Origin of the sequence: Zavarzinella formosa DSM 19928, from assembly GCF_000255705.1 — a bacterium.
Classification (GTDB): domain Bacteria; phylum Planctomycetota; class Planctomycetia; order Gemmatales; family Gemmataceae; genus Zavarzinella; species Zavarzinella formosa.
Genome location: NZ_JH636441.1, coordinates 425,015 through 482,685, shown reverse-complemented (window position 1 = coordinate 482,685; position 57,671 = coordinate 425,015). Strand labels below are relative to the sequence as shown.

Sequence of the window (57,671 nt, the reverse complement as noted above, 5' to 3'; positions counted from 1 at the left end):
CGGTGGCTCCGCAACCCCCGCCCCGCCCGTCGGCCCGGCTTTGGGTGCCCACGGCGTTAACATCGGGATGTTCGTCAAGCAATTCAATGACCGCACGGCGGCGTTGAAGGGCATGATGACCCCGGTTGTCATCACCGTGTACTCGGACCGTTCGTTCGAGTTCATCATCAAGTCGCCTCCCGCCGCCGTGCTGTTGAAGCAGGCCGCCGGGTTGCCGATTGAGAAGAAGGCCGCCGGCAAGCAATTGCCCGCCGAATCGGTCGCCAAGAAATCCGGCAAGTATACCGGCTTCAAAGTGACCAAGAAACAAGTTCTTGAGATCGCCGAGAAGAAGAAGAACGACCTCGGCGCCCGCGACATGGAACATGCCGCCCGCATCATCGAGGGGACGGCCCGCAGCATGGGACTCACCGTCGAAGGGTAATTCCTCTTCTTCACTGATCCCGAAACGTGATCCAAAGCCTCCGCGTCGCCAGACGGCAATTTTCTGGCTCCGGAGGTTGGTTTGTTTGTGAATGACCGCCCGCAAGGGCATGACCGGCTTGGGGGAGGAGTAGCCGCTCCGCAGACCCCGGCTCAAGGATATTTTTGAACATGGCAGAGACACCGACCACGCCGGAGACCGCTCCGGCCGCGGCCGCTGCGAGCGCTCCCGCCGCAGACGCCCCCAAGTCCCGCAAGCGAGCCGGTTTCCCCCCGAAAAGGGGCAAGAAACTCCGCAATCAACTGAAGAGCCAGGCCGCGAAGGTCATCAAAGAGGGAACCGTCCCCCTGCGAAAGGCCATTGCCACCCTGAAGTCTCTCAAGCGGGTGAAGTTCGACGAAACCATCGAAGTTCACATGAAGCTCGGTATCGACCCGAAGCAGGCCGACCAGGCCGTTCGCGGCAGCGTTGGCCTGCCGCACGGGATCGGCAAGACCGTTCGCATCCTCGTGTTCTGCCAGGGGGCCGACATCGAGAAGGCCAAGGCCGCCGGTGCTGATTTCGCCGGTGGAACGGAACTCATCCAGAAGATCCAACAGGAAAACTGGCTGGACTTCGACGTGGTGCTGGCCGCCCAAGGCATGATGGGCCAGGTTTCCCGCCTCGGGAAAGTGCTCGGGCCGCGCGGCTTGATGCCGACCCCGAAGGCTGGAACCGTGGTCGCCGCCAACGGCGATGTCGGGGCGGCGGTCAAGGAATTCAAGGCCGGGAAGGTCGAATACCGGGCCGACGCCGGTGGTTGTGTCCACGCGGGCGTGGGCAAGATGAGCTTCGACGAAGAGAAGTTGGTGGACAACATCAACACATTCGTCGAACAAGTTCGTTCCGTCAAGCCGTCCGGCGTGAAGGGGAATTACATCCTCTCCGTCGTGATTTCCGCGACGATGTCCCCCGGCGTCAGGATCACCTTCTAACCAGAGGCCGCATGATCCCCCCGTAAGGGGCGGACGCGGGAGAGAATACCCATGAGCAAAATTGTCAAGTCGATGGAATACGCGGCCTTGGAGAAAACCTTCAAGGGCGTCCGGGATCTGATTCTGATCACCCCCACGAAAGTCGATTCCACGCTGGACTTCAATTTCCGCAAAAACCTGCGGGACAAGAAGATCACCGTGAAAATGGTCAAGAACACGCTGACCCGGAAGATTTTCGAGGCCCAAGGCGTCAAGATCGACGCCAAGAACTGGACCGGCACAACCCTCGTGGCTTGGGGCGCCGACTCGATCAAGGAACTCTCCAAGGCCGTGGACGGCCTCATCAAGGAGATCGAGAAGAAAGATCCGAAGTCCAAGGAAAAGCTGGTCGTCAAGACGGCGGTCGCCGACGGGCAGGCCGTGTCGATGGACTTGGCGATGAAGATGCCGACCCGGCTCGAAGCCATCGGCGAGATCATCGGCATGATCCTCGGGCCGGCCTCCTCGATCGCGGGCGCCCTGACCGGACCGGCTTCGCAAGTGGCCAGCCAGATCAAGACCCTTGCGGATCGCAAGGAAGAAGAAGCCGCCCCGGCAGCGGCGGCCGAAGCCCCGGCGGCCCCCGCCACGGCTTAAATGAAACCACGATGGCGGCTCGTTTGTGTCGAGTCGCCTCTTTTTGAACAGGCTATTACGTTTGTGCCGCCCGCTTCAGCGGCTTTTGATTTGTTGACCACGTACACGAGGAAATACGATGAGTGACGCAGCGTTGGCCCCGGAAGTCAAGGAACTCGGCGACAAGATCGCTCACCTGACCATCATTCAGGCCGTTGCCTTGAAGGAATACCTCAAGCAAGAATACAAGATCGAACCCGCCGCCGGTGGCGGTGGTGTGGTGATGCAAGCTGGCCCGGCCGTTGAGCCCGAGAAGAAGGCTGAATCGACCGAATTCAATGTCATCCTCGAAGCCGGCTTCGACGCCGCCAAGAAGATCGGCATCATCAAGGTCGTCCGGGAAATCACCGGCCAGGGTCTCGCCGAAGCCAAGGCGACCGTCGAAGGGGCTCCGAAGCCTCTCAAGGAAAGCGTTGACAAGGCCACGGCCGAAAAGATCAAGAAGTCCCTCGAAGACGCCGGTGCCAAGGTGGCGATCAAGGGCGTCTGAGTTTGACCGCGATTTGACGATTGTTGATCACGGATTTTGGTTCGGGATCAACCTTTTTCCTCATCGCCAATAAAAAGTGAAAATATTTTCGGCCCGGCCTATCGACGTTGTCGATGGTTCCGGGTACGATGTCTTTTACGCACGACTTCGCGGATGTTTGAATCCGATTGGAAACGCTGGTCTCCAATTGGTGAACTGATGTTCATGAAGAATGGCGTGGGTTCCGGCCCGCCCGGAATCAATTAGCGTCGTCCACCTTCCAATGCCGCCGTGGTGACAATGCGCAATCCGTGTTTGCAATTCTCACGCCCGACATCGACGACCAAACTCAAAGCGGAGGACCGACATGTCCGAGGGAACAACCCTGTGGATGACTTGGTTTTCCAAACGCCGTCCTGCGTGACTTTCAAAACCTTCTATCTCTCATAATCGAACCGACTCGTTGACGCAAGGTCCGTTGTGGAAACGGCCCGTGCATCCGTGTCCCTTGTCGAGGGAGGACTTCCGCCATGGCAATCCCGTCGCAGCGTATTATTCGACCGAACACCATCCGCGACTTCGGCCGTGTGGGCAACTCCGTGGAGGTTCCGCCCCTCACCGAGGTGCAGACCAAGTCTTATGACCGGTTTCTGCAACTCGAAGTTCCGACGAACAAGCGGACAGCCACTGGTCTCGAAGGGGTGATGCAGGAAATCTTCCCGATCGAGAGCTACGACAAGAAGATCACGCTTGAGTACGTGAAGTACGAGCTTGGCAAGCCCCGGTACGAACCGGATGAGTGCCGCCAGCTCCGGCTGACCTACGGTCGCCCGTTCAAGGTGTGGCTGCGTCTCCGCAAGGGGGACGGCCAGCCCGTCGAGGAAGAAGTGTACCTCGGGGACATGCCGATCATGATCGGCGGGGGCGAGTTCATCATCAACGGGGCCGAGCGAGTTGTCGTTTCGCAGCTCCACCGCTCCCCCGGCGTGGACTTCGTGATGGAGCAGGACGGGGACATGAAGCTCCACTCCTGCCGGATCATCCCGGAGCGCGGGAGCTGGATTGAAATCAACGTCTCCAAGAAGCAGACGTTCGGCGTGCGGATTGACCAGTCCGGCAAGTTCAGCGCGGTCACGCTCCTGCGGGCGATGGACCCCAAATACTCGTCGAGCGCGGCCATCATCCGCGAGTTCTACACGCCGGAAATCATCAAGACCAACTCGGCCGCCACGCGGACCAAGCTGATCGGCGACCCGGACACCGAAATCCCGCCGATGATCGCCGAAGACGACGTGATCGACCCGGACACCGGCGAAGTGTACGTTGACGCCGGCGCCCCGTTCACCCGCGAGGCGGTGGACCGGATCGCCACCAGCAACATCAAGGAAATCGCCGCCCTCTCCCCGCCGAAAGACCCCATCATCCTGGAGTCGATCAAGGAAGACGGCACGGAATCGCACGAGGCCGCCCTCCTCAAGATTTACCAGAAGCTCCGGCCGGGCAACCCGCCGCAACTGGAGAAGGCCAAGGAACTCTTCAAGGAAAAGTTCCTCGATCAGAACCGCTATCGCCTCGGTCGCGTCGGTCGCTTCCGGGTCAACCGGAAGTTCAACCAGACAGTGTCTGAAACGGAGATGACCCTCCGTTCCGAAGACTTCGTGAACGCCATCAAGTATCTCTTGAAACTTCGTGAAGCGAACAAGTCGAAGGAAGACGAAACCCGATTCAGTGTGGACGACATCGACCACCTCGGCAACCGGCGCCTCCGCACCATCGACGAACTGGCGGCCGACGAACTCCGCAAGGGGTTCCTGAAGCTCCGCCGCACGGTGCAAGAGCGGATGGCTTCCCGCGCCGAAGAGGAAATGTCCCCGCGGGCGCTCATCAACCCGAAGAGCGTGTCGGCGGCCATCGAGTACTTCTTCGGCCGGTCCGAACTGTCGCAGGTGGTTGACCAGACCAACCCGCTGTCGCAACTCACGCACGAACGGCGTCTCTCGGCCCTCGGGCCGGGGGGCTTGAACCGGAAGCGTGCCGGCTTTGAAGTGCGGGATGTTCACATCTCCCACTACGGCCGGATTTGCCCGATCGAAACCCCGGAAGGGACGAACATCGGGTTGATTTCCAGCCTCTCGATCTATTCCCAGATCGACGAGTACGGGTTCCTCATCACGCCGTACCGCACGGTGAAGGGCCGCAAGCTCTCCACGGATGTGGTCTGGCTGCGGGCCGACGAAGAATCGCAATTGAACATTGCCCCGGCCGACACGGAAACGGAAGACGACCGCATCACCGATGACCGCGTGAACGGTCGCGGCGCCGGGGACTTGAAACAGATTGCCTCGGACAAGATCGAGTACATCGACGTTTCCCCGAAGCAAATGGTCGGGGTCTCGGCCGGTTTGATCCCGTTCCTTGAACATGACGACGCCAACCGGGCGCTGATGGGTTCCAATATGCAACGGCAAGCCGTGCCGCTGCTCATCACGGAACCGGCGGTGGTGGCCACGGGTCTTGAGATCGAAGTGGCCAAGAACTCCGGGATGGTCATCAAGTCCAAGAAGGCCGGGACGGTCACGTATGTGGACTCCACCCGCATCAAGATCGACGACGAAGAATATGTGCTGCGGAAGTTCGTCGGCCTGAACGAACGGACCTGCCAGAACCACAAACCCATCATCAAGATGGGCGACAAGGTCAAGGCCGGCCAGATCATCGCCGACGGGGCCGCCACCCATAAAGGTGAAATGGCCCTCGGCCGGAACGTGCTGGTCGCGTTCATGTCGTGGGAAGGTTACAACTTCGAAGATGCGATCATCATCTCCGAACGGCTTGTGAAGAACGACACGTACACCTCGATTCACATCGAGGAGTTCGACATCGAAATTCGCGAAACGAAGCTCGGCAAGGAAGAGTTCACACGGGACATCCCGAACGTTTCCCCGAAGGCCCTGTCCAACCTGGACGACCACGGGGTCGTGCAGATCGGAACGTTCGTGAAGCCGGGCGACATCCTCGTCGGCAAAGTGTCGCCGAAGAGCCGCAGCGAACTGACGCCGGAAGAAAAGCTGTTGCACGCGATCTTCGGCCGGTCCGGCGAAGATGTGAAGAACGATTCGCTGGAAGTGCCGTCGGGCGTTGAAGGCATCGTAATCGACACCCAGCGGTTCAGCCGCAAAACGTCGATGACGGAAGAGGAACGAAAGACGCTCGAAAAGCAACAGAACGGGATCGCGGACAAGTACAACAAACTGATTGCCGATCAGTTCAAGTTGTTCGTCCATGAGGTCGCCATCGCCCTCGAACGCAAGGAAAAGGATCTCAAAGACCCGACCACGGGCAAGCAACTCGGGGACGAGAAGGAAAAGGATCTGGTCATCGCCTTGCAGGCGGTTGCCTTCAAGCTCGACACCTTGGAAATCCGCGTGCCGGACAAGGAGAAGAAGGCGAAGGACATCTGGAAGAAGTACAACGACCGCATCAACGTCTTCCTTGAAGAACGCGAACGGCGGATCAACTCGCTGAACCGGGGGGATGAACTCCCCTCCGGCGTCCAGCAGATGGTGAAGATCTACATCGCCACCAAACGGGTGATCTCCGTCGGGGACAAGATGGCGGGTCGCCACGGGAACAAGGGGGTTATCTCCAAGGTTCTGCCCGAAGAGGACATGCCGTTCCTCGCGGACGGAACCCCGGTGGACATCCTTCTCAATCCGCTCGGCGTGCCGAGCCGTATGAACGTGGGTCAGATTCTCGAAACCCACTTGGGTTACGCGGCGGCGAAGCTCGGCTTCAAGGCCGTCACCCCGGTGTTCGACGGGGCGACCGAAGAGGAAATCCAGGCGTGCCTCAAGGAAGCCGGGTATTCCGAGACCGGCAAGAGCGTGTTGTACGACGGCCGCACGGGCGACCGCTTTGACCAGGAAGTGACCGTTGGTTACATCTACATGCTCAAGCTGCACCACCTTGTTGATGACAAGGTTCACGCTCGGGCGACAGGGCCGTACTCTCTGATCACGCAGCAACCCCTCGGCGGGAAAGCCCGCTTCGGTGGTCAGCGATTCGGGGAAATGGAAGTGTGGGCGCTCGAAGCCTACGGGGCCGCCTACATCTTGCAGGAATTGCTCACCGTGAAATCGGACGACGTGGAAGGCCGCACCAAGATCTATGAATCGATGGTGAAGGGCGAAAACACGCTGGAAGCCGGCACCCCCGCCAGCTTCGACGTGCTCACCCACGAAATCCGCGGGCTTGGCCTGAACATGCAGTTGGAAAAGAAAGTCGTGAATTAACGGGGGATCGGCAAACCGAACACCCGACGGTGTTCGGTTTGCCGGACCGATTGCACATTGCGGATGGACGATTTGAAGACGTGATGCGGGGTCGGGGTTTTTCTCAAGGGTACATGTCCACCGAAAGGTTTCAGATATGAGCGCGAACACAGCGATTCCTCCGAACGCGGCCGCGAACGCCGGCGAAACCACGAGCTACGACCGCATCAACGATTACGGCGCGGTCCGCATCAGTCTCGCGGCCCCGAAGGATATCCGAAGCTGGTCGTTCGGTGAGGTCAAGAAGCCGGAAACGATCAACTATCGGACCTACCGTCCGGAAAAAGACGGTCTGTTCTGCGAAAAGATCTTCGGGCCGGAAAAGGACTGGGAATGCGCCTGCGGCAAATACCGCGGCATGAAATACAAGGGGATGATCTGCGACCGTTGCGGCGTGAAGGTGACGCACAGCCGCGTCCGCCGCAAGCGCATGGGGCACATCGAACTGGCCGCCCCGGTCGTCCACATTTGGTTCTTCAAGGCGATGCCCAGCCGCCTCGGCACGCTGCTGGACATGAAGACCAGCTCGCTCGAAAAGGTTGTCTACTTCCAAGACTACGTCGTGATCGATCCCGGTCAGACGAAGCTCAAGGAACGGCAGATGCTCACCGAAGAGCAATATCGTCAGGCTGTCGAGGAATACGGCGCGGGCAGCTTCGAGGCCGACATGGGTGCCGAAGCCGTCAAGAAGCTTTTGGAAAAGCTCAACCTCGTCGAAGAATCGGTCCGGCTGCGCGATCTGCTCGAAAAGGAAAACCTCAAGGACAAGTCCAGCAAGCAGAAGCTCCGCGACTTCGTCAAGCGGCTCAAGATCATCGAAAGCCTGCGAGATTCGAGCAATAAGTGCGAATGGATGATTCTGGAGTGCATCCCGGTCATCCCGCCGGATCTCCGGCCGCTCGTGCTGCTCGACAGCGGCAACTTCGCCACGTCGGACTTGAACGACCTGTACCGCCGGATCATCAACCGGAACAACCGGTTGAAGAAGCTGGTCGATTTGAACGCCCCGGAAGTCATCATCCGCAACGAAAAGCGGATGCTGCAACAGTCCGTGGATGCGTTGTTTGACAACAACCGCTGTAAGCGGCCCGTGCTGGGTTCCAGCAACCGGCCCCTCAAGTCCCTCACGGACATGATCAAGGGGAAGCAAGGCCGCTTCCGTGAAAACCTCCTTGGCAAGCGGGTGGACTACTCGGCCCGCTCCGTGATCGTCGTCGGCCCGGAACTCAAGCTGCACCAGTGCGGTCTGCCGAAGAAGATCGCCCTGGAACTCTTCCAGCCGTTCATCATTCGTCGGCTGAAGGAACTCGGCTTGGCGGACACGATCAAGTCCGCGAAGAAGATGCTGGAGCGCAAAGACGACAACGTGTGGGATATCCTGGCCGAAGTGACCAAGTCCCACCCGGTGCTTTTGAATCGCGCCCCGACGCTGCACCGCATGGGGATTCAGGCGTTCGAGCCGGTCCTCATCGAAGGGAACGCCATCCGCATTCACCCCCTCGTCTGTAAGGGGTTCAACGCGGACTTCGACGGTGACCAAATGGCCGTCCACCTGCCGCTCTCGATCGAGGCGCAGGTCGAAGCCCACGTGCTGATGATGTCCACCAACAACATCTTCAGCCCGGCGAACGGCAACCCGATCATCACGCCTTCGCAGGACATCGTGATGGGTTGCTACTACCTCACCGCCAGCCGCGGCGAAGAAGGCGAAAAGGTCGAGGCCGGCGACGGCATGACCTTCCACAGCCCGAGCGAAGTGTTCACGGCCTTCCAATTCGGGAAGCTGGGCGTCCACGCCCGCGTCCGTGTCCGGTTGCCGATGGAAAAGAAGTTCATCTCGGAAATCAAGACCGCCAAGGGAACGGCCGTCGAAGAACTTCCGCGCAAGCCGGGCGGACTGGTCATCACCACCGTCGGCCGCGTGGTGTTCAACGACATTCTTGAACCCAAGATGCCGTTCTACGACCTGGCGCTGTCCAGCAAGAACCTGTCCCGCATCATCGCAGACACGTACCAGATTCTCGGCCGCCGACAGTGTATCGACCTGCTCGACCGGATGAAGGAAACCGGCTTCCGCGAATCGACCCGGTCCGGCCTGTCCTTTGCCTCCTCCGACCTCCGCACCCCGGCGGTCAAGGAAGCGATCCTCAAGGACAAGGATAAGGAAGTCGAGAAGATCCGCCGCAACTTCGAGCGGGGGACGATCACCGAACAGGAACGGTACAACAAGACGCTCGAACAATGGGGCGACGCTCGCGAAAAGATCACCGCGAGCCTGATGGAATCGCTGAAGACCGACCGCCGCAAGGATCAGACGACCGGCAAGGAAGTGCCGTACCTGAACCCGATTTTCCTCATGGCGAACTCCGGCGCCCGCGGCGGCGTCGAACAGATTCGTCAGTTGGCCGGTCTTCGCGGTTTGATGGCCAAGCCGTCCGGTGAAATCATCGAGACGCCGATCAAGTCGAACTTCCGCGAAGGGCTGAACGTGCTGGAATACTTCTCCAGCACGCACGGCGCCCGAAAGGGTCTGGCCGACACGGCGTTGAAGACGGCCGACTCGGGTTACCTGACCCGTAAACTGGCCGACGTGGCCCAAAACGTCGTCATCACGATGCACGACTGCGGCACGACCCAAGGGATGAGCAAGGGAATCATGTACAAGGGGGACGAAATTGACCGTCCCCTCTCCGACGCCATTCGAGGCCGCGTGAGCCGGAACGAGATTCTTGACCCGGTGACGGATCAGTTCATCGTCGCCGAAAACGAGATGATCACTCCGCACATCGCCAAGGAACTGGACAAGCGGGGCATTGACAAGATCAGCGTCCGCAGCCCGATGAACTGTCAGGCCTCGCTGGGCGTTTGCCGGTTGTGCTACGGGATGGACCTCGCCACCGGGGCGTTGGTGGAAGAAGGCATGGCCGTCGGGATCATCGCCGCCCAATCCATCGGCGAGCCGGGCACGCAGTTGACGATGCGGACATTCCACATCGGCGGGGTGGCCAAGGGGAGCACCGCCGACAGTGATCGCAAGTCCCGCAAGGGCGGGATCGTGGTGTTCGAGCGGATCAACCCCGTGGCCCGCGAAGTGAAAGATCCGGCCGGCAACATCGTCCGATCCACGCTGGCCCTGACGAAGACCGGCGAAATCCTGATCTTCAAGGACAAGAACCAACCGCCGATCGAACGGTTGCCGGTTCCCAACGGCTCGGAACTGCTGGTGAAGGACGGCCAGGAAGTCGGCCCGAACACCATCCTGTGCCGATGGGATCCGCACATGACGCCGATCATCACCGAAACCGGCGGCAAGGTGCGGTTCGAAGACCTGAAGGAAAATGAAACCTTCCGGAAGGAAAAGGACTCCAGCGGCACCGAACGCTTCATCATCATGGAACACAAGGGTGATCTTCACCCGCAGATCGTGATTGAAGACGGCCGGGGGAACATCGTTCAGGCTTACTACATCCCGGAACGGGCTTACCTCGAAGTGAAGAACGGCGAAGAAGTCTCCGCCGGGACGATTCTGGCCAAGACGCCGAAGGAACAAAGCGCCAACCAGGACATCGTCGGTGGTTTGCCCCGCGTGACGGAAATCTTTGAAGCTCGCCGTCCTCGCGACCCGGCCGTGATGGCCGACGTCGGCGGGAAGGTTCGCATCGGGGACAAGAAGCGTGGCAAGCGCGTCATCTGGGTTCAACCCGAGGACGAAAAGGGCCGCCCGGTTGGCGACGAGATGGAGCATCAGGTTCCGCACGGCAAGCAATTGAACGTGCAAACCGGCGAATACGTGAAGTCCGGCGACCCGCTCGTTCAGGGACCGTTGGTTCCGCACGACATTCTCCGCATCTCCGGGGCCGAGGCTCTTCAGGATTACCTCGTCCACGAAGTGCAACAGGTGTATCGCAGCCAGCGGGTGGAAATCGATGACAAGCACATCGAGATCATCGTTTCGCAGATGCTCCGCAAAGTGAAGATCATTGAAATGGGCGACACGAACCTGCTGCCCGGCTCGGTGATGGACAAGTTCGAGTTCATGAAGGTGAATGACCGCCTGATGAACGAATGTGTGAAGATCAAGGGCAAGGGCGATTCGCCGTTCGAACACGGCAAGATCGTCAGCCGGGACGCCTACGACGACGAATGCGCCCGGATCGAGGCCGAAGGGGGCAAGAAGCCGACTTGGGAAACCCCGAAGCCAGCCACAATGGAAGTGGTGCTGCTCGGGATCACCAAGGCGGCCGTGCAATCCGAAAGCTTCATCAGCGCGGCGTCCTTCCAGGAAACCACGAAGGTTCTCACGGAAGCCGCCCTCGCCGGCAAGGCCGACTATCTGGTGGGCTTGAAGGAAAACGTCATCCTCGGTCACCTTGTCCCCGCCGGAACGGGCTTCAAGATGCACCAAGATGCCGAAGTGCGGATCAACGCCCCGAGCTACAATGATGCCGACGAAGACGAAGAAGCCACGCCGGATCTGCTGGCCTCGTCCGAAGCGTGATTTTCCGACTATACTGACGTGACGACATTGCCCCGGAATGATTCATCATCGGATGAAACGTCCGGGGCTTTTTTGATGGCCCGCCGACCCGACGGGAGCAATCGTATGTCCGTTGATGAGTTGAAGACCCGGAGCCTTCATGCGATGGTGGCCCGCCACCAAGAGGGGGACATCCGGGCGATGGATGATCTGATCCGCCGGACGGCCGACCGGTTGGAACGCATCGCCAGCAAGATGTTAAACAATTTTCCGGCGGTGAAGTCCCGCGAGCAAACCGGGGACGTGCTCCAAAACGCCCTCATCCGCCTGACCCGAGCCTTGGAGAAAGTGACCCCGAATAGCGTCCGGGAGTTTTACGCACTGGCGACCGAACAGCTTCGACGGGAACTCCTCGACCTCGCCCGGCGGCATCGCAAACGAGCCGTGACCGAAGGGAACACGGGTTCGCTCCCGAACGACGACAGTTCCCAGGAAAATGATCGAAACCCGGCCGACCGGAACCTGATTACCCCGGAGGAACTGGACCGCTGGCATGATGTTCAAGTCGCCGTCGAGAAACTTCCGGTCCATCTGCGGGAAGTCTTCGGCCTCACGTTCTATCATGGCTGGACGCAAGTTCAGATTGCCGAATTGCTCGCCGTCACCGACCGGCAGGTGCGACGATGGTGGGCAGAGGCGTGCCTGAAGTTGCAAGCCGCCATCGGCGGCGACACTCTTCCCACTCCCTGAACGTCGCCGATTTTCCATGACGCCCGACGAACAACTTGCCCTCCTGCTGGACAACTGGCAGCAAACCACCGAGACCGGCGGCGAGATTTCGCCCGGCGAACTTTGCCGCGACCATCCCGAATTGCTCGCGGAACTGACCCGGCAAATCAACATTCTGCGAAACTTTCAATCCATGATGCCGCCGCCGGGGCCGGCGGCGGAAGTCTCCGTCAAGTCGGCTGCGGAGGTGTTGCCGCCAGGAACCGAGATCGACAGGTATCGCCTGCTCGGAAAACTGGGCGACGGTGGAATGGGCGTTGTTTACCGGGCGACCAGCCATCAATTTCGCGGAGAAGTCGCGGTCAAAATGATGCACCCGGCGGTTGCCGGGGATGTCATCGCCAGAGTGCGGTTTCTTCAGGAGGCGAAGTCACTGACCGGATTTCGACATCCGAATATCGTGACGGTCCTGTCGGTCGGGCAATTCAAATCCAGCCCGTACATCGTGATGGAAATGCTGCGTGGCGAGTCGCTGGATGCCCGGATCAAGTCCGGGGGGAAACTTCCTTCGGCCGAGGTCCGGCGCATCGGCCTCGCCCTCGCCTCCGGGCTGGCGGCCGCCCACGCCCGAGAGTTGATCCACCGGGACATCAAGCCGGGCAACATCTGGATCGAAGCCGAAACGGGCCGGGTCGTGATCCTTGATTTCGGGCTGGTGCGGTTGAAGACCTCCGGTGAGAAACTCACCGGCTCGGCCGAAGTGCTGGGCACCCCGGCCTTCATGGCCCCCGAACAGGCGGTCGGGGGCGTTGTCAATCATCGCTGCGATCTGTTCAGCCTCGGCGCGGTGTTATACGAAGCCGCGACTGGCGTGCGACCCTTTCGCGGCGCCAACACGATGGTGCTGCTCAAGGATGTGGTCAAATACTCGCCCCCAACACCGACAAAACTCGACGGAAACCTGGCCGCCATCATCATGGCCCTGCTCGCCAAAAATCCCGACGACCGCCCGCCGACGGCCGCGAACCTCATCGAATTGCTGGAGGGCCGGGAACAATTGCCGGCCATCGCCCCGGCGAAACCATCGGCGAAAAAGACCGGCCGCCGACTGGTCTTTTTCGGCGGGATCGCCCTCGCCGCCGCACTGGTCCTGTCGCTGGTATTGTGGATGATCTTCCGGTGAATTTCACTTCTCGGTCCGCCGGGGATCTGGGATACTAATGAAGAGACCGCCTGACGGAACCCATCCGATGAGCAGCGCAAACCCAATTGACGCCGATATCGAATACCCCGACGACGACGGGCTTTCCATGTCTGACAGCACCCTCCAGTTTGATTGGATCGCCATCCTGAAGTGGAACGCGGAAGCCTATTTCGCCGCCCGGCCGGATGTGTTCGTGGCGGGAGACCACCTGATCTACCCGGAACGGGGGCATCCCGAAATCCGCATGGCCCCGGATGTGTATGTGGTCTTCGGCCGGCCGAAAACGCATCGGGGAAGCTACAAATTATGGGAAGAAGAAGGCATCTTCCCGCAAGTGGTGATCGAAGTCTGGTCGCCGAGCAACACCGAACCGCAAATGGAACTGAAACGGCAGTTTTACGAGCGGCACGGGGCGCTGGAATATTACCTCTTCCGGCCGGAATTCCCGGCGACGATGGAAGGATGGTTGCGGGAAAACGATCGGCTCATGCCGATCCCGCAAATGAGCGGTTTCAAAAGCCCGCTGTTGAATTTCACATTTCACGTTCAGGGTGGAGAGATCGTGATCGACGGTCACGACGGTCGCCCCCTGCTCCGGCCGGATGAGATTTTCGCCGAACGGGACAAATCGATCCTTCGGGAAGAATCGCAACGTCGCCGGGCCGACACTCTGCGTCGCCGGGCTGAAATCGCCGAAGGACAGAAAGACGACGCCGAGCGGAAAGCCAAAGAGGCCGAGCGGGAAAAGCAAATGGCCGCGAGAGAAGCGGAAATGGCCATCGAAAGGGCCGAGTCGGAGAAGGTCGTAAAAGAACGGCTGGCGGCCAAACTCCGCGAACTCGGCATTGATCCGGACACCGTCTGATCGGTCGGCCATCTTGAGACTCCCCCATGACCGGCGAAGTGGTTTATCTGTTTGCCTTCGACGTGGCCAACGAACTGTTGCCGCCGAAGATTGGGAAGATCCTCGGCAAAGTCCCCGAACCGCTCGACATCCGACGGGACCACACCTCGCCTCGCGACATTCCCCTGCATCGACCTCTTGCCGTCGAACCGGGGACGATGTTCTCCTGCGACGGCCGACCGGTTCGGGTGCAGGTCCGCGTTTACGATATCGGCGTGGTGAGCGTGTTGCTCCGCGTGGCGGTCGAGGCGGAGGCGGTCGAAAAGTTAATCCCCTATCACCGGACTCTGCTTGGCGACGGCCGGGACTTCGGGGCGGCGGCCGGCGAAATCTGTCAGCAAGTCGTGCGGGACATCGCCCCGGCGATTGTCCGCCCGGCGGCGGTTTCAGAACCCGAGGCGTATACGGTATTTTGCCTCACTGATCTCGGCGGGCCAAATGATGTGCCTGCGTGGTTTCAGCAACACCGCGTGGCCGTCGCCGGGCTGCTCTCGGAAACCGAACCAGCTCTCTTGGCCGAATCCCAAATTGCCGAGACTATCCGCCGACAACAATCCTTCGAGAAAACAGACTTGGCGGTGCTGGATTGGGATGCCGCGTTCGTCGTCGATCTTTCGGGATACTACGACGATATCTTGTATGTGCTGGAGTTGGCCAACGTGCAACTGGAGGAATTCCGCGTCATCGACCAATCGCTTGACCGGCAATTTGCGAACGTGTACCACTTGGTCGAACGCCGGCCGGGGTTCAAGTTGAACGCCACCTCGGCCCTGCTCCGGCAATTGCGAAGCCTGAGCATCGACTTTGCGAAACTCACGGATGAGGTTTCCCACATCACCAAGTTTCTGGGCGACTGGTATCTGGCCCGCGTCTACCTGAGCGCCCGCGAACGATTCCACTTGGATCAATGGACGGCGAGCGTGGAGAATCGGCTGGAGAAACTCGACGACTTGTACAGCGTGGTGCGGAGCGAGGTGAACGAACGCCGGATGCTCTGGCTGGAAATCATCATCGTTGTCTTTTTCGCCATCGACATCTGGGGCCTGTTCTTCTGGAAGCACTGACCCCATGTGTCACCACGTCACTCGGCCGCCACCGGCAACGGCCGACGAGATGATTCGGCCTGTCCCCGATAAACTCGGTTAATGCGCTCGCGGTTCAAGACCAGGCATTTGTCGAAACGACTAAGCTTCATCCCGTCGACTCCGGGTTCATGCGAAGCAAGTCCCTTGAGGATCGCCAAATCCATGTCAATTTCCCGGCGAAGGTGCTTCCGCATCAGCCAGCGGAACGGACGGATGCCCCCGGTCGGTCCCGGCCACTTGGATTTGGCATAGGTGAAGGCGGTCACCCGTGTCTTTCCCTCGGTCTCCGGGGTGAAGAACACATACACCCGCCACTTTACCTTCGACTCGCGGCCGGTGTCTGGTTCCACCCAAGAATGATCGTACACCGAATGAACCGGCGAAAACTTCGTCGTCCACTCGTCGCGAAAATGATACTTTCGGCTGATGCCGATCATCCACGAGAGGACCGGCCCGACGGCTTTGGCCGGCCCCAACGTAATCATGTGAACCGTCTCGTTGGTCGAGTCGGTGTGGACCTCCACCTCCGGCATCCGGGCTTTGTCGTATCCGAAGACCATGTGAACTTCAGGCGTGTGTTCGATCTCGCAAAAGTTGTCGAGCGTCAGTTCCAACGGGGCCTCGGCGGAAAAGTCGGCCGACCCCACCCGTGTCCAACCCTCAATGTCGAATTCCGGGAAAGCCGATTCGGAACCGGTCCGTCTGGCCCAGATGTGACCATACTTTTCGCAGGCGTCATAAGTTTTGGCGCAGGCGTGCATCTTGGGCGTTCCGGGGCTTTCGCCCTGCCCGTCGCATGTGAATGTCCAGCCGTGGTAAGCGCAAGTCAGGCGCTCGCCGACGACCCGGCCAAGGCTCAGCCGCATTCGCCGGTGCGGACACGCATCGGCCAAAGCGCCGACTTGGCCGCCGTTCGTCCGAAAGAAAGCAATTTCCTCGCCGCACAATCGAACGGCGACCGGTTTGTGACGCAGGGCCTTTGAGGGCATGATCGGATGCCAATGGTCAATATCGGCCACGATGTGGTCCTTCCTAATGTCCCCAAACTGTCGTGACTTCCCAGATTATGGGAAGAGGCAGGGGCATTTTTAAACCACCATCATTTGATTGTCAACCCGGCGTCTCGGCCTTGCTCTCTTGGGACTGTCTCGCCACGAACATCCAGTACAGAAGTGTTTTGATCTCGAACGGCTTCATTTCCGGCCGCAGAGAGAGCAACCGGGCGGCGATGCCGCTCAGGTGGGGCGTGGCCCAACTTGTCGCCGGTTCACGGGTGAACGGCCCGAGATAGGCCCGGCCATGCGCTTGGAATTCCACGGTTTCCCGCAGGGCGTAAGCGAAATCAAGCGGGTCGGCGAAAAGCCCCTTGTCCACGGAGATCAACGGCGGGGCGAAGGCGGCCGGATAACTCCGCGTCAGCGGATGTTCGTTGTGGGCGGCGGCGAAGACCAGCACATCCCGGTAATAGGCTTCCTCGACTGTCCGCAGTAACTGAGCCCGCTTTGCCGGTTGCTGCAATTTCGCTTCGGGGACGCCGAGCGACAGATTGATGACCTTGCAATTCCACACATCAATGGCGTGCCGGATCGCCCGGATCACGGTGTCCACTTCGCTGGTGCCGGTCGGGCCGAAGACATCCGCCGAGTAGAGAGTCACCCGCGGGGCCATCGTGAGAATGATGTCCGCCACGGTGGTTCCGTGCGGCGAGGATTGATGACCGAGATAGGGAAACGGTTGAGGTTGGTCGTTGCGGAAGATCGCCCCTTGAATGGGGTGCATTTGCGGATGTTTGGCGGCCAGCACCGAACTTTCCACGCCGCCGTCGATCATCGCGACGGCCACACCCTCCCCGGTCGCCCGCGGGTCAAGCAGCAGTCGTTCGGGGGTCAACAGACGAAATATCTCGTCAAACACGGTGGGAGTTCCGTTCACGGGTGCGTCCTCTCACCCGTTCCATTCGCCCGACAATTCGTCGAGCATGTCCCGCACATTCCCGATCAACCGCAGGCAATGCCGGACGGAGGACGATCCGTGCCGCACCGCCAGTTCACGGATGGCCTCGGCCAGTTCCAACGAGGTCTCGCCATCGACCACGCGGTTGGCCGTCCGATTCAAATCGGTCTTCAGTTGATCCATCACCTCATCCGGGAGGCCGGCCGGATTCGCAATGCCGACGGCCGTTTCGCTGGCCTTCAACGCGGATTCCACCGCATTGATCAACAACCGTTGTGTCTGGCGTTCCGCGAGGGCGTTTCGCAGGATCTCCGTGCAAAACTCCGTTGTTCCCGTGAGATGCCGACGATCCTCGGCCGTGAAGCCGCCGGGTTTGTCGAACAACTCAATCACGACATGCGTGCCGTCCGCCACCACAACCGGAGCGGCAAGGAGCATTTCGTGGTTTGTCTCGAAGGGTTGAAGATCGACCGGCCCGAGCGTCGCCAGGTCTTCGCCCATTAGGAGACAGGGTTCGTTCATGCTCAACACGGTGGCCGCGAGCGAACGGCCGAACGGAATGGCCAGCGTGGGAATGGCTTTGCCGTCCGGGGAGAAGGCCAGAAAACGCTCCGTGCCATCCTCGGTGATGTGCCGGCCGACCATCGCCCCGTCGGCCGCTCCGGTAAGGCGAACCAAAAAGCGGAAGAGATGCCGGACGGCTTCCGGCAAGGGCACCGGATCATTGAGGGCCGCCGTGGACTGGACCAGCGGCAGAATCCGGCCAACGGATTCGCGAAATTGCAACAACCCCCGAGTGAACTCCCGCTGATGCTTGGCCGGGGCGATCCGGTCGAGTTGCTTGCGAACGGCCGCGAGAAACGTTTCCCGCGTGAGTTCCTGGTTCTTGTCAAGGTAATCCCGCACGCCCATGCGGAGGGCATCAAGCGGCGTCGCCTGATGGGCGAAACCGGTGACCATGATGGCCACAATATCCGGGTGGAATTCGACGAGGTCTTCAAGAAGTTGCAACCCGTCGGACCCCATGCCGAGGTTCCAATCGAGAATCGCCAGATCCACCGGATTGTCCTGGGCGTGCTTTAGCGCCGCCTCGGCATCCGCAATGGCCACGACATTCACGCCCCACCCGGCCTGGGCAAGCCAGTCGCGGAACGTCCGGCGCACGGGTTCCTCGTCATCGACGATCAGAACAGTCTCGGCCATGGCTTTCTCTAACGATCACGGCAACAATAATTGCAGAACTCGACACATGGATTTGTGATTCTATCGAGGAAAGGCGAAGTCGTCAGAACAGGTCGCAAGGGTGCCGATGAGAAAAGATTTGGATCAAACCAGCCAAGGAAGCAGAAAGCTTGACATGTCATCCAGACACAAGGTCCGGATGAACAAATTATTCATTGAGGCGGGCAATACCGGCAATGAATCACGAGGACATGAAACGGGGAATTCGCCACGACCGGCGTATTCACATCAATTCACGCTTTCCGATGCGAGACTGAAGAGAGTGGGGCAATCGCCGGAATACTCGCATGGGAACACGACGACTCTTTCCCTTTGTTTCACCTATTCTGCTATTTTTTAGCCGGACTAGCCGGATTGTTTGGGTTGGCCGCGCCTGCTGACATGCCCGGCATTCCAGGCATGCTGGAAAGCTTTGCCTTGACAGGCACCAATTCTTGGACCTTCATGGCCTTGTCCGGCGGAACAGGCTCCACTTTGGGGCCACTGCATCCTGCGGAGAGGATTACCAAACCAAGGAGAAACATGGAAGAAGCGACGCGTATAGGAGAGTACATGGATTATTCTCAAAATCAATAAAAAAGGGTGAGAATCGAAATGATCTCACCCAGCCAATTTAGCTTAACACAACCTCCATACCGTCAGAAATTACCAATCCGAACCAAGCGGGGTGCCATCATCAGGACGGATGGCATTTTCCCAAGTGGGTTGGGTAATGCTTGTTCTCACAGAGCGGACGCTGCCATCGAGCAGTCCAACCATGCAGGTAGATGAGTGATTCGCATAGACCCGAGTCCGGTCGGTGGCTTGGGCTTGCGGTATGCCGGACATCGGAGTCAAACTCCAGGCGTTATTGCCGTTCCAGCCATTGGGATAAGTCCATCGGGAGCTATTTCCACCCCATCCGAACACGGCGGAATACTTTCCGTCCCCGGCCCAGTCCCAACCTGGGTAAGCCCACAATTGGCCATGATCAGTGCCAGTAGGCCGACCGGCGTAGGAGTCGGCAAAAGCAATTGTGTTCGAGGTTCCATCCGGAACAGTGCCGACACCAAATTTGCTTCTGTCTTCATTGCCGACATGCGTCTGGCCAAACAATTGATAATTTGCCGCGTAGCTTGTTCCGGCCCAGTCTTGCCCCCGATTACTCGGGTATCCGTTGGTCATCGTCACATCAGACGGACATTGGAATGGCTTGATTGTTTGATAAAGAACTTGGGGTTTGTTCGCAGGCGCGCCGGTGACCGTCCGGTCCCAAGGAGTTGTGTACGGCGTGCCATTGTAAATCGGCGGACTGGCTGGCAGCACTTGCCCGGCGGCAAATAGTGCCGATTGTTCGATGAAAGGCAAGAGGACGTAGTGGATTGATGCCCCGTGGGTTGGAACCTGTTGGATCCCATTCACAGCCGTTGTGATGGGAGGAAGTTCCCCAAAGGTTCCGGCATAGTTTTGAGCGGCAATCCCCAATTGTTTGAGGTTGTTGCTGCACGACATCCGGTTCGCGGCCTCACGAATTTTCTGGACAGCGGGCAGCAACAGCCCGATCAGAATCGCGATGATGGCGATCACCACCAGCAGTTCAATGAGCGTAAACCCTTTGCGGTTACGCCGATGCAACACCATGGACATGGAGAATCTCCTGAGAGAGACATGGAAGAAAAACGTAAAAAAATAGATGGGCTGAGAGTTGGCTGCGTCATGAATGCGTGAATACCCGTTTAGGGTGAACACCATGAATATTGGCTCGGATTACGAGAGATTAAATCGATTGATCTGAATCGTAATCGACAAAAACCAAAAGCAAGTTTTACAGACATGACGTGTGGCGTCTCTTTGTTACACCGTAATCCCGTTCAAAAACAATGTCAATGAAATTTTATCCGGAATTTTGAAACCCTTCAGTTTCCCGTGGCAATCAATCAATTGGCACTCAAAATCGCGATTGCAACTCCAGATTTATCCCAGAATGGAATTCAGTTTGCGTCTCGAAATGATATTGCCAACATACTGCCAAGAGGCAGATGCTTGGGCCGAGCGAATTGTGCGTGGAAGTTCGAGAATTTGATCCGGGAACCATATCCCGGTCGGGCCAGAAATGGTCAAGCACTGGAAGGGATGTGACGGGCGGCGATGAAAGTCGAGGAGAGTCGACGTTTGAACTCTTGGAAAAAGCGAGGGAAGGACCACATTTCTCTTTCCCCACTCCGACGATGGCCATTTGGCCTCTTCAACGATTATTCAACCACCACTCACTTTCCCGGCAGCTTGGTGTTTGTAACCCCTGTTAATTTGACCGCCGGAGCTCCCATCTTGCTGCTATTAGATGGATGGGGAGAAAATCCCCATCCGTTCGCCAAAGATCACTGCGTGCGAGGTGCCATCCGTAAAGTTGCACACAATGTTCGCGTTTCGATTGCAATTGGCATTATTCGGGTCATTGCCGGTGTTGGCGCCGGGACCACCAAACTCCATTTCCCCCATTTTGTGGCTTACCGGGGAGGAATCGGCGAATTCTTATACGGCCGGGGTTTCGATGTCTTGGCGGTGCTGGGGTCCGGCGCCGCCACCCCGGAGGGGGCCGGGGGCGGTGAGTTCCCGCAACCCGCCATCAGGGAGAACAGAAAAGCCGCCGCGATTGGACGTATGATTTGCCTGGAAACAATCATGGGATGACACCTTGAGGGAGAGAAGAAAACGGGCGAGGCACGTCCTCGTTCTCGCCCCTTGTGCCGGCCAGCCGGAAAATCCGGCTTACCAGTCGCTGCCCAGCACCGCTCCGTCGTTGGGCAGAATCGCGCCCAGCCAAGTCGTCTGTGACACGCCACTGCTCACCCCCCGGACACTCCCGTCCATAATCAAAACATTGATGGTGGCATGCAGCGCCTGGGGGCGGGCCCGGTCGCACTTTTTCATTCCGGGGCTGAGGCCAAACTGCGGAGGAAGATTCCATGTGCTGTCACCGGTGGACAAGGCGATCTCGGGATTCCACGACTGGTCGTCCCAAGTCACCGTCCAGAGACGGGCATAACCGGCGCTGATGGCCGGGGCGCCGCTGTTGGTCGAATCGCAACCAGCCATTTGTTCGGCGGCTCCGACCGTGTTCGACGTGCCGTCCGGAATGGTGCCGACGGTGAAGGACGACACCCGGTTGTTGTTGCTGGTCCACATGTTTCCAAACAAGCTGGCGTTGGGCGAGTAACTGGTTCCGGCCCAACCAGAATTCGTGTAAGGGCAGCCATTCGAGAGGGTCGAATCGGACGGGCAGCCGAACCCCTTCATGTTGATGTTCTGGATGGTCCCTGTCGAAACCGGCGCGGAATAACTGTTGGTGGTGGCGTTGGTGATGCAGTAATTGAGACCGGCTTGATAAACCGCGTCCTGCTCGATGTAGGGCAACAGGCTGAAGTGCCACCACCCGCCGTAGTTGAACGTGGGCGATCCGGTGACGGTGTACTGGGTTCGCAGCGGCGGGAGAACTCCGTTCGTGTCGTTGTAATTGTGAACGGCCAGGCCAATTTGTTTCAATTGGTTGGAACACTTCATGCGATTCGCGGCCTCGCGAATCTTCTGCACGGCGGGCAAGAGCAGCCCGATGAGGATGGCGATGATCGCGATCACCACCAGCAACTCGATGAGGGTGAAGGCGCGACGGCCACGGCGTGGCAATGCATTCATCATGTTGAGAGACTCCAAAAAACAGCCAGACATCCGAAAAATGGATGAAGAGTGGAAACCAACAGCCGACTCATCGTTCATCATTGAACGATCGACGACCATTGAAAGGGCGTTTCAATTGGCGGACAATGATAATGAGGACATGCCGGACGAACACCAGGCGGGAAAGCTGTCAATTAACAGGATGCTTGCTTGTTGTCAGGCCACAAAAAATAGCGTCAAGACACGATTATCTTACGCCTTCTCAAAACCGCATATCAACTAAAAATATTCTCATCACTTGTCTGATTTAAAGTGATGTCGTCTCCGTCAGGAGAAAAAATGCCCGGCCCGTTTTGGGTGAAAAAATCGGACCGCCCCGCTGAAATCATACACACCGGGTCAATATGGCAATGCGTTTGAATCCGGTGTCACATCACATGATTAGACTGTTTTCACGGAGCCACTAATTCAAAGGCTTGATGAATATGTCTGATTTGTTATTCTTCATGTCAGATTGTTCCAAATGATCAATGAATTCTCGACGAGCATGCGGGGCAAACAAAAGGCATGATGGGCCGCAAAATTGGATTTGGAAAATTTGCAGCCGACCTGTTCGCTTGATGAACCCGGCACGGGGGGAATCGTTCATCATATCACCGACGTCAGCGCCCACCGATTGGGGGTAGGCTGTATTCTCAAATTCCAAATGATCTGGCCTCATCCGGAGAACAACACATGGGCGGACCACGCAGCGGAAACCGGCTTGGACGGGATCGAAAAGCCACCGTCGAAGAATCTCTTACCCTCTCCGTGCGGGTATTCACCCGGCGGTTGTCTCACCTTGCGGCCGGGAAAATCTCCTGGCCTTCGCACGAGGGTGAAGAAATTTCCCTCCGATTTCTCATCAACCGACGATGTGAATTCCCGACCATTACCCTATCCGGCCGATTGGGCAACATCGAAAACGCACGGCAGACATTTTGCCTGCAAGCCACCGCGACGCCATTTGGCGGTCAACGCTGGTGGTTCACTTGTCCGCTTATCATTGCCGGCATCCCCTGTGGTCGGCGAGTTGGCAAACTACACCTGCCGCCCGGCGAACGGTACTTCGGGTGCCGTCATTGCCACCTGTTGACGTACCAAAGCTCCCAAGAAGCACATCAATTCGACCGACTATCCGTTCGCCTCGCCATGAATTCGGGATGCAACCTCCAAGACGTCCAAATGCTATTCATGAAGCTTCGATCCGATGGCTGACCTCTCGGCCGATGAGATCTGATGCTGTCCGGTGATTTCAGGTTTTATCGATGAATTCGCGTGAATTAGCGGCTGTTTCGGACTTGTCTTTCGCATCCTCACCCGTGGCTGCGCAAAATCGCCACGACCAAGGCCAACACACCAATGGGTATCAATCCGAGTTCCGGGAATTTGGCGTAGTACCGCACCAAGGGGACGCAAAATTCCCGCCAAGGGCCTTTCGCATTGCGGGATTGAATGTCTTCCCTCAACTCGCGGTAGTAATTGGCCAGCCGATAGTGGGCGGCCCGGAAATCTTTGGCCAAGCGTTCGCGTTGACTGGGTAGAAGATTTCGGAAGGTGTCGATCATCAAACGTTGGCGGGCGATGGTTGCCAGCAGATGGCCGGGTTCGTTGACGCCGCCGATGAGGTCGTCCACCGTCCGCAGCAGTGGTTTCAAATCGGCGAGGCAGGCGATCAGGCCAACCGCGTCTTCGGGCTTGGTGAACGTGTGTTCGTGATTCGTGAAATACGGATGGGCACGGTCGCAAATCTTCAACACCCGGCGAATCCGCACGGCATCGGCATATCGTTCCCGGCGACGGCTTGGGGGCCGGTTGGATTTGGGGTGGCGATTCCCCCGGCGCTGGGTCGGCGTTTCCTCGGGGAGCACAATCGCCGGAGGCAATTCCTCGGCCAGTTTGGTCCGTCGCTTCGGGACAGGCAGAGGGGGCGGTTCGGGGATCAGTTCAAGAACTGGTTCGAGAATCGGCTCCAGCAATATCGGCGGCTCTTCTTCGTTGTCCGATTCATCCTCGATATCGGGCAACAGGATGGCGACCGGCAAATTCGGCAGGTCATCCTCGGGGACAAGCGTTGCCTCCGGAACCGGGATGTCCGCGTAGGCGGCCTTGAGAACCTCGTCCACGGAAACGATCTGGACATCCTCGACAACGGTGTCCACCCCCAGTTTTTGATCGTAAGCCCGGCGAGCCTCCGGCGAGGTGAGGCAATCCAGCGCGCGGGCCAGCATGGACATGCCTTCGGTCGCCTCGTCCGGATGCGGAAGCTGATAGCGTCGCAGCAGTTCCAGACGTTCGAGAATACGGGCTTCAATCTCGGCGGCGTTTCCCTCGCCCGGCGGCAGGCCGATCAACGTGTAGTGGTCGGGCGGCCAAGGGCCGTCTGGCAGCTTTAACCACCGTTGAATCTTGTCCCGGTACATGGGGGTTTTGAAAGCGGTATTGGAACCGTCAGTTTACACGATTCGCCATCGGATGGCTTTGACGGGTGATATTTGAGTTGGGAACTTGGGAAACGGGAATTGGGAACTCAGGTTCTCATTTCGCTTCAAAGCCCGCAAATTTGATCAGGATTCGCTTCAAAACAGACCGAAAATCATGCCAATTCCCCGATCTTGTCCAGATGGCGCGGAAATTGCTTCTTCACTGTCATATTCCCCGGTCAAGGAGTCTTCGACCAGGAGAACCCACGATCACTTCCTCTCCGTTAAGAGGCCACTATGAGCGACAGCATGATGATTGATGATCGATATACGCCAGCCGCCGTCGAACTTGCGGTGGAAACGGAAGGCACGGAAGAATTGTTGGTGACCGACGACCGTGGAAGCCTGTCTCCTGCCGAAATGATCGAGCGCAAACTTGGCCATCTGTTGAAAAACGGTTCCCTGCCCATCAGCCATTTGCGGGTGGGCCGCCGGACCATCCGATCTCGTTAACCTGGCCAACTCCCTGCTCGTTGTTTGCCAGCGCATTTCGTTTCCCCGGCGGGCACCCTCTCGCCGGGGAACGAAAAATCCCGTCTCTCAAAATCAATTCTCGAATTCGCTTCCAAATCCCATCCTCTCAAAATCCGTTTTGAAAAACTCGGCTTGTGCCGTTTTCCCAACCGCGCTACACTTCTCCCTTGCTGACGACCGGCATTGCAAGGATGCACCGGGCCGGGGGCCATCGGTATGTCTGTTGCCGGGCGATTGTTTTTCGCGGCCCCCGAGCCTTTTCGGCGTGAACCACCGTGGCAGACAACGAGAAACCGGCCAAGCCTGCATCTTCCTCCACTCCCTTGCCGTGGCTGATGCTCACGGGCCTTCTGGGGGTGTTTGCCGTTGGCAATCCCACATCGACTAACAAGAAAACAGACGACAAGAAAGACGTCGATCCTCCCTTTCGCATCGCCGCGGATGATCCGCTGAAGCCCGTCTTTGATTTCCACAAGACGCACGATCACACACTCTCCCCCGCCGAAGAACTCAAGCGGATGATCCACGGCTATCAGACGGAGTTTCTGATTGCCACCGTGCCGGACCCGATCGACTCGCCGCACGCGCCGGCCTTCGATCAGGTGGTGGATTCCATCCAGCGGGCCGTCGAGAAGAAAGACGGCTACATCCTCGACCGTTGCTGGCTGCCGTGGGAACTGGACCGCAAAGCGAAGCCCAAGGATGTAAAAGCCGACGACGACAAAGCGAAAGCCCCGGAAAAGCCGACCAACCGGGAAACCAATCCCGGCGTGCTGCTGCTGCGGCATGGAAAAGACGAATCAAAGGGCATCACGCGGCCGGGTTTGTGCGTGGTGTTTCTTGTGGGCGAGACGCCGATGGCGGGCGTCCACAAACAGGCGTTTCACAAGGCGCTTCGCATCATGGCCGACGTGGGCCATCCGGAGAGCGAACCAGTCAAAGTGATCGGCCCGTATTTCACCGGGTCGCAAACGTCGCTTCAATTTGTGATCGGGGATTGGTGGGCGCTTTCCAATACCCCGTATTACAACTGCCCTCAGTACAAGTTCTCGATCATCACCGGCAACGCTCCGGGGGTGCGAAACAAAGAGTTTTTCGGCTACGAGCAAAACAAATCGCACTTCCCCGATTGGAAGCCGGACGGCGTGGAGTTTTCCTCCACGGTGATTCCGACCAAGATCGCCCTCAACGGGATGCTTCGTTATCTCACACGGCGCGATGGCAGCCGCAGCACCGACCCCATCGGCGGCGATCTCTCGCTGTTGCCGGGCAAAGTGGCATTGCTGACAGAATCAAACACCCCGTTCGGCAAAGCCGTCGCCGGGATGCGGCAAGATCAGGTGATTATGTTGCCGTTCCCCATGCACATTTCACGGGTGAAAAGCGAATCGACGCAGGCATTTAAAAAGAAGGATGAAAAAGCGGGAATCGCCAACGACGACCCGCTGACGGTGTCCATCGCGGATGACCAGCCTTCCAGCGAAGGCGTTCCCTCCCAAGGAGGATCGACGACATCGGCCGTGAACGGGCGGGTGTTGTCGAACATTCTGGCCAGCATCTCAAGGGAGCATTGCCGCTATGTGGGGTTGATTGCCTCGGACACACGGGACAAGCTCTTTCTCATCCGCCTGATCCGGGAATACTGCCCGGATGTTCGCATCTTCCTGATTGGCGGCGACCTGCTGCTGACACATCCTGATTATCGTTACCATTGCCGGGGCGTGATCGTCGGCTCGACCTATCCGCTGACGCCTCAGAACCAGCGCTGGGTGGACGGGGAAGCCAAGGACCGCATCTTATTCCCGAACGGTGGAGCGCAGGGGTATTACAACGCCACGCTGATGCACCTTGGCCAGAGCGAGCAATTGCTGGAATACCGAGCGCCCTCGTTTGCCTTGCAAGAGGCCGACACGCCCGCCATCGCGGACGACCGGCCGCCGATGTGGATTAGCATGGTGGCGCCGAACGGCTCCCTCGTGCCGCTACACCTGTACACGGCTTACGAGGACAAGGGAGAATATGTCGCCAAGCGGAAACACTCGGATGCAGATCGCAACAGCATTGAGATGTCCGGCATCGACTATCCCGGTTCAATGCTGCCAGTCGGCATCGCCCTCGGCGTCGCCTGGGGTTATTTGATCTGGCTCGGCTGGTCCAATCCGTACACCCGCTTGTTCTGGCGCGGTGGTTCCAAGATGAAACTTCCCGATCTCGCCTATCGGAACATCATCATCGGCGGGCAGGTTCTCCTCAGCGGGCCGGTGATCTGCGCCGTCTGGACCCATGCGGAATGCCGTCGTTGGGAATCTTGGTGGTCAACGGGATTGCTGGCCGTGGTCTCACTGTTGTCGGCCATGCTGGTCGGCGCGATGGTGAAGCCGCTGGTTCGCCGGGGCTTGGGCAAGTTGATTCGCGGGCAGGCATTGCCGGGCGAATCGGCCGTGCTGCGGATCGGGCCGCCGATCACCCGTGGCGAGATTGCCACATGGGTGATTCTCAACGGCATGGTTTATCTGCTGGCCGTCGGCGGGCTGGGAATGTTCGTCGGCCGGTTTGCCTTTGCCCGCGATTTCACCGGGCGGGTGCTGTTCTTCCTGCGGGCGACCGATCTGGCCTCCGGGGTGTCCCCGTTTGTGCCACTGAGTTTCGTCTGCCTGTCGTTTGGTTGCTGGGCGTTCTTCCAATTGAAGCGAAGCCACATTGAGGAGCGTTACCATGTGCCGAACCCGTATCCGGATGCGGACCCCTTCTCCGCCGTCTGCCGGGCTGACGAGGCCCTGCGGGATGAAGTGAGCCACGAAGCGGTGGCGATGAAGCACGGCCCCGCGCTGGCCGGAGCGATCATCATCCTGACCGGCTATTTCATCGCCGTGTGGCTGCAAGCCCTTCCCACCGTGGAAGGCTGGATGTGGGACTGGCTGTTCTTCCTGGGTTTCGGAACATTGTTCCTGCTCTCGGCCACCACTCTGATCCGGCTTTATTACATGTGGCAGCATGTCAAAGGCTTGCTGACGACCATCGCCACGCTCCCGACGATGCGGGCGTTTGGCAAACTCCCCGCCAAGGTGGCCGAGGTGTTCGGGAAATATCTCACGACGCAGAAGCCCGAACTGGCCCACCTGCAATACCCGGCCCATCAACTGCGGTTGATGATCGAGGCCGCCAAGGCGGACACCTCCGGCCCGGAAGCTTTGCGAGATTTGGAACCAGTCTCAAATGAACTGGACGCTCTGCTTGCCAAACACCTGACGCACGGAACTTCCCGTCGGGACATGCACCGGGCCGAACGGCAGGCCCGCCAGATGCTCACGCAAGCGGCCGGGGCCTGTCTGAAAGTCATCACGCCCTATGGCAAGCATCTGAGCGTGGATGAAGCTTTCGGCGGCGAAACGACGAGCAAAGACCCGAAAAAACCGGAGACGCCGACCCCCGACTGGCTCAACCTCGCGGAATCGGTGGCGGCGACGCAAGTGGTCGTTTACATCTCGCAGTTCTTCGTTCAACTGCGGAACCTGGTGTGGGCCGCCATTGTCACGTCTTCCCTGCTGTTGCTGGCAGCGACGAGTTACCCGTTCAACCCCGAAAAGCTGCTGCTCTACGGCCTGATCGTTCTGAGCGGAACCGGCATTGCGGGCGTGCTTTACGTGCTGATTGAAATGAACCGCGAAGACTTGATTAGCCGGGTGACCAAATCGACGCCGGGCCGGTTCTCACTGGACAGCGGGTTCATCGGTTCGTTCATGACCTACATCGTCCCCGCCGCCGGGGTGGCCGCCGCCCAACTGTCGGGAAGCCTCGGAGTGGTGCTGGAACCGTTGCTGAGGGCAATGAAATGACCGGATCAAACTGAACACATTGGACACACTAAAAAGAAAAAGGGAGAGAGCCTCAAATGCTCTCTCCCTTTTTTAATAATGCAATCGATCCAATCGATTTAAGTTTTTATGCAATAAGACTTAATGAAAAATCAAGCGGCGAGATTTCCCACTGATTCCAAGAGCCCCACTGCGTCAGCGGTGGGGGTGGCTGTCACATACTGAAAACCACCCCCACCGCTGACGCAGTGGGGCTCTTGGAATCACGCACAAGATGTCTGTTGATTTGCATCAAGGAATAACAAACATCTCGGCCGGGCTTGCCCCGCGTCCGGCGGCTTTGGCCTTGAGGAGATGCGGCTTGGCGACATCCTTCTTGCCGTCGAACCAGAGTTGATGGCCGAGCAAGAAGCTCAGGCTGGCGTCGTCCGGATATTGAATCAACGCTCCGCGAAGTTGGTTCATGTGTTCGTCGAACTGTTCCGGTTGCTTGCCGTAAAGATTCCGCGGCTCGAACTTCGCGGCCGACCAATCCCCCTTGAGGGTCATTCCCGCCGAGATGCTGGCGACCGCTTCCCGGTACTTGCCAACGGCAAACTGAGTCTGGGCCAACAAATAGTAGGTGACCGGATCATTCGGGTTGTGCCCGGCGGCTTTGCGGAAGAGTTCCATCGCCCGGCCATACTCGCCCGAACCGAAGGCAATCCGGCCGGACTCGACCGCCTTGCGGGCCAATTCGACGCCAGCTAGTTTGTCAGCCACCTTGGGCGCTTCGGCCTTCGGCGCGGGTTCAACGGGCGCTTTGGCCACTTCTTCCTTCGGCGGCTTCCCCACTTTCGGAATGGCCGCCACCTTGGGAGCTTCGGCCTTCTCGGGCGGTTTCACATCGGCCGGAATCGCCAGCCCGCCGCCAAACTTCTGCGGCATTAGAGGAACATTGTTGTTGTTGTTGTTATTGAAGGCATTGTTGTTCCCGCCGAAACCAATGCCATTCCCGCCGCCAAAGCCAATGCCGTTCCCGCCGTTGAGTCCGGCGAGATTGACGGCCGGGAACCCGTTGTTCTGAACCTGCCCCGGTTGCTGGATGATAATCGGTTGCTGGATAACGACTTGGGCCGGTTGTTGGAACCCCTGAAATTGGTAGGGCGAGTATCCGGCAAACGAGAAATTCGAGTAATTGAGATTGTAGTAAGGGTTGTAATACGGGTTATAGGCCCCGTAAGCGTTCAGGTAATACGGGAGCGTCCCGTAATAAGGCCGGAAGCCTTGGGACACGGAAACGAACGGGCCGAATTGTTGCCGATAGGCGTAAGCCTGCCCGTATGGCGTGTTCCGATAGATGTAATTGAAATACTGGGCGTGAGATGCAGCGGGAACCAGCATCAGGGTTAGCAGGGCGGCTAGCAACAATCGCTTCATGGTTCCTGTCCTTGTCAGTCGGTCGTCACATTAAAAATTATCCGTCAAATAGAGAACACCCACAAGGGCAGGACGTTGGGGGAAGCACGACTTGCCCGGTTATTCAAGGATTTCCAGTTGTTTTTCCTCATCTACCACGATTTGCAGGGTTCCGTTGAATTCGCCCACCGTGCCGGTTACTCGTATTACCTTGTTGGCGAAGGTCTCTTTCGTGGCCTTTTCGTATTTCCCGGTCAGGGCTTTTGTGCTTAGCACGATGGTGAAATTCAGTTCGTCGCTCCGATTCTTCTCGGAGTTCAAGAAAATCCGGGTCTTGGACGAACCGGTCGCCTGAACTTTCATTTCAACGACAACCTTCTCCCCTTTCTTCTTGAGGGCATCTCTCGGCGAGATGGCCCCCTCCTTTGGCTTCACCGGCAATTCGGCGACGGCCGGGCCGGGTTTGAGCAGGTGGAGGGGAAGCGTGTCCTTGATCGCAATCTCCCCTTCTTCGTCCCGCACTTGCAACGAAATCCGGGGGCTTGGGGTCGCCATCCAGTCGATGGTCACCAATCCAAAGTTGTTGCCGTGAGGCATCGCGGCCACCAGATGGCTGTTCTTCTCGACGGCCCGCCAGCCCTGAAACCCCTGATTGAACCCGCTGGAGGTGATGTCGTACAACGGGTAGCCAATCCCCTTGGGCAGCATTGAAATCTCGGCCAAATGTCGGTCGCCGCTCAGAACGATGACGCCCCCGGCGTTGGCATCCCGGATGACCTTGAACAACTTTTCTCGCTCGGCCGGGATGTTCATCCACTTCTCAAACGGATGATCTTCGGAAACCACCTGCACGCTGGAGCCAAGCAACCGAATCTCGGCGGGTTGCTTGAGTTGAGCCTCCAGCCACTTCCATTGTTCCTCCCCGAGGAACGTGGCGCCCGGATCGGTGTTCGGCACATACGGCAGGCCCCGCATACCGGGCAATGGCGCTGTGCCCTTCTTCAACTTGCTGCGGAAATAGCGTGTGTCCAGCAGAATGACTTGAACCCGCTTTCCCTCGGGGCCGAATGTCTTCGCGTGGTAGACACCCTTTTGGGTTCTTCGGGGATCATCCTTGGGGACATTGAAGAAGTCGAGAAAGATCGTCTGAGATTCGTCCTTGTGCTTGTACTCTTCGCCGATGTCGTTCTTGCCGTAATCGTGATCGTCCCAAGTGGCCATGATGGGACAGGTCTTGTTGATCTTCACCCACCCCGGCACGGCGGCGAGCTTTTGATACTTGATCTTCATCGACTCCATTTCCGTCACCCCTTTTTCGGGCTTGAGATCGGCGTAGATGTTGTCGCCCAAGGCGATAAAGAGTTCCGGCTTGAGATCGGCGAGCTTTTCAAAGATCGGCAACGGCCGGTCTTGGTCCGCGCAGGAACCAAAGGCGATCCGGGTCAGCGGCTTTTCTTCGGCCAACGCCGGGATGGCCGAGGCCAGCATCAAGAGAGCGAACAGCGGACGAATCATGTCGGGATCTCTCAACAAGATGAAATCAAAACCAAGACATTTTTAACCACGGATCGAACACGGATGAGACACAGATTTGAACATGAGAACCTGATTAAACCCAAAGGCGATCTCTAGCGACGGGGCTTACCAAGCCGCACGGAAGACTTCCTCAATCTCCGCAACCGTGGGATATCTGGGATTTACCCGCATCAGGCGTTTGGCGGAGAAGGCTTTTTCGGCGAAGGGTTGGAGTTGGTCTTCCGTCACCCGAATGTCGCGGAGGCGGGTGGGAATGCCGATGTCTTTTTTCAGTTGTTCGACGGCCTTGATGGCCGTCTCGGCGGCTTGGGCTTCGCCTTGGCCGGTGGTGTCAGTCCCCAAGAAACGGGCAATCTCGGCGAACGCGGCCGCCCGTTGCGGGAGGTTGTAACGCATCACGAAGGGAAGCAGCAGGCCGTTGCCTTCGCCGTGGGAGCAATGCACGGCCGCCCCGACCGGGTATTCCATCGCGTGGACAAGGGCCACCCCGGCGTTGCTGAACGCCAGCCCTCCGAGGGTTCCGGCGAGGGCCATGCCGTCACGGGCTTCGAGGTCGTTTGCGTCCTTCACGGCCCGCCGCAGGAATTGGCCGGTCAGCACGATGGCCTTCTCGGCACACATATCCGCGAAGAAATTCTTCCCCTGATAAACCGAGACTTCGCCCGGTGGTAACGGGTACGTTGCGTTATCGACGGCCGAATAAGCTTCGATGGCGTGCGTCAGGGCGTCGATCCCGCTGTCGGCGGTCACTTTCGGGGGACAACTGATCGTCAGCATCGGATCAACGATGGCGGCCGCCGGTCGCAGGTAATAGCTGAGGCAGCTTACCTTGAGTTGAATCTCGGTGTTCGTGAACACGGCCGCTTGGGAAACTTCGCTTCCGGTTCCAGCCGTCGTGGGGATGCAGACCAGCGGCATGATCGGGCCGGGGACTTTGTTCTCGCCGACATAATCAAGCGGGTCGCCACCGTGGCCCAACACCACGGCAGCCAGTTTGGCGGCATCCATGTTGCTGCCACCGCCGAGGCCGATGATGCAATCCGGCTTGAAGGCACGGGCGGCGGCGATGCCGCTTCGCACCATCGCCAGCGAAGGTTCCGGTTCCCCGCCATCGAACACGCACGTTTCCCGGCCGGCGGCCTCGACCACTTGGGCGGTGATGCCAATCTTACCGAGAATCTTGTCCGTAAGGATGAAGACCCGCTTGGCGTTCAGGCGATCCAAGATCGTCCCGAGTTCGCGGACGGCGTTTCGGCCAAAGAGAAGATTGCCGGACGAACGGAAGGTGAACGTGGTTCGCATGAGATCCCTCAAGGGAAGAGATGCCGATAGACTATCATCAAGGCGAGGCTTCAACCATCTTGCGGAGTTTCGGGCGTGTCGTCATCCGTTCGCATCGGCGTCGTCACCGTTTCTGATCGCGCCAGCCAAGGCGTGTATGAGGACAAAGGGGGCCCCGCCATCGTCGCCTGCCTGACGGACATCATCGCCAGCCCGTGGGAAGCGGTGGCGAAATTGATCCCCGACGAACAGGCGGTGATTGAAGCCACCTTGCGAGAACTTGCGGACAATGAACATTGTTGCCTGATTGTGACGACCGGCGGCACCGGCCCGGCGAAGCGGGATGTCACCCCGGAGGCAACGGTGGCCGTTTGCGAAAAAATGCTCGATGGTTTTGGCGAACAAATGCGGGCGGTTTCCCTCAAAGTGGTCCCGACGGCCATTCTCTCCCGGCAGGTGGCTGGCATTCGCGGTCAATCGCTGATTGTGAATCTCCCCGGAAAACCGAGCGCCATCCGAGATTGCCTGATGGCGGTCTTTCCGGCGATCCCGTATTGCATTGACCTGATCGGCGGGCCGTTTCTGACGACGAACGAGGACGTGGTGAAGGCATTTCGACCCAAGGGCAGTTGAACATGAAGACCGAACTGAAAGTCGTCCGGGCGGTGTGCCCCCACGATTGCCCGGACACCTGCGGCCTCATCGTCACCGTGCAGGATGGCAAGGCGATCAAACTCCGGGGAGACAAGGACCACCCCTTCACCGATGGTTATCTCTGCGCCAAAGTGAACAACTATCTCGACCGGGTCTATCACCAAGACCGGCTGATGTTTCCGATGAGGCGAGTTGGCAAAAAGGGGCAGGGGAAGTTCGAGCGGATTTCTTGGGAAGAGGCCATCGCCACCATCACCGCCCGGTTCAAGGAAGTCGCCGCCGGACCGCACGGGCCGCAAGCCATCCTGCCGTACAGCTATGCCGGGACAATGGGGAAACTCCATTACGCCAGTCTGGACCGCCGGTTTTTCCACCGACTCGGGGCGAGCCTGCTCGACCGCACCATCTGCGCCACCGCCGGGAGCATCGGCAGCGATATTACCTTGGGAACGCGGGCCGTCATCGACCCGGAATGCACCGTTCATGCCCGTTACATCATTAATTGGGGATCGAACACCTCGGTCACCAACATTCATCAATGGACGCTGATGCACCAGGCCCGCAAGGCCGGGGCAAAAATCGTCACCATTGATCCGCACCGCAGCAAAACGGCCGAGAAAAGCGACTGGTGGATTCCCGTGCGGCCGGGCACCGATGGCGCCTTGGCCCTCGGCGTGATGAATGTGTTGTTCCGGGAGGGATTGGAAGACGCCGATTACCTAGAGCGATACTGCATCGGAACGGCCGAACTGCGAGAACGAGTGCGGACGGAATATTCCCCGGAGACGGTGGCCCGCATCACCGGCGTGCCGGTCGCCGACATTGAGAAACTGGCCCGCGAATACGCCGGGTCAATGACGGAGCGGGGCGGCCCGGCCCTCATCCGGCTCAACTACGGGATGCAACGCCACGGCGGCGGCGGGATGGCCGTTCGCACGGTGGTTTGCCTCCCGGCGATCATCGGCGCCTGGCGGCATCCCGGCGGCGGGGCGATGCTCAGCACCAGCAAGCTGGCACCTTGGAACGGCAACGCCCTCGAACGGCCGGACCTGATTCCCCACGGCACCCGCACCATCAACATGGTGAACTTGGCCGAGGCCCTGCATGGAGAGTTGCCCGGCCCGCCGGTGATGGCCCTTTACGTCTACAACTCCAACCCGGCGGCGGTGAATCCTGCCCAATCGAAGGTGATTAGCGGCTTGGAACGGGAAGACCTCTTCACCGTCGTTCATGAACAGTTCCCGACGGACACCGTGGACTTTGCCGACATCGTCCTCCCCGCGACGACGCAACTGGAGCATTTCGACCTGCACAGCGCTTACGGCCACTTTTATGTTCAAGCCAACGAACAAGCGATCGCCCCGTTGGGAGAAGCCAAACCCAACACGGAGGTCTTCCGGTTGTTGGCCGAGGCGATGGGTTTCGAGCGGGACATTTTCCAAGTGACCGACGAGCAACTCGCCCGCGAAGCCCTGACGCCTGTTGGCAGCCCGAACGGTTACCCGGCCGTCTCGGCCTTTGAGGGCATCACTCTTGAAACCCTGATTGCCAACGGCCCGATGCGGATCAACGTTCCGGAGAATTGGGCACCCTTCGCCAAGGGGAACTTCGGCACCCCCTCGGGCAAATGCGAGTTTTACAGCCAGCGAGAGGCGATGGCCGGGCGAGATCCCTTGCCCAAATATGTGCCGCCTCACGAAGACCCGCAGACCCGCCCTGACTTGGCGGTTCGCCATCCGCTGCAAATGCTCTGTCCCCCGGAAGCCACCTTCCTCAACTCGACTTTTGTGAATGTGGACGCTTTGCGGAACAGCGCGAAGGAACCGACGTTGCAAATCAATCCCGTGGATGCCAACGCCCGCAAAATCGCGCAAGGGCAGCGGGTGGAAGTGTTCAATGATCGCGGTCGATTTGAGGCGAAAGCCGTGATCGGCGAAACCGTCAAACCCGGCGTGGTCGTCACGTTCGGCGTGTGGTGGAGCAAGATCACCGGCGGCTCGAATTGCAACGCGACGACCTCCACCGCCGGCACCGACATGGGCGGCGGGGGGACATTTTTTGATAATTTGGTTCAAGTGCGCGGAGTTTGATATCGGCTTAAAAATCGGATTGTGTTCTGCCGATAAAGATTTGGTGAAGGAAAATCAGGCATGAAATGCTTGATAAGTTTGCGAAATACAGTTAAACTTCATTAATCCAAGATGATGCACCTTGAGCGACATCCGTGGCTTTTTTCAGCGGGGGTATTCAGATGACCACCGACTCTCCCGGTGACGGCATCGAACGCCGTAGCCTCGACGATGAATCCGTTCGCGAAGCCCTCGAATACAAATGGTATTTGAGTCAGGAACGCGGATACGATGTCGGTCCTGCCGCCTTGGATGCGTGGATTGACGATCACTGGTCGGGCTTCCTGCGCGCCCGCTGGATCGAACACATGCTCGGCGTCCGCTTTTGGACGGAACTGGGCCGTGAAGAGTTTGGGATGCTCAAACAAGAGTTTGGCGAATTCCGGACGATTCTGGATGAAATTGTCGAGATGCTCAAATCCGGCGGGGAGAATTTGAATATTCTCTGTTGGTCCAACCGCTGTAAAAACACCGCCGATCAACTCAAAGTCCGCAAAATCCTCCACAAACTCCGAATCAATGATCATCGCCTCCGCTGCAAGGTCAGCCAGCGAATGGGCACGTCTTCCTCGAACTGCGTTCCCTGCTAACCCCCGCCACAACCCTTACTTCTTCTCTTTTTTAACCGCTTCATCAATCAGTCTACGCCACTCACGCAACGGTTCTGACACCGTCCGGGCACTGTTGCCCTTTAATGGCTGCGTGACATCCGTCTGGCGGTAGAATTTGTCGAACTGCTTCTCATCCCACGCCGGGTTTGGAGTCACGGTCTGCGCCTTGGCCGACTTCTGAAACTCATCCAGTGCCTTCACAAGTTCGGCCACCAGTTCCGGCTTATGACCGGCCATGTTCCCGGCAGGTGACTCCAATGGATTGGTCTCCAAGTCGTACAGTTCTCGCTCCGGCTGGTCTACATACTCGATCAATTTCCAATGCCCCCGCCGCACGGCAGAACTTGGTCGGCCGCCTTGGTTGGAATAATGCGGAAAATGCCAGAACAGTGAACGCTCTTTGATGTCTTTCCCGGCGAAGACGGGAAGCAATGAAAGCCCGTCGAGGGGATCGGCGATTTTTACCCCGGCCACGCCACAAAACGTCAGCGGCAGGTCGGTCGAAATCACCGGGGTTTTGCATTCCGTCCCCGGCTTGATGTGCCCCGGCCAGCGGACGATCAACGGCACGCGGATGCCTCCTTCATACAGAAAACCCTTGCCGGCCCGGAGGGCGTTGTGCGTCGGGGCATCATCCTTCAATTCCGGCACATGCAAGCCGCCGTTGTCGGAAGTGAAGACCACCAGCGTCTCGTTGGCCAACTTCAGATCATCCAACTTCTTCAAAATGCGGCCAACGGAGTCATCAAGGGTGTTCACCATCGCCGCATAGGTCGGGTTGAACGAGTCCTTGAACTTCTCCATCAATTCCGGCCGGGCGGCAAGCGGGATGTGCGGGTTGTTGTGGGCCAGATAGAGGAAAAACGGCTTCTCCCGGTTGGCCTCCATGAACGCCTCGGCCTTCTCCGTCAGCCCATATTCTCCCTTGCCCGCTTCAGTATCCGATGGTTTGGTCTGGGCATTCCCGGCGAAGACCGTGTCAAACCCCTGTTTCTCCGGGCCAAAACCGGCCCCGCCGAGATGCCATTTGCCGATGCAAGCCGTCGCATATCCGGCCGCTTTCAGTCGCTCGGCAATGGTGATTTCCTCCAGCGGAAGCTGCGGCGACATCTTTGGCTGCAACACCGCTTGGGAAGGAGCATCGGCCCGGCCGGGAAGATAACTGGTGATGTGCAGACGGGCCGGGGATTTGCCGGTCATCAGGGCCGCCCGTGTCGCCGAACACAACGGGGCGGCACTGTACGAGGCGGTGTAACGGATACCATCCTTGGCGAGTTGATCCAAATTCGGCGTGGCGTGATCCTTTCGGCCGTCACACCCGAGGTCGTTGTTGCCGAGGTCATCAGCCAGAATCAACACGATATTCGGCGGCCGGTCGGCGGCGGATAGGCTGAGCGAAAGTGTAAGCGCCATCAACAGAGAAAGAGACAGCCTCATGATTGTGCTTCCGGTTGATCACGCCTCGGGAAACGGATGAAAAACGTCGTCCCTTTCAATGGCTCGGACTCAATCGACAACCGGGCTTCGTGGTGTTCCAACACGACCGCCACGAAGGAAAGGCCGAGGCCCATGCCGGCGTTGTAGCCTTCGTAGAGGGCGTTGTCCCGTTTGGTGGTGAAGTGGGTTTCGAGGCAGCGGTCCCGAACGTCCTCGGTCATGCCAATGCCGTTGTCGCGCACTTCCAACACCACGTCGTCTCCGTCCGCGCGCACGGAAAGTGACACCTGACCCCGCCAACTGGCGGCGTCGATCAGGGATTGTTTCCGCTTGGCGGGATCGGTGACCAGACGGGCGGCATCGCGCACTTGGTTCCGCATCTCGAACGTGGCATCGCGGGCGTTGAACACCAAGTTTTCAACCGCTTGTTGAAGGTGAGACAAATCGCCGCTGATGAACGCCGGTTCCGGGGCGGGGATCGTTTCCAGAACCATCTTCCATTTTTCGCGGGCGATGATGGACCACGTCTGGTCGGTTTCCCGCAACAGATCGTTGAGATCGAGACGGGTCATCTCGGTTTTGTTGGGGTCGCGGCGAACGGTGCGGAGAATCATTTGCAAGCGATCCGTGACGGTCGCCAGTGTTCCCCGCACTTCGTTCAGCATGGTGGTCTGGCTGGGCTGAAGGGAGTCGGCCTCCAGACACCGGGCGATCAGGTCGTTCGGCCGCACCAGCAGGTTCTTGATGTTATGGGCGTAGGAACCGGCCATGATGCCAATGCTGGCGTATAGCTGGGATTTCATTTCAAGGTTGGCCTTCTCGGCTTCCTTGGCGGCATGTTCGGCCTCGCTGGCGACGATCTTGGCCTCCAGCATCAACACTTCGGCGTGTTCGCGGGCGTTCTCAGCCTCCAACTGTGATCGTTCCTGCCGGCGTTCTCGTTGCAGGAAGAGATAAACCCACACCATCGCCAACGCGCTGCCGCCGAACACCACCCCGCCGGCGATGTAAAGGAAGCGTTGCCGGGCTTGTTCATCCCGTTGAAGTTTGTTGAAGGCATGGATGCGGTATTCACATGTCAGATGGGCGATCACGTTGCCATCGCCGTCGCGGACCCGGTGGGTCAGCGGTCGCACCATATCCTGATTTTGTTTCCGGGGCCGGGGAACGGGCGAATTCCAGACCACGGGCTTCACACTCTCCGGGCGGTCCTGCATGTGAACTTGTAGCGAGTAGACTTCTGGGAACAGCGGCAATTGCCCCTGATACAGCCGAAGCGGGTCGGCCATCGCCTTGAGTTGTTCGGTGATTTCCTCGGCTTTCAGCCGGACTTCTTCGGCGTGCGGATCGTTGTTGGCCGCGTCCAGCCGGGCGGCATATTCGCGGATGAGTTCCGGCGTCGATTTGCGGAAACTCCGGGCTTCATCAAGCCATTCGTGCATGTTGGCTTGATCCACGGAGCGCGCGGATTGCGTGCGCTCGAAGAGCAGATAGGCCAGCGAGCCAAGGAGGATCAGCCAAAACGCGACGGCCGGCCCGAGGGCACGGAAATATTTCCACCACGCGAAGGGATGTGTTTCGGGCATGGGATTATTTCGTCAACAGTTTGATGAGTTCCCAACGTTTGCCGCCGGAACGGGTGTACACCTCGAAGTGGGTGTCCTTGGCCACGCGATCATCCTCGCCAATGAGCGGCCGCACCACCACCACATGCTCCCCTTGCCCCGCCCGGCGCTCGCCATCGGTGTCGAAAAACGGGTCTTTGCGCATCCGCTGCAATAGCTCGTCGGCATCGGTGATCGGCCCCGGCTGCCGGATATGTCGGCCGAGCGTCCGCACGATGTCGGCGAACAGCAGAAATTCATCCGTGCTGGTGCGGTTGGTGATCGGCGTGGGGTCATCCTCGGCCCAAGCCACCGGATTTTGATGAGCGAAGAACACGAGCGGAATGCTGAGTTCCCGTGTCGGCCAGGCCACTTCGCCATCGCGGTAAACGGTGTTGAACGAGATCCCGTCGCCGGTGACGGCCACCATGGACCGGCCAATCATCGGCGAATCGGCGGCAAACGCCCGGATCATCCGCCGGGCCGGTTGCGTGGCGGCGGGAAGCACCAACAGAAACTTTCGTCCTCGCGCCGGTGTTCCCTCGGCCAGAATCAATTCCGTGCTGCCGGTTTCCCTCGGATTCACGGAGGTGAACGTCCCGACGCTGTAGCGAATTTCGCTCACCTCCACGGCCGTGCATTCCAGCCCCAACCCCGCGCCGGGCCGGAATAACTCGCGGAATCGCAAGGCGAGGTCGGCGGAATACGGATCATCCATCCACGACAAGATGTGAGCCTGCGGCGGCGTTTCGTAGCTCAATAATGGGGCGACCGCGATGCCGTTCCACGGAGACAAAGCCCCCAAATGGGCCAAAGCGGCAGGAGGCCCCCCCGGCCCGTGGGGACGCAGGCTGGGGGTTTGCCAGACAAAGTCCAGCACCGCCCGAGCCATCGCGGAATTGGTGAAACAGAACCGAAAAGAACGCTTCGGATAGATGTCGATCAGTTTGACGGCGTTTTCATTTCCCCCCTCGCGGGGCAAATCCGCGTCGGCCCAGTCGGCGGTGGCCGTCGTCAGGCACAGGAGCGGTTTCGATCCCTTCCATTCTTCCTGATCGTGCAGGGCTTTGGCGAGTTCGATGGCCCGGTCGCTGGAACCACCACCGATGAACGCCAGCGGCGGCGGGTCTCGCTCGGCCAGTTTGGCGACCCACTCCCGCGTGCTGACTTCGCTCGAAATTTTGTACCAACGAATGCGAATGCGGTTCGGCTGATCGCGAAAGCCAATACTTACTTCCGGCACGGACACCGTTTGATCCAGAAACGCGGCCGAATCGTCCACCTCCATGTCCGGCAGTTGCCGAGCGGCCTCATGAACGCCCGCGACGAAACGTTCCCATGTTTGGGCGTTCGTGGTGGTGTGAATCCACGCCAGTTCCACATCCCCGGCGGGCACGGGGGAAACCTTCCCCACCCGCGGCTGAAACTGTGATCGCAACCCCAAGGCGATCCCCGCGCCGACGAGCATCAGGATCACGACCGCGATGGTTCCGCGCATCTGGCGATTCCTTTTTCCAAACCGATGGAGACCGTGAACACGATTCCGGGAGGGGATGTTGCCACCGGCCCTCACGGAAAACACTCTTCCACCGGAGAGAGTACCCATACATTAGGACTTTGGGCAATGTCATCCGGTTCTCTCCCCCCGGACGGCTTGCGACACCCACACCATTATCTTGAACCCACGGGCAGCATGGCCGCTTCAACCATCGTGATTTTTGGCGCCTCCGGGGATCTGACCTCCCGGAAGCTCATTCCGGCCCTGTTCCGGCTTGATGCCGCCGGGCAATTGCCGGAGGACACCCAAGTCGTCGGGGTCGCCCGCCGGCCGTACACGTCGGAGGAGTTCCGCAAGTTAATCGAGCCCAAGGTGCAGGAAGCCATCAAGAGCATGGGCGTCCAATGGTTCGCGGGAACGTGGAACCGCTTCGCCCGCCGACTGCATTATGTGCCGGGCGACGCCGCCCAACCGGAAGGCGCCCAAGCGCTGGCCGAGTGGTTCAAGAAACACGAAGGAGAGGCGGGGGGCAACCATCTTTATTACCTCTCCGTGGCCCCGGAATTGTACAGCGGCATCGCCCAACAACTCGGTGATGCCGGTCTGACCAAGGAAACCGGCGGCTTCCGGCGATTGGTGGTCGAAAAACCGTTCGGCCACAATCTCCAGTCGGCCCGCGTGGTGAACAGCAGCCTGTTGCCGTACTTCAAAGAAAGCCAGATCTACCGGATCGACCACTATCTTGGCAAGGACACCGTCCAGAACATCCTCGTGTTCCGGCTGGCGAACACGATGTTCGAGCCGTTGTGGAATCGCCGATACATCGACCACGTTCAGATCACGGTGGCCGAGAAAGTTCCCGTCGGCAAACGGGGCGGCTACTACGACACCAGCGGCGTTCTGCGGGATATGTTCCAGAGCCACATCTTGCAAGTGCTGACGCTGGTGGCGATGGAACCCCCCTCCAAGATCACGGCCGACCGCTTGCGGAACGAAAAGGTCAAGGTGTTGGATTCGATCCATGTGCCGAGCGTTGAAGAAGCCCGGAAATGTCTCGTGGCCGGGCAATACGATGGTTATCTGAACGAAGAGGGCGTGCCGAAGACATCCCGCACGCCGACCTACGCGGCCCTCAAGCTCCAAGTGGAAAACTGGCGTTGGAAGGGCGTGCCGTTCTACCTGCGATCCGGCAAGGCTCTGAGCAACCGCTATAGCGAAGTGGTGATCCAGTTCCGCGACCCGCCGTTTGAATTGTTCGCCCAACCCGGCAAACTGCCGCCGCAAGCCAACCGCGTGACGATGGTTCTTCAGCCGAACGAAGGGATCAAACTTAGCTTCCAAACAAAAGTTCCCGAGGTTGAAGGTAGCAACCTGCAATCTCGCGATCTGTCGTTTGACTATAAGAGCGCCTTCGGAGCATTGCCGGAAGCCTACGAACGGCTGTTGCTCGACGCCCTCCAAGGGGATGCCTCGCTGTTCATGCGCGGCGACGAAATCGAACGATCCTGGGAAGTGATGGACCCGTTCATCGCCGCCGCCGAGGCCAAGGACGGCCCGCCGCTCGAATCCTACGCCGTCGGCAGCGACGGCCCGGCTTGCGGGGATAAACTGCTGGCCAACGAAGGCCGCAAGTGGAACAAAATCGGTTGAGAAGAAAACGAAGAGAGAAAAGGCATTAACCACCAAGACGCGAAGATCATACAAAGTTCCGCAAATAAGACTTCTGAAGAAATATCTCTTTGGTTTTCCTTGTGGAACTTTGTGTGATCTTCGCGTCTTGATGGTTAATGCCTTTTGGTTCTGTCCGATGACTTTCAATGAGGGATTTCCAATGCGCCAATTCACCATCTCCCTCCTCATGGCGGCTGCTCTTTCGTCCACGGTGATTGCCCAAGAAGCAATCCTGCATCAGTGGGAATTCACAGCTTCGCAGCACAAGGACAACGTCTTCCAAGCCAAGGCGGGCGGGTTGTCGGCGAAGCTCACCGGGCCGGTGGAGTTCGCCAAGGAGGCTCCGAATTCGCTCATTTTTCCGGGGCTTGCCAAATCCCGGCATCAATTGGAAGTCTCGGACAGCATCGCCAAAGTGAACCTGCCGACGAAGGCAATCACGGCCGAGGCGTGGGTGCGGATTGACCGGCCGCAACAATGGGGCGGTCTGGTCGGGGCGTTTCAGGACAACGGCCCCTACGAGAAAGGCTGGCTGCTTGGCTTCGAGAACAACCAGTTTTTCTTTGCCGTCTCCACCAAAACCAAGAACAAACTCACTTATCTGAAAGCCAAAGACCTGTTTCAAATCGGGGCATGGTATCACGTCGTCGGCACCTATGACGGCAAGGAGATGTGCGTCTATGTGGATGGCATTCTTCAGGCCAAATCGAAGGAACAAATCGGGGACATCGAATACCCGCCCAAGGGTTGGTACACGATCATGGCCTACCACGACGACGATGAGTTTTACTCCGTCGCCGGGCAAATGGAGTCAGTGACAGTCCACTCTCAAGCCCTGCCGCAGAAGGCCATCGCCAAGACATTTGCGGATCGCAAAGCCGGGTTTCCCGGCATCGAGGGAACGCGAATTCAAGTGACCGACTGGCCGACCGCCAACCGCGATAATCGCCGGACGGGTCAGAGTGAAGAAAAGCTGTCCTTCCCGTTGAAACAAGCATGGAAAGCCAGCTATGCGGAACCGCAACCCGCGTGGCCCGAAGAAGCAAAGGCCGACTATTACCACGACAAAGCCGACCTGACCGAACGCATCACCTTTGACCGGGCGTATCACGTCACCGGCGTCGGCGATCAGATTTATTTCGGTTCGTCTTCCGAAAATGCGGCCGTCTGCCTTGATGCCAAAACGGGCCAGGAAAAATGGGTGTTCCACACGGAAGGCCCGGTGAGGCTGGCCCCGACGGTGGCCGGGGATCGATTGTTGTTCGGTTGTGACGACGGGAATGTTTATTGCGTGCGAACCAAGGACGGCTCGTTGATCTGGAAGAAGTCGCTGGCGCCGAACAACCGGCGTATTCCCGGCAATTCGCGGATGATTAGCGCATGGCCCGTCCGCACGGATGTGTTGGTGGAAGGGGGCAAAGCCTATGTGTGCGGCGGCGTCTTCCCGAGTTGGGGCGTGTATCAGTTGGCATTGAACGTCGAAGATGGCACGGAGATCAGCCGGCAGACATTGAAGATCACTGCCCAAGGATATCTCGAACGACTGTTTGGCAAATTAATGGTTCAGGCAGGCCGCAATCCCGCGAGGGCGTTTGTCGCCGACCTCAAGGCGTCCGGCAAGGAGATCGGCAAGCAATTAAACGATTTGCCGAAAGATTATCCCGATGCGTTCATCGGCTGCGCCAACGCCAAGATCGGCGGCGGCGACGGCAAGGTGGCCGCGTTTGACCGGGACAGCGGAAAAGAAATCTGGTCGGCTCCGGTGGATGGCCGCGTCTTCTCGCTGGCCCTCGTCCGGGGCCGGTTGTTCGCCAGCACGGACAAGGGGAAGATTTATTGCTTCTCGACGGACGAACCTCGACACATCGAATTCAAGGGCGGCATGTTGCCTAAACTTGACCCGACCTTCGCCAAAGATGCGTTGAAACTCGCGGACTTTCCGAAGGGTTATACGCTCGTCATCGGAAGCGGGACTGGCAAACTGGTCGCCGAATTGGCCATGTGCTCCCCCGGTCAGGTGGTGGGCATCGAACCGGACGCCGACAAAGCGGACGAAGCCCGACGGACGTTACGGACGCGGGAACTGGCCGACCGCACGACGATCATCAACGCCCCGCTCGACAAGCTGCCGTTCTCCGATTACACGTTTAACCTGGTGATTGTCGAAGCTCCGTGTCCCCGCGAAGAAGTGATCCGCGTCACCCGGCCGCACGGCGGGTTGGCGGTGTTCGATCATGAGTTCAAAGACACTGTTCGACGGCCGAAACTCGAAGGAGAGGGAACCTGGCCGACGATGTACGGTGATCCCGGCAACACCGCTTGCAGCGGGGACAAGTTGGTTTCCAGCGAACTCGAACTCCAATGGTTCGGCAAGCCGGGGGCGAGACAGATGATCGACCGCCACCACCGAACGGTGTCCCCCGTCTCGCTCAACGGCCGGGTGTTCGTCCCCGGCGAGGACATCATCACGGCCGTGGATATCTACAACGGCACGATCCTCTGGGAGAACAAAATTCCCAATTCCCGCCGGGTGACGGCTTTTCGGGACAGCAGTTATCTCTGCGTGAACGATCAATCGGTGTTCATCTCGTCGGCCGGACAATGCCAGACATTCGACCCGGCCACCGGGAAACTGCAACATACGTTTGCCGTGCCGGATTTGGGGAGCGGCCAGAAATTCGAGTGGGGTTTCACGGCCCCGGTCGGGGACAAATTGCTCGGCAGCGCCGTCAAACCGGGAGGCATCCGACGGGACCAAAGCCACAAGGCCACGCTGACGGAAACCCATTGGGATTTCGTTCCGGCCGTGGGAAGCGACTTCTTCTTTGCTTACGACCAGAAAACGAAAGAACTCGCCTGGACCTACAAGCCGAAAGCCGGGATGATCGTCAACCCGTCGTTCGCCGTCGGCAATGGCCGAATGTATCTGGTGGAGAGCGACAACCCCGAGACGCTCAAAGGCCCGAGGGCCAAATACGAAGCCCTTGTCGGCAAGGGTTGCACGATCACCTGCCTCGACCTGAAAGACGGCAAGGTGATCTGGCAGCAGTCGGGGAAGACGCTTGAAGACATTCGGCACAACATCTTTGCCGTGTGTTCACAGGAAAAACTCGTCCTCGTCGGCTCCCGCAACAGCGGAACCAACAAGGCGAAAGACACCGTCTTTTACGATGTGCGGGTGTTCGACGCGAAAACCGGCGAACTCGTCTGGTCGAAGAACCAAGATCAAAAGGACAAAATCGGCGGCGAACACGGCGAACAGGAACGACATCCCACCATCGTGGGAACGACGCTCTTTTGCGAACCGTATGCCTACGAGTTGCACACAGGCAAACCGGTCGAATGGAAATGGCCGTGGATCAACGGCAAAGATCGTCGCGGTTGCGGCACCCTCTCGGCCTCCGACAGTTGCCTCTTCTACCGGGACGACACTGCCAAAAGCTACAACCTTCTGGAAGGAAGCCCAAAGACCGTGACAACCGAAACCCGCCCCGGTTGTTGGATCAACTTCCTCCCCGTCGGCGGCATCGTCGTCGCCCCGGAGGCCAGTTCCGGTTGCACTTGCAACTTCTCCGTGCAAACTTCGCTGGCGTTAATCCCGGTCAAGAAGAAATTCGGCAAAGAGTAACCACAAAAACGCAAAGGTCACACAAAGTCTCACAGAGAAGACAGTAGAGGGATTGGCAAATGTTTCTGGCATGGCCAATTGACCGGTATTCGCCCCAAGGAGTTTGTGATTTTTTTGCCAGCCCGTCCCGTTTCATTGAACGGGAAGTCGTTCCGTTTTCTTGATCGCCGAACCGCCGGGGGCCAGTCGCCAAAGTGTGACAGAAAAATTGTCCACACCCTTTGGCAAGCCAAAATCAATCCACCCGGACTCGCTTGAAGCGAATGAGGCAACCACGGGCAACCGTTTCGGCCTTGGGGGGTGTCTTCCCGGCGAGGATCGCATCCGTGGCGGCTTCCAAGTATTTGTCCTTCACTTCGGTGACGTTTGTCTTGTCGTCCATCGCCCCCATGTAGGCGATCTTCCGTTCTTTGTTCAGCACAAAGAATTCCGGCGTGTAGGTGGCCCCGTAATCACGGGCGATTTGTTGCGTTTCGTCGTAGAGGTACGGGAAGGTGAATTTCTTCTTTGCCGCCTTCTTCTTCATGGCGTCCAGTTTGTCTTCCGGGATAGTGTTCACGTTGATGGCCACCACGGCCACGCGGTCGGCGTACTTTTGCGTGAACGCAACGATGCGGTCTTCGTACTCCTCGGAGCAAGCGCAACTGTTGCAAGTGAAGATCACCACCACATAATCCCGGTCCTTGATATCCGCAAGGGAATGGTTTTTGCCATCAACGCCGGGCAGGTTTTTCCAAGCCGGGGCGTTGTCGCCGATGTTTAGTTTCTTGTTGAATTCCCCGGCAAACAGCGGGGCGACGAGACACAGACTTAACAAACCGGCAAGCAAACGCATGACAACAACCCCCTTGGCACGGCGGGTAGAATGGGGCGATTCGCTCCATTATATGTCGCCTGACGGCGACAGGGTTTAGGGGTTAGGGATTAGGGTTTAGAAGAAAGATTTGGCGTTGGAGTCGAATGGCTCGCTTTGAAGCTTTGTCTGCTAAACCCTAACCCCTACACCCTAAACCCTGTCGCCAAAGGCGACAATCAGTACCGCCAGATGACGTCCACGCCCAGACGGAACTTCATGAGGTCTTTGGTGCCGAGGAGGGGGAACTCCGTGGAGACCCCGAATTGCCAGGCTTGCGTGAGGTTGAAGCGGAAGCCTGGGGCGATGGTGAGATAGTCGCGGCCCTTGACCGGGGCGCCGATGTTGGCGAGATCGCGGCCCTCAAAGGCAAGGTACGGCCGCTCCTTGCCGTCGCTGGTGTAGTGGAACCACGACATTTCGATGACCGGGTAGAACCGATGGCTGTCGAGAACGTCAAGGCTCAACTGGGCGGTGTCGTAGAGATAATCGCTGCGCAGGTTGTTCGTCCCGAAGGAATAGCCCACCGTGTTTTGCACGGAGAACGTCCCTGCTCCGGTTCGCCAGAGGCGTTGACCATAGCTCACATAGGGAACAAGCGACAGACTGCCGGTGTCCTGATAGACGCTCTTGCCGCCGACGGGAATCTGGAACATCAAGCCGCCGGTCGCCAGCGTTTGCGTTTCGACATCCCGCCAGAAGGCAAATTTCGGGGCGAGCCAGATTTCGGAAAGTCCCACATCGTTGTCCAGGGGAGACGTGGAACCGGGGTTGAAGATATTCCCGCCCAGCTTGTTCACCACCACGGAGAACCGTTCCGTGAGGGCGAGCCGGCCTTGCAACCCGAAGAACTGCGCGTTGCCGCCTTGGTAGAGGTACTGGTTCTTGGGGATGGTTTGGTAAATGTAGATCGGGCGAAGTTCCGTCAAGGCTCGCGGATCTTCGGCCAGAAACGGGTTCGAGATCGGGGAAACGAAATCTTGGAACGCACAATCGCTTTCAAAGGCCAGCCGGTCTTTGTCCTTGTCCCCCCAGGCCCGGACGCCTTCGCGAACATCGCGGGTGTTCTCATCCCACCAGTCGCCCAAACTGCCTCTGTTGAAGTTTGTCAGTTTGCCGTTGGTGGGTTCGCGGAGCCGGGCGCTTCGGTCATCCCGATCCCGATCATCAGAAGATTTTGTCCGGCTGGCCAGTTCGGCCGTGGGGCGGGTTCGGTCCCGCGAGCGGTCCGAATCCCTGTCTCGATCTCGATCCCGGTCTTTGTCTTTGACGGCAGGCCGACGCGGGGCGCCCCAGTTATAACGTTCTTGATCGTCGGCGTCGGCCGGTCCCTTGCCGATGTCCGCGCTCAACGGGCCAAGTCGGGCCGAGGGTTGCGGGCCATCATCCCAAAAGTCGGCCCCGGCGGCCCGGACGGTGGGGGAAGGCGGCGGGGGAAGAGGCAGGGCGAGTTTCGCAGCCGGGGCTGTGGGCGATTGCGCCCATGCGGACACCCCCGCCAGCAAAATCCCGATTGTGAATATTTGTCTCACCGGCCCGCCCTCAATGGCTTGATCCGTGACCCGGAACGAACCAGATCAACGATTCTCATCGGCTGTTTTTGCCCCCGTGGTTTAATCGGAATGACCGGACAATCGGAATTCACCGGCAAGGCCGGTTTTCGCGCCCGCGCAACCACCCCAATCCTTCCGATTCGTCCGGCGCATTCAGCCCGCCTTCGCTGTGGCGCGATTATGCGGAAAAATCCCCCGAATTCACCGAGTTTGCGCGACCACTTTTCCTTGTTCGATCCCCCGGCGTTGTGCATAATCAATACTTCATGCGACCGCCGCAACCGGCCGGGTCGTGTTCCTCCTGTATTCGCGCTCGCCGGGCGGCCACCGCGAGGGGTGTTGGCGTGAAGAAATTCCTTGTTGCCAGCCAGAAGGGCGGCGTGGGCAAGACCACGACCGTCGTGAATCTGGCCACCTCCGCGGCTCTGGCCGGCGGGAAGGTTCTGGTGGTGGATTGCGACCCGCTCGGCGGGGCCCGCGTGGCCCTCGGCGTCGGTCGCCCGGAGACCACCGGCACACTCCGTCAACTGGGAGCCGATAGCGACGCACCGTTGTGGCGAAACATCGTCCCCGGTCTGGATCTCACGACCCCTTACGGCAACCCGCATAAACCTGTCCATACGTTGGACGAGTTTCTGATTCTCCTTCACGAGTCACCCGCGTTTCGCCAGTATGGGTTGGTGTTTTTTGATTGCCCGCCGGTCATCGGTGGTTTTCAACTTCGTCAGCTCATTCGAGTGTCGGATGAATTGATCCTCGTCCTCCGGGCCGAGCCGATGGTCTTTCGGGCGGTCCCCAATTTTCTGAGCATCATCCGGTCCGTTCAGGAAGAAGGCAGCCCGGTCCGGATGAGCGGCATCCTGTTGACACTGCCGGAGGGAGAACCCCTCGGCGGTTCTTGGGAGGCCGAACTGAGGCGGGTTTTCGCCGCGACGTTGTTGCCGCAGGCCATTCCGTTCGACCCGGAGGTGCGGCGGGCGCATGACATGGGCAAGCCCGTGCTGATCGCCAGCCCCCGCTGCGTGGCCTCCCGGCAATACACGGGGCTTTCCCAACGCCTCGGCCTGGCCCGCACCGAAAACGATTCGGTGGATTTGTTCCGAGATCCGCTCCCCTCGAACGCCTCGACCTCGGGATCGTTTAATTCTCTAACCGCCGATCAAGTCCGCGAAATGCTGGGCGAGCCGGTTCAGAACATTGTTGATTCCCTTAGCAGCGTGATCCGGTTCGACCTGCCGACGGCCGAGGACGAGGCGCAACCCAAGATCACCGACGACTCGGCATCACCGCCGAAACCGTCCGAGTTGTCCGGAAACATGCGATCCGAATCGGGCCAGTTGAAGCCCGATGAATCCGGCATGATCTCGTTCGCTCCGATCCGGCCGGATTCATCGACCCGTGCTTCTGTTTCGCCGATTCCTATCGCCCCTCGCTCGCCGGAACCACCGCCCGTGGTTCTGCAACCCGAACCGAAGATCCCGTCCCCTCCGGCGGTTCCGAAAGTTCCGGTGGCTCCGCCGCCGAAGATAGTTCAGCCGCCGGTCAATCCGGTGGCGAGCCGTCCGAATCCAGCCCCGAACACCAAGCCTCCGTTGCCGCCCGAGAAACGCATCATGAAGACCAACGATTCCAACCCCGCCGCCGACCGACCGTTTCGCGGTCACACGGGGGACATCACGGGGCTGGCCTTCTCGCCGGACAGCCGCTTGATTGCCACATCCAGTTGGGACAAGACGGTGAAACTGTGGGACGCCGCCACCGGCGGCGAACGGGCCACGCTGAAGGGACACACCGGCGTCGTGAGTTCGGTGGCTTTCGCCCCGACCGGCGATGTGATGGCCACCACCAGTTGGGACAAAACAGCCAAACTCTGGCATGTGCCCGGTGAAAATTTCCTGACCCTCAAGGGGCATGGCGGCGTGGTGACGGCGGCGGTGTTTTCCCCCAAGGGGGACTGGCTGGCGACCGCCGGATGGGACAAATCCGTCCGCGTCTGGAAGCCGGACGGAACGCCGTCGATGAACCTCACCGGGCACACGCGGATGGTGACCTCCGTGGCCATCTCGCCGGACGGCAACCTGATTGCCTCCGGCAGTTGGGACCGCACCGTGAAGCTCTGGCTGGTCGCCAGCGGGGCCTGTCGCAACACCCTTCTCGGCCATGCCGGGGATGTGACCTGCGTGGCCTTCTCCCCGGATGGTCGTCTGATTGCCACCGGGAGTCTGGACCACACCATCCGTTTCTGGGATTCCGGAAGCGGGAAGGAAATGGCCACTCTGCGCGGCCACGGCGGGGAAGTGACCTCGCTGGCGTTCTCCGCTGACGGCCGTTCCCTCGCCTCCACCGGGTGGGATCGCTCGGTGAAGATTTGGGATGTCAGCACTGGCCAGGCCCGCAGCACCATGACCGGCCACACCGGCGTGGTGACCTGCGTGGCATATTCACCGGACGGTCTGCGTCTCGGTTCCAGCAGCCTTGATCGCAGCGTGAAGATTTGGGACGTGGCGACGGCGATAGAGATCACCACTCTCCGCGTGCAGATGAGCAACGACTCCAAGGCGCCGACCGGGGGATTCAATCCGCGAGAAACTCCCTCGGCCAAGCCAGTCTCTTCCGAGGAAACCATTTCCTCGGCCTCCCCGACCCCGCCGCCGCAACCGATCCCCGTGGCGATGCCCCCCCGGCCAATCCCCCCGGCCAACACGCCGATGCCGCCCCGGCCCAAGCCGTTTGTGCCGCCCGCTCCGGAACAACAACCCCGAATGGATGCCTGGTCCGACCCGCCAGCCACGCCGTTGCTGGAAGACATTCTCGGGCCGCGTCTCGGGCCGAAGCCCGTGATGCCCGTCCCGCCTCGCCCGGTGCCTCCGGTGGTCCAGCAACCCCCGGCGCAACCGCCTGCGAAGACGCTGAGCATCGGCAATCTCGGCGGCGATGTTCCGCAGGAACCCACGGTCCCCGACATCAAAGTCCCGGACACCAAACCCACTGAATTCACGCTGCCGGATATCAAGTTGACGGACACCAAGCCGGCCGAGATCCGGCTTCCGGAAGTGGCGCCCGTCCGGATCAAAACGCCGGAGATCAAACTCCCCGAAGTGAAGCCGGCCGAGATCAAGCTCCCGGACATTAAACTGCCGGAAGCGAAGGCTCCCGAGTTCAAACTTCCGGACATTAAGGTTCCTGACGTGAAGCCGGTCGAGATCAAACGGCCGGAAGTGAAGGCTCCCGAGTTCAAACTCCCCGATGTGCGCGTTCCCGACGTGAGGCCGGTCGAGATCAAACGACCGGAGGTCAGCACGCCGGAAATCAAACTGGGCGAAGTGAAGCCGGTCGAAATCAAACTTCCCGAGGTGAAACTTCCCGAAGTCAAACCGGTGGAGGTCAAACTCCCGGTTCTTAAGACTCCCGAAATCAAGTTCCCCGAAGTGAAGCCGGTCGAAATCAAACTTCCGGAAATGAAGATCCCCGAGGTGAAGCCGGTCGAAATCAAACTTCCGGAAGTGAAGCCGGTTCAGATCAAACTTCCGGAAGTGAAACCGGTCGAGATCCGGTTGCCGGAGGTGAAGGCTCCCGAGATCAAACTTCCGGAAGTGAAGATGCCGGAAGTCAAGCCGGTGGAGATCAAGCGTCCCGAAGTGAAGGTGCCGGAGGTCAAGGTTCCCGAAGTCAAGCCGGTCGAAATGCGGTTGCCGGAATTCAGCGTCGGCAGTTTGCGGATGCCGAAGATGAACCCGCCCGTGACAAAAGCACCCGAGGTCAAGCCGCCTGTTGTCGAGGACACCGAGGGCACGGCCACCGTTCCGGATTTCATCCTCCCGGAAGTGAAATTGCCTGAAACCCCGCCCGTCGAGGTGACGGCCCCCGTGTTTCGCACGCCGGAAGTGAAACCGGTCGAAATCAAACTTCCGGAAGTGAAGATGCCGGAAGTGAAGCCGGTCGAGATCAAGCTTCCGGAAGCAAAGAAGCCAGTCGAGATCAAACTCCCCGAAGTGAAGATGCCGGTGGAAATCAAGCTTCCGGAAGTGAGGATGCCGGAAGTGAAGCCGGTCGAGATCAAGCTTCCCGAGGTCAAACCGGTCCAGATCAAAGCACCTGAAGTCAAACTGCCGGAAGTGAAGCCGGTCGAGATCAAGCTCTCGACGCCCACCCTGTCGGCCGCCACTCTCCCGGAAATCATTATTCCGGAAGTGAAACCGGCAGAGATCAAACTTCCCGATGTAAGGCTTTCCGAAGCGAAGCCGGTGGTCGAGATCAAACTTCCGGAAGTGAAGCCGGCCAAGCCTGCCAGCATGCCGCTTGGCTATCGCTTCCGCGATGATGAGCTGGTCATCACAACTCCAAGCGTCAAGCTTCCGGAAGTGAAGCCCGTTGAGATCAAACTGCCCGAAGTCAAGCTTCCGGAAGTAAAACCGGTCGAGATCAAATTGCCGGAAGTGAAACTTCCGGAAGTGAAGCCCGTTGAGATCAGATTGGGCGAGGTAAAGCCCGTTGAGATCAAGGCGCCGGAATTGAAACTTCCGGACATCAAGTTGCCCGACGTGAAAGAGATCAAGGCTCCGGAGATTAAGCTCCCCGAAGTCAAGGCTCCGGAGATCAAGCTCCCGGACATCAAACTTCCGGACATCAAATTGCCGGAAGTGAAGCCGGTTGCCGTCACCCCGCCGAGCGTCAAACTGCCAGATGTGAAACCAGTGGTTATCACACCGCCAAGTGTCAAAGTTCCCGATATCAAACTCACGCCGACGAAGCCGGCCGAGTTCAAACTGCCCGATATCAAGTTGCCGGATGCCAAGATTCCGGAAGTCAAAATTTCCGAGATGAAACTGCCTCCGGTGAAACCGGTCGAGATCAAACTCCCGGAAGTGAGGCTTCCCGAGGTCAAGCCGGTCGAGATCAAGCTTCCCGAAGTCAAGCCGGCGGAAATCAAGTTGCCCGAGGTCAAACTTCCGCCGGTCAAGCCGGTCGAAGTCAAGTTGCCGCCGGTCAAGCCAGTGGAATTCAAGTTGCCCGATGTGAAACTTCCCGAAGTGCGGTCCGGAAGCCTCACTCTTCCGGGGCCGAAACTCCCGGAGCCGAAGAAAAACGAACCGATCCTCATGGCCCCCCCGATGCTGGACATCATCATGCCGCCACCATTGCCTGTGACCGCATCCGAAGGTGGAAGCGACGCCATTGATCCGTTCGCCCCGCCGCCGAAGGAACAAGTGATCGACACGGCCTCGGCCTCGGGAAGCCGCAAGCCGGAAACGCCGCAAAAGGGATCGGCGTTCAATTCGCTGGCGCTGAATCTCGACGGCAGCATGCTGGCCACCAGCCGGGGCGATTCGACCGTGCTCGTGTGGCATACGTCCACCGGGGAAATGCTACACGCCCTCCGGGGGCACGCCGGGGAAGTGAACGCACTGGCGTTTTCACCGACCGGGGCCGCGCTGGCCACCGCCGGAGCGGACACGCTCATCCGCATTTGGGAAGTCGCCACCGGCACGCCCGTCCGCACGATTCCGGGGCATTTGGCCCAAATCACGTCGGTGGCCTTCTCGCCGGACAACACGCACATGGCGACCGGCAGTTTCGACACCACCATCAAAATTTGGAACTGGGTGAAGGGACGTGAAGTCGCCACGTTGCGGGGCCACACGGACGGCGTTGCGGCCATTGCCTATTCCCCGGACGGCCTCGCCTTGGTGTCCGGCGGCGAAGACGGCACCGTGCGGTTGTGGGATCTCGAAACCGGCGAGCAACGTCTCCATTTGGTCGGGCATAAGCGGGAAGTTTGCGCGGTGGCGTTTGCCCCCGATGGCGAGCGATTTGCCTCGGCCGGCGGCGAGGGAGCGGTGAAGATTTGGGACGCGGGCAACGGCGAAGAATGGATGACCATTGCGGCCCACACCCGCGTCTGTTCGGCCATCGCCTTTTCCCCGGAAAGCGAACTGCTGGTCTCGGCGGGTTGGGACCAGACGATCCGCGTGTGGAACGCGGGGAACGGCCATGCCGCCCGCATGATTAACGGGCATCAGGCCGAAGTGACCGGCGTGGCCTTTGCCCCGGACGGCAAGACCATCATTTCCAGCGGTTGGGACCGCACCGTGCGGTTCTGGGATGCCTTCACCGGCGATGAAACGGCGATGCTGACGGAACAGGGATTGATGCCCCGCGCCACGCCGACCATGCTGCCGCGAGCCCCCCCGCCGCGACTGAGCCGGCCCGGTTCCAAGACCATCGCCGTCCCCGTGCCCGGCCCGACGCAAGCCACGCCGGTGCCCTTGCCGCGACCGACGAAACCCATCAGCAGTTCGGTGACGACGGCCCTTTCGACGGCGGCCACCACCACGGTGAAAACGCCGGAACCCACCGCCCAAGTGCCGATCAACCCGGTCAGGCTTTCCGGCACGATGAACCTTGCGGAGAAGTTCAGCCTCCTGACCGTGGGGGGCGACCGGGCCATCCGCGTCTGGGACATCGCCACCAAGAGCGAACTTCGGCAGATTCCGGGCCCCGGCCGGGAGATCCTGTCGCTGGCCGTGAGCAACGACCAACGCTTGCTGGCCACCGGCGGCGACGATGAAACCCTTCGTCTCTGGGACGTCGGGACCGGCGCGGAGCGCTATGCCTTCACCGGCCACGCCGGGGAAGTGACCGGCGTGAGCTTTAGCAGGGACGGCCGGCATCTGGCGACTTGTAGTTCGGACATGTCCGTGAAACTATGGGACATCCCGGCGGGAATGCTTCTCGGAACGATTCTCGGCCACCGCACCGAGGTGATGGCCGTCGCCTTTTCCCCCGACGGCCAGACGCTGGCCACCGGCGGACGGGACGGCACCATCAAACTGTGGGATGTCGCCAGCCAGTCGGAACGTCGAACCCTTCGCGGCCATACCAAACTGGTTCGGACCCTCGCGTTTTCCCCGGATGGTTCCCAACTGTTGAGCGGTAGCTGGGACTGGACTGCCAAAGTGTGGGATCTGGCCACCGGAAACATGGCGCACAACCTCGCCGGCCACACGGCCGCGATCTCCGGCGTGGTGTTTTTACCGGACGGCCGCCGGGCGGTCACCGCCGGTTGGGACAAGGTGGCCCGATTGTGGGATCTCACCTCCGGCCAGGTGATTCGCGTGCTGGAAGGCCATGCGGATCGCATCTCTTGCGTGGCGGGCAGTTCCGATGGCATCATGGTCGCCACGGCCAGCACCGACGGCGTGATCTGCGTGTGGGATCTCCTGCGAGGCCGGGAGCGTATCACCCTGAAGTCCCCCGCCGGTCGCGTGCAGGCGGTGTGCTTCATGTCCAGCATCCGCGAATCCGGGGTGATCCCCCGGCCGCAGATGGCGGGCAAATAACCGCAAGCGGCTGGCGGTTCCCTGATGCACTGGCTCTTTTCCTGGCGCCGATTGCGGGAGCTTGGCGTGATCGGGCTGAATGCCCGAAACGCCGGGGCCATCATGGGGCACAACCCTCGGGCGGCCTTTCCGCTGGTGGACGACAAAATCCTGATGTGGGAGCTTTGTCGCCGGGTCGGCCTGCCGACACCGGAAACGCGGGCGATCTTTCAAACCCACGGCGATTTGAAGTTCCTTGAAGAATCACTGACTGCCTCTCCGGAGGGGGTCATCAAGCCCTCTCGCGGAGCCGGCGGCCGGGGGGTGATGGTCTTTTTCGGGGCGGCCCCCGGCGGCTATCGCCGGGCCGATGGCCGGGTCATTTCCACGGAATACATTCGCCAGCATCTTTCGGACATTCTGTCCGGCCTTCATTCAATGGGAGCCAAACCGGATCGGGCCATCCTGCAACAGCGCGTCGGCGTGCATCCCGCCCTGGCCCGGATCAGCGACACGGGAACGCCGGACATTCGTGTTTTGATCCATTGCGGCGTCCCGGCAATGGCCATGCTGCGGCTGCCCACGTTGGAATCAAATGGCCGGGCGAATCTCCATCAAGGGGGCGTCGGCGTCGGCGTTGACCTGAAGACGGGAACAACAACACAAGCCGTTTGGCGGGGCCATCGGATCGACCGTCACCCGGACACCGGCGAACCGATTCCCGGATTGGTGATCCCCGATTGGCCCGATGTGTTGGAACTCTCCGTTCGGGCGGCGCGCGCGACGGGGCTGGGTTATCTCGGCGTCGATGTGGTTCTCGATCACGACCGTGGCCCGCTGCTCTTGGAAGCCAACGCCCGTCCCGGCCTCGCCATTCAGATGGCCAACGGCCAAGGACTGGCCCATCGGCTGAAGAGAATCGCCGGCGGGCAGGGCTATTAAAGAAGCAGGGGTATCAAAAACCCCAATATGCCTATTTTGCCGGGCCGAAAGCGGCCTTTCAGCACAAACAGGCTGAAATGGCTCATGGAAGGGTATTTACAGAGGCGTGACGCGCAAGAAGGCTGTAGAATGACCAAGAAGACACGCCCGCCCATGAAATCGGAGGACAGGATGCTTGTTTACGAGTCGGGAATCCCGACGGTGGCCGGAACCTCGCCAGGTGTGTGCGTCGAAATTACGAATGCCGATGTGCGGCGTTGGAATGATCGAGACGCCACCGTCATCAAACAGGCCGAGTGTTGTGCGTTGGTGAATGGTCTGAAATTGAAAAAGACCAAGTATTTCATCAAGGGTGTCGGCGGTGTCTTCCTGACCAACGGCAATGGAACCATCGAGGCCCTGCGGCTCAAATATCCCAAGATCACCGAAGAAACGACCGGCTTCCCGCTGTTTGAATTGCCGAAATAACCACTTTCACGGCTCAGATTTGAGTCATGAACCGGGCCAAAAATTCTTGGCCCGGTTCATTGTCGAACCAACCACTGCTCAATCACTCAGTGTTCTTTCCGAATCTCGGGCGTCGCCTTGATGATATTTCCGAGGTCATCGGCTTCCACAAAATAAC

Annotated in this window: 38 protein-coding genes (2 of these 38 running past the window's edge); 23 read left to right on the top strand and 15 right to left on the bottom strand. The window is 59.2% G+C overall.

Features of this window, described 5'->3' with window-relative positions:
* The 10 genes from rplK to BGIM_RS0118335 form a co-directional block, all read left to right on the top strand.
* On the top strand, positions 1 to 424 hold the 3' portion of the coding sequence (gene rplK / locus BGIM_RS0118395) for a 50S ribosomal protein L11 (RefSeq protein ID WP_020471208.1). Its footprint begins 41 nt before the window's first position; 424 of the gene's 465 nt are visible here — the last part of the coding sequence; the start codon falls outside the window, past its left edge; its stop codon occupies positions 422 to 424.
* Positions 425 to 594: 170 nt separating this feature from the next.
* The gene (gene rplA, locus BGIM_RS0118390) at positions 595 to 1,398 is read left to right on the top strand and encodes a 50S ribosomal protein L1 (RefSeq protein ID WP_020471207.1); all 804 of its coding nucleotides are present in this window, start codon (positions 595 to 597) and stop codon (positions 1,396 to 1,398) included.
* A 51-nt stretch (positions 1,399 to 1,449) separates the two neighbouring features.
* Positions 1,450 to 2,034, top strand: coding sequence for a 50S ribosomal protein L10 (rplJ, locus tag BGIM_RS57790; RefSeq protein WP_020471206.1), 585 nt, complete (start codon positions 1,450 to 1,452; stop codon positions 2,032 to 2,034).
* A gap of 118 nt (positions 2,035 to 2,152) precedes the next feature.
* Positions 2,153 to 2,563: a 50S ribosomal protein L7/L12 gene (gene rplL, locus BGIM_RS0118380; protein WP_020471205.1), complete on the top strand. Its 411-nt coding sequence runs from the start codon at positions 2,153 to 2,155 to the stop codon at positions 2,561 to 2,563.
* A 509-nt stretch (positions 2,564 to 3,072) separates the two neighbouring features.
* The gene (gene rpoB, locus BGIM_RS0118365) at positions 3,073 to 6,834 is read left to right on the top strand and encodes a DNA-directed RNA polymerase subunit beta (RefSeq protein ID WP_020471202.1); all 3,762 of its coding nucleotides are present in this window, start codon (positions 3,073 to 3,075) and stop codon (positions 6,832 to 6,834) included.
* Between the two features lie 136 nt (positions 6,835 to 6,970).
* Positions 6,971 to 11,371: a DNA-directed RNA polymerase subunit beta' gene (gene rpoC / locus BGIM_RS0118355; protein WP_020471201.1), complete on the top strand. Its 4,401-nt coding sequence runs from the start codon at positions 6,971 to 6,973 to the stop codon at positions 11,369 to 11,371.
* A gap of 75 nt (positions 11,372 to 11,446) precedes the next feature.
* Positions 11,447 to 12,100, top strand: coding sequence for an RNA polymerase sigma factor (locus tag BGIM_RS0118350; protein WP_157369202.1), 654 nt, complete (start codon positions 11,447 to 11,449; stop codon positions 12,098 to 12,100).
* Positions 12,101 to 12,116: 16 nt separating this feature from the next.
* A complete protein-coding gene (locus BGIM_RS51115) occupies positions 12,117 to 13,262 on the top strand; it encodes a serine/threonine-protein kinase (protein ID WP_020471199.1) in 1,146 nt (381 codons plus the stop codon).
* Between the two features lie 67 nt (positions 13,263 to 13,329).
* Positions 13,330 to 14,148 carry a Uma2 family endonuclease gene (locus BGIM_RS0118340; RefSeq protein ID WP_020471198.1) on the top strand — a complete coding sequence of 273 codons (819 nt, stop codon included), beginning with the start codon at positions 13,330 to 13,332 and terminating at the stop codon, positions 14,146 to 14,148.
* 26 nt (positions 14,149 to 14,174) lie between these two features.
* Positions 14,175 to 15,251 (top strand): hypothetical protein, encoded by a 1,077-nt coding sequence (locus BGIM_RS0118335; protein ID WP_020471197.1) that lies wholly within the window; start codon positions 14,175 to 14,177, stop codon positions 15,249 to 15,251.
* A 17-nt stretch (positions 15,252 to 15,268) separates the two neighbouring features.
* Here BGIM_RS0118335 and BGIM_RS0118330 read toward each other — a convergent pair whose 3' ends face one another.
* The 3 genes from BGIM_RS0118330 to BGIM_RS0118320 all read right to left on the bottom strand — a co-directional run bounded on the left by BGIM_RS0118330 (position 15,269) and on the right by BGIM_RS0118320 (position 18,428).
* Positions 15,269 to 16,291, bottom strand: a complete 1,023-nt coding sequence (locus BGIM_RS0118330; protein ID WP_020471196.1) for a Rieske 2Fe-2S domain-containing protein — start codon at positions 16,289 to 16,291, stop codon at positions 15,269 to 15,271.
* 91 nt (positions 16,292 to 16,382) lie between these two features.
* The gene (locus tag BGIM_RS0118325; protein WP_020471195.1) at positions 16,383 to 17,204 is read right to left on the bottom strand and encodes a S8 family peptidase; all 822 of its coding nucleotides are present in this window, start codon (positions 17,202 to 17,204) and stop codon (positions 16,383 to 16,385) included.
* Between the two features lie 12 nt (positions 17,205 to 17,216).
* Positions 17,217 to 18,428 carry a response regulator gene (locus BGIM_RS0118320; protein ID WP_020471194.1) on the bottom strand — a complete coding sequence of 404 codons (1,212 nt, stop codon included), beginning with the start codon at positions 18,426 to 18,428 and terminating at the stop codon, positions 17,217 to 17,219.
* A 402-nt stretch (positions 18,429 to 18,830) separates the two neighbouring features.
* Between BGIM_RS0118320 and BGIM_RS65920 the strand changes: the two genes are divergently transcribed.
* Positions 18,831 to 19,043: a hypothetical protein gene (locus tag BGIM_RS65920; protein ID WP_157369200.1), complete on the top strand. Its 213-nt coding sequence runs from the start codon at positions 18,831 to 18,833 to the stop codon at positions 19,041 to 19,043.
* Positions 19,044 to 19,112: 69 nt separating this feature from the next.
* On the opposite strand, the gene BGIM_RS0118315 is transcribed toward BGIM_RS65920, so the two are convergent.
* Positions 19,113 to 20,093 carry a DUF1559 family PulG-like putative transporter gene (locus tag BGIM_RS0118315; RefSeq protein WP_020471193.1) on the bottom strand — a complete coding sequence of 327 codons (981 nt, stop codon included), beginning with the start codon at positions 20,091 to 20,093 and terminating at the stop codon, positions 19,113 to 19,115.
* A 501-nt stretch (positions 20,094 to 20,594) separates the two neighbouring features.
* Here BGIM_RS0118315 and BGIM_RS0118305 point away from each other — a divergent pair.
* Positions 20,595 to 21,137 carry a hypothetical protein gene (locus BGIM_RS0118305; RefSeq protein WP_020471192.1) on the top strand — a complete coding sequence of 181 codons (543 nt, stop codon included), beginning with the start codon at positions 20,595 to 20,597 and terminating at the stop codon, positions 21,135 to 21,137.
* Between the two features lie 78 nt (positions 21,138 to 21,215).
* Here the strand turns inward: BGIM_RS0118305 and BGIM_RS0118300 are convergent, their stop codons facing one another.
* Entirely contained in the window at positions 21,216 to 22,142 is a 927-nt protein-coding gene (locus BGIM_RS0118300) for a DUF1559 family PulG-like putative transporter (RefSeq protein WP_020471191.1), read from the bottom strand.
* Positions 22,143 to 22,856: 714 nt separating this feature from the next.
* On the opposite strand from BGIM_RS0118300, the gene BGIM_RS0118285 reads away from it, so the two are divergent.
* The gene (locus tag BGIM_RS0118285) at positions 22,857 to 23,378 is read left to right on the top strand and encodes a hypothetical protein (protein ID WP_020471188.1); all 522 of its coding nucleotides are present in this window, start codon (positions 22,857 to 22,859) and stop codon (positions 23,376 to 23,378) included.
* A 98-nt stretch (positions 23,379 to 23,476) separates the two neighbouring features.
* On the opposite strand, the gene BGIM_RS0118280 is transcribed toward BGIM_RS0118285, so the two are convergent.
* The gene (locus tag BGIM_RS0118280) at positions 23,477 to 24,583 is read right to left on the bottom strand and encodes a hypothetical protein (RefSeq protein ID WP_020471187.1); all 1,107 of its coding nucleotides are present in this window, start codon (positions 24,581 to 24,583) and stop codon (positions 23,477 to 23,479) included.
* Positions 24,584 to 24,880: 297 nt separating this feature from the next.
* On the opposite strand from BGIM_RS0118280, the gene BGIM_RS0118275 reads away from it, so the two are divergent.
* Together BGIM_RS0118275 and BGIM_RS0118265 are read left to right on the top strand one after the other, a co-directional pair.
* The gene (locus BGIM_RS0118275; protein WP_020471186.1) at positions 24,881 to 25,096 is read left to right on the top strand and encodes a hypothetical protein; all 216 of its coding nucleotides are present in this window, start codon (positions 24,881 to 24,883) and stop codon (positions 25,094 to 25,096) included.
* 296 nt (positions 25,097 to 25,392) lie between these two features.
* Positions 25,393 to 28,953, top strand: a complete 3,561-nt coding sequence (locus BGIM_RS0118265; RefSeq protein ID WP_157369198.1) for a hypothetical protein — start codon at positions 25,393 to 25,395, stop codon at positions 28,951 to 28,953.
* A gap of 270 nt (positions 28,954 to 29,223) precedes the next feature.
* On the opposite strand, the gene BGIM_RS0118260 is transcribed toward BGIM_RS0118265, so the two are convergent.
* The 3 genes from BGIM_RS0118260 to BGIM_RS0118250 form a co-directional block, all read right to left on the bottom strand.
* A complete protein-coding gene (locus tag BGIM_RS0118260) occupies positions 29,224 to 30,351 on the bottom strand; it encodes a tetratricopeptide repeat protein (RefSeq protein ID WP_020471183.1) in 1,128 nt (375 codons plus the stop codon).
* Positions 30,352 to 30,450: 99 nt separating this feature from the next.
* Positions 30,451 to 31,845 (bottom strand): alkaline phosphatase D family protein, encoded by a 1,395-nt coding sequence (locus tag BGIM_RS51105; RefSeq protein WP_020471182.1) that lies wholly within the window; start codon positions 31,843 to 31,845, stop codon positions 30,451 to 30,453.
* Between the two features lie 126 nt (positions 31,846 to 31,971).
* A complete protein-coding gene (locus BGIM_RS0118250; protein WP_020471181.1) occupies positions 31,972 to 33,168 on the bottom strand; it encodes an iron-containing alcohol dehydrogenase in 1,197 nt (398 codons plus the stop codon).
* A 75-nt stretch (positions 33,169 to 33,243) separates the two neighbouring features.
* On the opposite strand from BGIM_RS0118250, the gene mog reads away from it, so the two are divergent.
* The 3 genes from mog to BGIM_RS0118235 all read left to right on the top strand — a co-directional run bounded on the left by mog (position 33,244) and on the right by BGIM_RS0118235 (position 36,520).
* The gene (gene mog / locus BGIM_RS0118245; RefSeq protein WP_020471180.1) at positions 33,244 to 33,780 is read left to right on the top strand and encodes a molybdopterin adenylyltransferase; all 537 of its coding nucleotides are present in this window, start codon (positions 33,244 to 33,246) and stop codon (positions 33,778 to 33,780) included.
* Between the two features lie 2 nt (positions 33,781 to 33,782).
* A complete protein-coding gene (locus BGIM_RS0118240) occupies positions 33,783 to 35,891 on the top strand; it encodes a molybdopterin-containing oxidoreductase family protein (RefSeq protein WP_020471179.1) in 2,109 nt (702 codons plus the stop codon).
* 161 nt (positions 35,892 to 36,052) lie between these two features.
* Entirely contained in the window at positions 36,053 to 36,520 is a 468-nt protein-coding gene (locus tag BGIM_RS0118235) for a hypothetical protein (RefSeq protein ID WP_020471178.1), read from the top strand.
* 15 nt (positions 36,521 to 36,535) lie between these two features.
* Here the strand turns inward: BGIM_RS0118235 and BGIM_RS0118230 are convergent, their stop codons facing one another.
* The 3 genes from BGIM_RS0118230 to BGIM_RS0118220 are packed head-to-tail and all read right to left on the bottom strand — an operon-like array spanning position 36,536 to position 41,080.
* Positions 36,536 to 37,978: a sulfatase gene (locus BGIM_RS0118230; RefSeq protein ID WP_020471177.1), complete on the bottom strand. Its 1,443-nt coding sequence runs from the start codon at positions 37,976 to 37,978 to the stop codon at positions 36,536 to 36,538.
* The gene (locus tag BGIM_RS0118225; protein WP_020471176.1) at positions 37,975 to 39,564 is read right to left on the bottom strand and encodes a sensor histidine kinase; all 1,590 of its coding nucleotides are present in this window, start codon (positions 39,562 to 39,564) and stop codon (positions 37,975 to 37,977) included. The genes BGIM_RS0118230 and BGIM_RS0118225 overlap by 4 nt, the downstream gene beginning before the upstream one ends.
* A gap of 4 nt (positions 39,565 to 39,568) precedes the next feature.
* The gene (locus BGIM_RS0118220) at positions 39,569 to 41,080 is read right to left on the bottom strand and encodes a hypothetical protein (RefSeq protein WP_020471175.1); all 1,512 of its coding nucleotides are present in this window, start codon (positions 41,078 to 41,080) and stop codon (positions 39,569 to 39,571) included.
* A gap of 126 nt (positions 41,081 to 41,206) precedes the next feature.
* Here BGIM_RS0118220 and zwf point away from each other — a divergent pair, with 126 nt between their 5' ends.
* Together zwf and BGIM_RS0118210 are read left to right on the top strand one after the other, a co-directional pair.
* On the top strand, positions 41,207 to 42,730 hold the full coding sequence (gene zwf / locus BGIM_RS0118215; protein WP_020471174.1) for a glucose-6-phosphate dehydrogenase: 1,524 nt from the start codon (positions 41,207 to 41,209) through the stop codon (positions 42,728 to 42,730).
* Between the two features lie 181 nt (positions 42,731 to 42,911).
* On the top strand, positions 42,912 to 46,379 hold the full coding sequence (locus tag BGIM_RS0118210; protein WP_020471173.1) for an outer membrane protein assembly factor BamB family protein: 3,468 nt from the start codon (positions 42,912 to 42,914) through the stop codon (positions 46,377 to 46,379).
* A gap of 235 nt (positions 46,380 to 46,614) precedes the next feature.
* On the opposite strand, the gene BGIM_RS0118200 is transcribed toward BGIM_RS0118210, so the two are convergent.
* Both BGIM_RS0118200 and BGIM_RS57785 read right to left on the bottom strand, forming a co-directional pair.
* Positions 46,615 to 47,214 (bottom strand): thioredoxin family protein, encoded by a 600-nt coding sequence (locus tag BGIM_RS0118200; RefSeq protein WP_020471172.1) that lies wholly within the window; start codon positions 47,212 to 47,214, stop codon positions 46,615 to 46,617.
* A gap of 197 nt (positions 47,215 to 47,411) precedes the next feature.
* On the bottom strand, positions 47,412 to 48,764 hold the full coding sequence (locus tag BGIM_RS57785) for a hypothetical protein (protein WP_020471171.1): 1,353 nt from the start codon (positions 48,762 to 48,764) through the stop codon (positions 47,412 to 47,414).
* A 287-nt stretch (positions 48,765 to 49,051) separates the two neighbouring features.
* Between BGIM_RS57785 and BGIM_RS57780 the strand changes: the two genes are divergently transcribed.
* The 3 genes from BGIM_RS57780 (at position 49,052) to BGIM_RS0118180 (ending at position 57,514) form a co-directional block, all read left to right on the top strand.
* Positions 49,052 to 56,125, top strand: a complete 7,074-nt coding sequence (locus BGIM_RS57780; RefSeq protein WP_157369196.1) for an AAA family ATPase — start codon at positions 49,052 to 49,054, stop codon at positions 56,123 to 56,125.
* A 24-nt stretch (positions 56,126 to 56,149) separates the two neighbouring features.
* Positions 56,150 to 57,046 carry an alpha-L-glutamate ligase-like protein gene (locus BGIM_RS0118185; RefSeq protein WP_020471169.1) on the top strand — a complete coding sequence of 299 codons (897 nt, stop codon included), beginning with the start codon at positions 56,150 to 56,152 and terminating at the stop codon, positions 57,044 to 57,046.
* Positions 57,047 to 57,217: 171 nt separating this feature from the next.
* Complete coding sequence (locus BGIM_RS0118180; protein ID WP_157369194.1) at positions 57,218 to 57,514, top strand: hypothetical protein; 297 nt, start codon at positions 57,218 to 57,220, stop codon at positions 57,512 to 57,514.
* 86 nt (positions 57,515 to 57,600) lie between these two features.
* Here BGIM_RS0118180 and BGIM_RS0118175 read toward each other — a convergent pair whose 3' ends face one another.
* Positions 57,601 to 57,671, bottom strand: the end of a protein-coding gene (locus tag BGIM_RS0118175) for a hypothetical protein (RefSeq protein ID WP_020471167.1). It continues 211 nt past the right edge of the window; 71 of the gene's 282 nt are visible here — the last part of the coding sequence; the start codon falls outside the window, past its right edge; it ends in the stop codon at positions 57,601 to 57,603.

What these genes read in the sequence shown, in the direction of transcription:
- BGIM_RS0118250 (WP_020471181.1), bottom strand. Translation starts at nt 33,168, where the DNA reads ATGCGAACCACGTTCACCTTCCGTTCGTCCGGCAATCTTCTCTTTGGC.
- BGIM_RS0118300 (WP_020471191.1), bottom strand. Translation starts at nt 22,142, where the DNA reads ATGATGAATGCATTGCCACGCCGTGGCCGTCGCGCCTTCACCCTCATC.
- BGIM_RS0118230 (WP_020471177.1), bottom strand. Translation starts at nt 37,978, where the DNA reads ATGAGGCTGTCTCTTTCTCTGTTGATGGCGCTTACACTTTCGCTCAGC.
- BGIM_RS51105 (WP_020471182.1), bottom strand. Translation starts at nt 31,845, where the DNA reads ATGATTCGTCCGCTGTTCGCTCTCTTGATGCTGGCCTCGGCCATCCCG.
- BGIM_RS51115 (WP_020471199.1), top strand. Translation starts at nt 12,117, where the DNA reads ATGACGCCCGACGAACAACTTGCCCTCCTGCTGGACAACTGGCAGCAA.
- BGIM_RS0118305 (WP_020471192.1), top strand. Translation starts at nt 20,595, where the DNA reads ATGAAAGTCGAGGAGAGTCGACGTTTGAACTCTTGGAAAAAGCGAGGG.
- BGIM_RS0118285 (WP_020471188.1), top strand. Translation starts at nt 22,857, where the DNA reads ATGGGCGGACCACGCAGCGGAAACCGGCTTGGACGGGATCGAAAAGCC.
- BGIM_RS0118280 (WP_020471187.1), bottom strand. Translation starts at nt 24,583, where the DNA reads ATGTACCGGGACAAGATTCAACGGTGGTTAAAGCTGCCAGACGGCCCT.
- BGIM_RS0118225 (WP_020471176.1), bottom strand. Translation starts at nt 39,564, where the DNA reads ATGCCCGAAACACATCCCTTCGCGTGGTGGAAATATTTCCGTGCCCTC.
- rpoC (WP_020471201.1), top strand. Translation starts at nt 6,971, where the DNA reads ATGAGCGCGAACACAGCGATTCCTCCGAACGCGGCCGCGAACGCCGGC.
- BGIM_RS0118335 (WP_020471197.1), top strand. Translation starts at nt 14,175, where the DNA reads ATGACCGGCGAAGTGGTTTATCTGTTTGCCTTCGACGTGGCCAACGAA.
- BGIM_RS0118185 (WP_020471169.1), top strand. Translation starts at nt 56,150, where the DNA reads ATGCACTGGCTCTTTTCCTGGCGCCGATTGCGGGAGCTTGGCGTGATC.
- rplA (WP_020471207.1), top strand. Translation starts at nt 595, where the DNA reads ATGGCAGAGACACCGACCACGCCGGAGACCGCTCCGGCCGCGGCCGCT.
- BGIM_RS57780 (WP_157369196.1), top strand. Translation starts at nt 49,052, where the DNA reads ATGCGACCGCCGCAACCGGCCGGGTCGTGTTCCTCCTGTATTCGCGCT.
- BGIM_RS0118340 (WP_020471198.1), top strand. Translation starts at nt 13,330, where the DNA reads ATGAGCAGCGCAAACCCAATTGACGCCGATATCGAATACCCCGACGAC.
- rplJ (WP_020471206.1), top strand. Translation starts at nt 1,450, where the DNA reads ATGAGCAAAATTGTCAAGTCGATGGAATACGCGGCCTTGGAGAAAACC.
- BGIM_RS0118200 (WP_020471172.1), bottom strand. Translation starts at nt 47,214, where the DNA reads ATGCGTTTGCTTGCCGGTTTGTTAAGTCTGTGTCTCGTCGCCCCGCTG.
- BGIM_RS0118240 (WP_020471179.1), top strand. Translation starts at nt 33,783, where the DNA reads ATGAAGACCGAACTGAAAGTCGTCCGGGCGGTGTGCCCCCACGATTGC.
- rpoB (WP_020471202.1), top strand. Translation starts at nt 3,073, where the DNA reads ATGGCAATCCCGTCGCAGCGTATTATTCGACCGAACACCATCCGCGAC.
- BGIM_RS0118260 (WP_020471183.1), bottom strand. Translation starts at nt 30,351, where the DNA reads ATGAAGCGATTGTTGCTAGCCGCCCTGCTAACCCTGATGCTGGTTCCC.
- BGIM_RS0118220 (WP_020471175.1), bottom strand. Translation starts at nt 41,080, where the DNA reads ATGCGCGGAACCATCGCGGTCGTGATCCTGATGCTCGTCGGCGCGGGG.
- BGIM_RS0118235 (WP_020471178.1), top strand. Translation starts at nt 36,053, where the DNA reads ATGACCACCGACTCTCCCGGTGACGGCATCGAACGCCGTAGCCTCGAC.
- BGIM_RS0118180 (WP_157369194.1), top strand. Translation starts at nt 57,218, where the DNA reads ATGCTTGTTTACGAGTCGGGAATCCCGACGGTGGCCGGAACCTCGCCA.
- BGIM_RS0118315 (WP_020471193.1), bottom strand. Translation starts at nt 20,093, where the DNA reads ATGTCCATGGTGTTGCATCGGCGTAACCGCAAAGGGTTTACGCTCATT.
- BGIM_RS0118350 (WP_157369202.1), top strand. Translation starts at nt 11,447, where the DNA reads ATGGCCCGCCGACCCGACGGGAGCAATCGTATGTCCGTTGATGAGTTG.
- BGIM_RS0118275 (WP_020471186.1), top strand. Translation starts at nt 24,881, where the DNA reads ATGAGCGACAGCATGATGATTGATGATCGATATACGCCAGCCGCCGTC.
- zwf (WP_020471174.1), top strand. Translation starts at nt 41,207, where the DNA reads ATGTCATCCGGTTCTCTCCCCCCGGACGGCTTGCGACACCCACACCAT.
- rplL (WP_020471205.1), top strand. Translation starts at nt 2,153, where the DNA reads ATGAGTGACGCAGCGTTGGCCCCGGAAGTCAAGGAACTCGGCGACAAG.
- BGIM_RS0118210 (WP_020471173.1), top strand. Translation starts at nt 42,912, where the DNA reads ATGCGCCAATTCACCATCTCCCTCCTCATGGCGGCTGCTCTTTCGTCC.
- BGIM_RS0118320 (WP_020471194.1), bottom strand. Translation starts at nt 18,428, where the DNA reads ATGGCCGAGACTGTTCTGATCGTCGATGACGAGGAACCCGTGCGCCGG.